Annotated in this window: 44 protein-coding genes, 3 tRNA genes and 1 other RNA gene; 37 read left to right on the top strand and 11 right to left on the bottom strand. The window is 54.5% G+C overall.

What is annotated here, in order from left to right; translation table 11 throughout:
* Positions 1 to 43: 43 nt before the first annotated feature.
* The 21 genes from E0486_RS14310 to E0486_RS14215 all read left to right on the top strand — a co-directional run bounded on the left by E0486_RS14310 (position 44) and on the right by E0486_RS14215 (position 18,296).
* A complete protein-coding gene (locus E0486_RS14310) occupies positions 44 to 1,039 on the top strand; it encodes an IS3 family transposase (RefSeq protein WP_243697446.1) in 996 nt (331 codons plus the stop codon).
* 44 nt (positions 1,040 to 1,083) lie between these two features.
* Complete coding sequence (locus E0486_RS14305) at positions 1,084 to 2,826, top strand: hypothetical protein (protein WP_131852964.1); 1,743 nt, start codon at positions 1,084 to 1,086, stop codon at positions 2,824 to 2,826.
* A 22-nt stretch (positions 2,827 to 2,848) separates the two neighbouring features.
* Complete coding sequence (locus E0486_RS14300) at positions 2,849 to 3,475, top strand: hypothetical protein (RefSeq protein ID WP_131852962.1); 627 nt, start codon at positions 2,849 to 2,851, stop codon at positions 3,473 to 3,475.
* A gap of 72 nt (positions 3,476 to 3,547) precedes the next feature.
* Complete coding sequence (locus tag E0486_RS14295) at positions 3,548 to 4,267, top strand: hypothetical protein (RefSeq protein WP_131852960.1); 720 nt, start codon at positions 3,548 to 3,550, stop codon at positions 4,265 to 4,267.
* A gap of 13 nt (positions 4,268 to 4,280) precedes the next feature.
* Positions 4,281 to 4,814 (top strand): glycoside hydrolase family 24 protein, encoded by a 534-nt coding sequence (locus tag E0486_RS14290; protein WP_207906263.1) that lies wholly within the window; start codon positions 4,281 to 4,283, stop codon positions 4,812 to 4,814.
* Positions 4,815 to 4,824: 10 nt separating this feature from the next.
* The gene (locus E0486_RS14285) at positions 4,825 to 5,202 is read left to right on the top strand and encodes a hypothetical protein (RefSeq protein ID WP_131852958.1); all 378 of its coding nucleotides are present in this window, start codon (positions 4,825 to 4,827) and stop codon (positions 5,200 to 5,202) included.
* Positions 5,202 to 5,702: a hypothetical protein gene (locus E0486_RS14280; RefSeq protein WP_131852956.1), complete on the top strand. Its 501-nt coding sequence runs from the start codon at positions 5,202 to 5,204 to the stop codon at positions 5,700 to 5,702. Before E0486_RS14285 ends, E0486_RS14280 begins: the two co-directional genes overlap by 1 nt.
* Positions 5,692 to 6,030, top strand: coding sequence for a hypothetical protein (locus E0486_RS14275; RefSeq protein WP_131852954.1), 339 nt, complete (start codon positions 5,692 to 5,694; stop codon positions 6,028 to 6,030). Before E0486_RS14280 ends, E0486_RS14275 begins: the two co-directional genes overlap by 11 nt.
* Positions 6,014 to 6,847, top strand: coding sequence for a hypothetical protein (locus E0486_RS14270; protein ID WP_131852952.1), 834 nt, complete (start codon positions 6,014 to 6,016; stop codon positions 6,845 to 6,847). Before E0486_RS14275 ends, E0486_RS14270 begins: the two co-directional genes overlap by 17 nt.
* Positions 6,848 to 6,850: 3 nt before the next feature.
* Positions 6,851 to 7,033, top strand: coding sequence for a hypothetical protein (locus E0486_RS14265; protein ID WP_131852950.1), 183 nt, complete (start codon positions 6,851 to 6,853; stop codon positions 7,031 to 7,033).
* A gap of 10 nt (positions 7,034 to 7,043) precedes the next feature.
* Positions 7,044 to 7,736: a hypothetical protein gene (locus E0486_RS14260; RefSeq protein ID WP_131852948.1), complete on the top strand. Its 693-nt coding sequence runs from the start codon at positions 7,044 to 7,046 to the stop codon at positions 7,734 to 7,736.
* A gap of 6 nt (positions 7,737 to 7,742) precedes the next feature.
* Positions 7,743 to 8,666 (top strand): peptidoglycan-binding domain-containing protein, encoded by a 924-nt coding sequence (locus E0486_RS14255; RefSeq protein WP_131852946.1) that lies wholly within the window; start codon positions 7,743 to 7,745, stop codon positions 8,664 to 8,666.
* A 9-nt stretch (positions 8,667 to 8,675) separates the two neighbouring features.
* Positions 8,676 to 9,071 carry an N-acetylmuramoyl-L-alanine amidase gene (locus E0486_RS14250; protein WP_131852944.1) on the top strand — a complete coding sequence of 132 codons (396 nt, stop codon included), beginning with the start codon at positions 8,676 to 8,678 and terminating at the stop codon, positions 9,069 to 9,071.
* A 12-nt stretch (positions 9,072 to 9,083) separates the two neighbouring features.
* Positions 9,084 to 9,686 carry a hypothetical protein gene (locus E0486_RS14245; RefSeq protein ID WP_131852942.1) on the top strand — a complete coding sequence of 201 codons (603 nt, stop codon included), beginning with the start codon at positions 9,084 to 9,086 and terminating at the stop codon, positions 9,684 to 9,686.
* Positions 9,687 to 9,758: 72 nt separating this feature from the next.
* Positions 9,759 to 9,995 (top strand): hypothetical protein, encoded by a 237-nt coding sequence (locus E0486_RS14240; RefSeq protein WP_131852940.1) that lies wholly within the window; start codon positions 9,759 to 9,761, stop codon positions 9,993 to 9,995.
* On the top strand, positions 9,992 to 10,657 hold the full coding sequence (locus E0486_RS14235; protein ID WP_131852938.1) for a hypothetical protein: 666 nt from the start codon (positions 9,992 to 9,994) through the stop codon (positions 10,655 to 10,657). Before E0486_RS14240 ends, E0486_RS14235 begins: the two co-directional genes overlap by 4 nt.
* 10 nt (positions 10,658 to 10,667) lie before the next feature.
* Positions 10,668 to 10,844, top strand: coding sequence for a hypothetical protein (locus E0486_RS18960; RefSeq protein ID WP_165917342.1), 177 nt, complete (start codon positions 10,668 to 10,670; stop codon positions 10,842 to 10,844).
* Positions 10,845 to 10,849: 5 nt separating this feature from the next.
* Positions 10,850 to 11,485, top strand: coding sequence for a hypothetical protein (locus E0486_RS14230; protein WP_131852936.1), 636 nt, complete (start codon positions 10,850 to 10,852; stop codon positions 11,483 to 11,485).
* The gene (locus E0486_RS14225; RefSeq protein ID WP_131852934.1) at positions 11,482 to 16,641 is read left to right on the top strand and encodes a JAB domain-containing protein; all 5,160 of its coding nucleotides are present in this window, start codon (positions 11,482 to 11,484) and stop codon (positions 16,639 to 16,641) included. The genes E0486_RS14230 and E0486_RS14225 overlap by 4 nt, the downstream gene beginning before the upstream one ends.
* Positions 16,642 to 16,651: 10 nt before the next feature.
* Positions 16,652 to 18,088, top strand: coding sequence for a P-loop NTPase family protein (locus E0486_RS14220; RefSeq protein WP_131852932.1), 1,437 nt, complete (start codon positions 16,652 to 16,654; stop codon positions 18,086 to 18,088).
* 10 nt (positions 18,089 to 18,098) lie between these two features.
* The gene (locus tag E0486_RS14215; protein WP_131852930.1) at positions 18,099 to 18,296 is read left to right on the top strand and encodes a hypothetical protein; all 198 of its coding nucleotides are present in this window, start codon (positions 18,099 to 18,101) and stop codon (positions 18,294 to 18,296) included.
* 45 nt (positions 18,297 to 18,341) lie between these two features.
* Here E0486_RS14215 and E0486_RS14210 read toward each other — a convergent pair whose 3' ends face one another.
* The 5 genes from E0486_RS14210 to E0486_RS14190 form a co-directional block, all read right to left on the bottom strand.
* Positions 18,342 to 20,186: a P-loop NTPase fold protein gene (locus E0486_RS14210; protein WP_131852928.1), complete on the bottom strand. Its 1,845-nt coding sequence runs from the start codon at positions 20,184 to 20,186 to the stop codon at positions 18,342 to 18,344.
* Positions 20,187 to 20,351: 165 nt separating this feature from the next.
* Entirely contained in the window at positions 20,352 to 21,347 is a 996-nt protein-coding gene (locus tag E0486_RS14205; RefSeq protein ID WP_131852926.1) for a DUF4365 domain-containing protein, read from the bottom strand.
* A gap of 146 nt (positions 21,348 to 21,493) precedes the next feature.
* Positions 21,494 to 22,588, bottom strand: coding sequence for a site-specific integrase (locus E0486_RS14200; protein WP_131852924.1), 1,095 nt, complete (start codon positions 22,586 to 22,588; stop codon positions 21,494 to 21,496).
* 492 nt (positions 22,589 to 23,080) lie between these two features.
* Positions 23,081 to 23,164 (bottom strand) — tRNA-Leu (locus E0486_RS14195).
* A 43-nt stretch (positions 23,165 to 23,207) separates the two neighbouring features.
* Positions 23,208 to 24,353: a sensor histidine kinase gene (locus E0486_RS14190; protein ID WP_131852922.1), complete on the bottom strand. Its 1,146-nt coding sequence runs from the start codon at positions 24,351 to 24,353 to the stop codon at positions 23,208 to 23,210.
* Between the two features lie 186 nt (positions 24,354 to 24,539).
* On the opposite strand from E0486_RS14190, the gene E0486_RS14185 reads away from it, so the two are divergent.
* From E0486_RS14185 to E0486_RS14170, 4 genes are all read left to right on the top strand, one after another.
* The gene (locus E0486_RS14185) at positions 24,540 to 25,562 is read left to right on the top strand and encodes a glycosyltransferase family 2 protein (RefSeq protein WP_131852920.1); all 1,023 of its coding nucleotides are present in this window, start codon (positions 24,540 to 24,542) and stop codon (positions 25,560 to 25,562) included.
* 84 nt (positions 25,563 to 25,646) lie between these two features.
* Positions 25,647 to 25,871 (top strand): hypothetical protein, encoded by a 225-nt coding sequence (locus E0486_RS14180; RefSeq protein ID WP_131852918.1) that lies wholly within the window; start codon positions 25,647 to 25,649, stop codon positions 25,869 to 25,871.
* A 95-nt stretch (positions 25,872 to 25,966) separates the two neighbouring features.
* Positions 25,967 to 26,039, top strand: a tRNA-Gly gene (locus E0486_RS14175).
* A gap of 53 nt (positions 26,040 to 26,092) precedes the next feature.
* Positions 26,093 to 26,178 (top strand) — tRNA-Leu (locus E0486_RS14170).
* Between the two features lie 280 nt (positions 26,179 to 26,458).
* Here the strand turns inward: E0486_RS14170 and E0486_RS14165 are convergent.
* A complete protein-coding gene (locus tag E0486_RS14165; protein ID WP_131852916.1) occupies positions 26,459 to 27,286 on the bottom strand; it encodes a hypothetical protein in 828 nt (275 codons plus the stop codon).
* A 100-nt stretch (positions 27,287 to 27,386) separates the two neighbouring features.
* Here E0486_RS14165 and E0486_RS14160 point away from each other — a divergent pair, with 100 nt between their 5' ends.
* From E0486_RS14160 to E0486_RS14150, 3 genes are read left to right on the top strand one after another with little or no spacing between them, the layout of a single operon-like run.
* Entirely contained in the window at positions 27,387 to 28,451 is a 1,065-nt protein-coding gene (locus tag E0486_RS14160) for a DUF3667 domain-containing protein (RefSeq protein WP_165917341.1), read from the top strand.
* Between the two features lie 3 nt (positions 28,452 to 28,454).
* A complete protein-coding gene (mazG, locus tag E0486_RS14155; protein WP_131852912.1) occupies positions 28,455 to 29,225 on the top strand; it encodes a nucleoside triphosphate pyrophosphohydrolase in 771 nt (256 codons plus the stop codon).
* Between the two features lie 5 nt (positions 29,226 to 29,230).
* Entirely contained in the window at positions 29,231 to 32,977 is a 3,747-nt protein-coding gene (locus E0486_RS14150; protein WP_131852910.1) for an ATP-binding protein, read from the top strand.
* 40 nt (positions 32,978 to 33,017) lie between these two features.
* Here the strand turns inward: E0486_RS14150 and E0486_RS14145 are convergent, their stop codons facing one another.
* The 4 genes from E0486_RS14145 to rplU all read right to left on the bottom strand — a co-directional run bounded on the left by E0486_RS14145 (position 33,018) and on the right by rplU (position 35,843).
* Positions 33,018 to 34,679, bottom strand: coding sequence for a helix-hairpin-helix domain-containing protein (locus E0486_RS14145; protein WP_131852908.1), 1,662 nt, complete (start codon positions 34,677 to 34,679; stop codon positions 33,018 to 33,020).
* Between the two features lie 205 nt (positions 34,680 to 34,884).
* Complete coding sequence (locus tag E0486_RS14140) at positions 34,885 to 35,130, bottom strand: hypothetical protein (RefSeq protein ID WP_131852906.1); 246 nt, start codon at positions 35,128 to 35,130, stop codon at positions 34,885 to 34,887.
* Positions 35,131 to 35,231: 101 nt separating this feature from the next.
* Positions 35,232 to 35,492, bottom strand: coding sequence for a 50S ribosomal protein L27 (gene rpmA, locus E0486_RS14135; RefSeq protein ID WP_131852904.1), 261 nt, complete (start codon positions 35,490 to 35,492; stop codon positions 35,232 to 35,234).
* Positions 35,493 to 35,540: 48 nt separating this feature from the next.
* Positions 35,541 to 35,843, bottom strand: a complete 303-nt coding sequence (gene rplU, locus E0486_RS14130; protein WP_131852902.1) for a 50S ribosomal protein L21 — start codon at positions 35,841 to 35,843, stop codon at positions 35,541 to 35,543.
* A 184-nt stretch (positions 35,844 to 36,027) separates the two neighbouring features.
* Between rplU and E0486_RS14125 the strand changes: the two genes are divergently transcribed.
* The 5 genes from E0486_RS14125 (at position 36,028) to E0486_RS14105 (ending at position 41,211) form a co-directional block, all read left to right on the top strand.
* The gene (locus E0486_RS14125; RefSeq protein WP_131852900.1) at positions 36,028 to 37,521 is read left to right on the top strand and encodes a GH3 auxin-responsive promoter family protein; all 1,494 of its coding nucleotides are present in this window, start codon (positions 36,028 to 36,030) and stop codon (positions 37,519 to 37,521) included.
* A 149-nt stretch (positions 37,522 to 37,670) separates the two neighbouring features.
* Entirely contained in the window at positions 37,671 to 38,834 is a 1,164-nt protein-coding gene (locus E0486_RS14120; RefSeq protein WP_131852898.1) for a 1-deoxy-D-xylulose-5-phosphate reductoisomerase, read from the top strand.
* A 229-nt stretch (positions 38,835 to 39,063) separates the two neighbouring features.
* Positions 39,064 to 40,422 carry an RIP metalloprotease RseP gene (gene rseP, locus E0486_RS14115; protein ID WP_131852896.1) on the top strand — a complete coding sequence of 453 codons (1,359 nt, stop codon included), beginning with the start codon at positions 39,064 to 39,066 and terminating at the stop codon, positions 40,420 to 40,422.
* Between the two features lie 165 nt (positions 40,423 to 40,587).
* Positions 40,588 to 40,961: a transfer-messenger RNA gene (gene ssrA, locus E0486_RS14110) on the top strand.
* A gap of 22 nt (positions 40,962 to 40,983) precedes the next feature.
* Complete coding sequence (locus E0486_RS14105) at positions 40,984 to 41,211, top strand: hypothetical protein (protein WP_131852894.1); 228 nt, start codon at positions 40,984 to 40,986, stop codon at positions 41,209 to 41,211.
* Here the strand turns inward: E0486_RS14105 and E0486_RS14100 are convergent.
* The gene (locus tag E0486_RS14100) at positions 41,208 to 42,038 is read right to left on the bottom strand and encodes a DUF1206 domain-containing protein (protein WP_131852892.1); all 831 of its coding nucleotides are present in this window, start codon (positions 42,036 to 42,038) and stop codon (positions 41,208 to 41,210) included. The two genes, E0486_RS14105 and E0486_RS14100, sit on opposite strands and share 4 nt — an antisense overlap.
* A 140-nt stretch (positions 42,039 to 42,178) precedes the next feature.
* Here E0486_RS14100 and pulA point away from each other — a divergent pair, with 140 nt between their 5' ends.
* The 4 genes from pulA (at position 42,179) to E0486_RS14080 (ending at position 49,237) form a co-directional block, all read left to right on the top strand.
* A complete protein-coding gene (pulA, locus tag E0486_RS14095) occupies positions 42,179 to 44,158 on the top strand; it encodes a type I pullulanase (protein WP_131852890.1) in 1,980 nt (659 codons plus the stop codon).
* 46 nt (positions 44,159 to 44,204) lie between these two features.
* A complete protein-coding gene (locus E0486_RS14090) occupies positions 44,205 to 45,416 on the top strand; it encodes a sterol desaturase family protein (protein WP_131852888.1) in 1,212 nt (403 codons plus the stop codon).
* Between the two features lie 465 nt (positions 45,417 to 45,881).
* On the top strand, positions 45,882 to 48,311 hold the full coding sequence (gene thrA / locus E0486_RS14085; RefSeq protein WP_131852886.1) for a bifunctional aspartate kinase/homoserine dehydrogenase I: 2,430 nt from the start codon (positions 45,882 to 45,884) through the stop codon (positions 48,309 to 48,311).
* A complete protein-coding gene (locus E0486_RS14080) occupies positions 48,311 to 49,237 on the top strand; it encodes a homoserine kinase (RefSeq protein ID WP_131852884.1) in 927 nt (308 codons plus the stop codon). Before thrA ends, E0486_RS14080 begins: the two co-directional genes overlap by 1 nt.
* Positions 49,238 to 49,376: the final 139 nt, after the last annotated feature.

Genomic DNA, 49,376 nt, shown 5'->3' with positions numbered 1-49,376 from the left:
AGACCCCGGAGCAGCGCATCAAAGAACTGGAAGCTGCACTTCAATGGGAGCGCGACAAGAACCTGCTGCTGGAAACCACCATCGAGGTAGCGGAAAAGCAGTTCGGAATCGTGTTGCCAAAAAAGTTGCGCGCCAAGCTGCCCAAACCCTCCAAACGCAAGGACGGCTGAGCCTGAGCCGCGCCTGCAGGCTGCTTGGCATCTCACGGCAAGCCTTTTACCAGCAGCGCAGCCGCAATGAAGTGCGCGCCCTTCGGCTGGCGCCTGTACGCCACCTGGTGCAGGAAAAGCGACAGCTCATGCCCCGTCTTGGTACCCGCAAGCTTCATTACCTGCTTGCCCCCGAACTAAAGACCCGGGGCTTGAAGCTGGGGCGCGACGCCCTGTTCGACTACCTGCGGGGCGAGCACCTGTTGGTGCAACCGCGTAAGTGCTATACGAAAACGACAAACTCCAAACACTGGTTGCGCAAGCATCCCAACCGCACCGAAGGCCTGGAGCTGACGCGTCCGGAACAACTCTGGGTGGCCGACATCACTTACGTCACAACCAAGGAAAATACCGCCTACCTGTCGCTGATCACCGACGCCTACTCGCGCAAGATTGTAGGGCACTTCGTATCCGATAGCCTGGCAACAGAAGGTGTTGCCTGTGCCCTGAAAACGGCCTTGAAACAGCGAAAAGCGAACCTTCCGCTAATCCACCACTCCGATCGCGGTATTCAATATTGCGCAGCACCATATCAGGAAGTATTACAGAGCGGCAACGTGCTCTGCTCGATGACGCAGGGAGGAGATTGCTATCAAAACGCGCTGGCGGAACGCATCAACGGGATCCTCAAAGACGAGTTCCTGCTCACACCTTGTCCCGATCTGCAAAGCCTGCGAACAGTAGTGGCCCAATCCATCCACATCTACAACACCCAGAGACCGCACCTCAGCCTACACTACAAAACCCCGAACTTTATCCATGAAAAATCCCTGGAAGCAATCAGCAACCAGGGATCTAAAAACAATCTAAAAACCGTCAACTTATTCTAGGACGGGTCAAACAAGAGATCATTATTACCAAGTAATTCCCTTTCATGGAAGCGGCAAGAAAACGTAACATCCAAAGCGGTGAAGGCTACACCCATCTCTTTCCCGCTGCAGAAGTGGGCACCCGGACAATCCGCAGAAATGCAGGGGTAACCGACACGGTGGCCTTTATCCCCAAAGTGGTGCACCAGACGCTGGACCATACAAAGCGCCTTGCGGCAATGCTTAAGGGAAAGGACACGTATGAAACCTGCTCGAAGATCTGGCACTTTGTGTACCGGCATATTGCTTACAAAAAGGACCAGGAAGGTTATGAGCAGATCCGTAGCCCCGCCCGGGCCTGGCATGACCGGAAAACAGGGGTGGACTGTGATTGCTACTCGGTATTCATCTCGTCGATCCTGACCAACCTGGGCATCCCGCACATCCTGCGCATCACGAAGTATCACCGCGACTACTTCCAGCACATTTACCCGGTGGTGCCGTACCAGGGCGGCACTATCACGATCGACTGCGTGACCGACCAATTTGATTACGAAGTACCCTATTCAGAAAAAAAAGACTACCCGATGGACCTACAGTATCTCAATGGTTTCGAAAGCGATGACATGGGCGAGCTGGGGAAACTTTTTGCCCGACGCATGGGCGCGGCAGCCAAAAACAAACGCGGCTCTTCGGGGCCTAAGCCCAAAAAGCCAAAGAAGAAGGGCTTTTTCAAAAAGCTTATTTCCAAAGTAAACAAGTTCAACCCGGCCACCATTCTTCTTCGAAACGGTGTGCTGGCATCCATGAAGTTGAACATAAAGAACGTCGCCAAGCGCCTGCGCTGGTCATACCTGACCCAGGAACAAGCCGTTGCCAAAGGAATTGACCCGGCTAAGTTCCAGCGGTTGGTGGCTACCCGTGAAAAGCTGGAGCGCATTTTCAGCGGTGCGGGTGGAAAGGTTGCCAACCTTAAGAAGGCAATCCTCCGCGGCAAGGGTAACCGGGACAAAGCAGTGGCCGGTCTGGGTGAGCTGCCGATCTATGGCATCGAGTACATGGACACCGCCACACCGCTTCCGCAGCTCCTGGGTCCGGAGATCTACCACTCTGAAAACGTGGAAGGCTTCGAAGGGCTTGGCGAACTGGGGGAACCCATCACGCTGGCTTCGGTCGCCGCTGCAGCCGGTGTGATTTCGGGTATCGTAGCGGCCCTGAAACAAATCGGCGATGTTTTCAAGAAGAAGTCCAAGGATTCCGAGGATTTTGATCCTGCCCGAAATGAAGCGGCGGAAAGCGGGGCACCTGTGCCTGACACTACTCCGGTGCCTCCGGTTGAAAGTACAGGTTTGCCGCCCGCTGGTAGTGCAGCCGCGGATGAAGGATTTGTAAAAGGGGGCGGTGGTGGCTCCTCTTATGCGATGACCCGGACAGGCGGCAGTGGCGACGACGGGGGCGGCAACTTCCCGGCACCGGTTGCGCCTGTAGAACCGCCTGCGCAAATCGATGATGCGTCACCGCCGGCGGCAGCTGTTGCCCCACCGACCGATCCGCCGCCTCCGCCACAAAAAGAAGGCTTTTGGGATAAAAACAAAAGTTGGCTGAAGCCGGTTGCCATCGGAGTGGGCGGGATTGGGCTAATAGCAATCGGTTATGCCGTGTTCAAGCCCAAGCATCCACCGACAGCTCCCGCCAGCAAACCAAAAACAGGCGGCGGTCTTTCCGGAATTCCGAAAAAGAAGCGGAAGAACCACCACCGCTCCAACAAACCTCATCAAAAAAAGAAGAAGGTCGTTGCCCTCATCTGATCAACACCAAAAAAAGATCCATATGCCTAAAAGGAAAACACGTAAAAAAACAAAGCAGGCCCAGCGCAAGCAATTTACGAGCGGCTTCGACTCCCTGGCCACCAAAGGAAACATGAAAAACACGGCCCTTGAGACCGGCAAGGATATCCTGGTCTGCGTGCTCGGTGGCGGCCTCATCGGTGCGGCCATCGGCAGGCCTTCCCTCGCCATCGGCGTGGTCACAACCGGCCTGGGCCACTACTCGGGTAATAAGTTAACCCAGCTACTCGGCCTGGGGATGATGGCTGCGAACGGATTCCAGAAAAGCAACTCGGTAAATGGCTTCGAGGGCTTTGACGGCGTGAAAGACCGCCTGCAGGCTTACAAGGAGAACTTCTCTGAGAAGCTTTATATCGATAAGCTGATGAAAAAGGCTTCGGCCGGAGCGGCTACCAGTGGCTTTGGCAACCTGCAGTACTTCTCGTATCCGAACAACGACCTCGCGGCACTCAATGCTATCGAGGAACAGGTAGCCAATAGTGCTTACCAGTTCCAGGGCGCGCTGCCAGACTCCGAATTCGGTGACGTAGACCGGGATTTTGGCGAAGTGAGCAACGAGTTCGGGGATGTGGGCAGCGAATTCGGTGACCTGGAAGAACGGATGTTCTAACGAATCCAATTAATCAACAATCAAAAATTAACCCTCTAGCCTGCCAATAGGCTGGAACAAACTCCTCATGTCATGTTAGGATTACTCGAAGGCGTAGAAGAATACAACAACCAGGGCGCACTCCTGGGCATCGAAGGCGTCGATGATAACGAGCTGCTGGGCGCACTCCGCCGCATGAACCCGCTGAAGCGGATGCGGGCCATCAATAAAATGTCGAACACCGGGGCCTCTTCCAAAGGCTCGCGTGCCGAAATGGAAAAGTTCTTCGGCGAGCTGCCGGCCCACATCAAGGAAGGCATGGTAAAAGGCGAGCTGCGCCTGGCCGACTCCACCATCTACTCCATCAAGCCGGTGACCTCCAAAACGATCAAAATGTTCGAGACGCAGGACGACAAGGAAATTGGCCTGCGCAACCTTTCGAACGCCAAGCTGCCCAAGAACCAGGCTTTCCTGGTAAGCGGGATCTTCATCCTGGCGGGCACCTCGGCCGACAACTCTAAGGACAAGATCATTGCCACGGAATTCAAGGGGTTGGAGAACTACAACGCTATTGCCAACGGCGAGTTCTCGCTCAAGAGTAACAAGAAGCAGATCGTGCCCGAGACGGCCAATATCGTCTTCAAGACCTCCGGCAACAAGAATGTGCCCATCGGCTACTACAAGCTCGCCAACCCGCGCCTCATCCACGATGACATCCTCATCGAGATGACCATTGAGCTGGGATCCATGGACGGCATTCCCGCAAATACCTACATCTACACCGGCCTGCACGGTACCATCACTACCCCGTAAGCAACAGGGACCTATGAAAGCCAACTGGAAGCTCATAGCGGCTGGCTCCGTGCCGGCCCTATGCTTCCTTCTTTACCGAAAGACAAAAGCAATGGGGCAATCATCTACAGAAGCAAAGAACCTAAGGGCCTTTCTCGTCATGATTCAGTACGCGGAGGGCACGTTTGGAAAGGACGCCTATCGCAAGGTATTCGGCGGGGGGACGGTTTCCAGTCTGAACTGGCATCCGAACATGCCGATTACAAAGGGAGGTATCACGTCCACCGCTGCCGGAGCCTATCAAATCCTCGGAAAGACCTGGGCGGAGATCTCCGGTAAACTCCGCCTAACCGACTTCGGACCTGAAAGCCAAGATAAAGCCGCCGTGGAGCTCATTCGCCGCCGTAAGGCACTGTCCGATGTATTGGCCGGTCGCTTCGGAGCGGCAATCACGAAATGCCGGAAGGAATGGGCCTCGCTGCCGGGTGCGGGCTATAACCAGAGGGAGCGGAGCAAACAAAGCCTGCTGGCCGTGTACAAAATCGCCGGAGGCATCACCACGGCCTAATACTGAACACATGGAAAAAAGAGTCAAGAAAAGATATGATATCGATGTGCCGGCGGCGGGAGGCACCTTCTCTAAAACTTTCGAGTTGGAGAAGACAGTGGTCAAGGTGCACGGCATCCTGTTTACTTCTGACCGCGATGACCTGATGTTCTATCGGGGTTCGGCAAAAGTAGAGCTCAACCGGGACGAGCTGTTTCCGGAGAACTACGAGACAAAGTTACTCATGAGCGGGCTAAATGTTTCTCCAAATGAACGGTACTTCAACCTTGGAGGTGTCCAACCTGGAAACTTCAAGCTGAAAGTGGACTACAAGGACACGCCCGACACCCGTTTGCAGTTTGTGCCCTATCGGATATCCATTTACCTGGACCTCGAAACGATTTCTTAATGAAGGAACAGGCAATCATCCACCAGGAAGTGGTTAACCGAAAAGGAATCCTGCGTTACCTGCAGGTGCCCTTGCCCGGCCTGGCAAAACGAATCATAGGTGTCGAAGCTTCAGTTATGCTGTTATCCGCACTTCCAGCGCTGCCTTTGGGAGGAAGTCCGCCTGCCTTCCCGGCCTATGATCCGCTGTTTGTGGTGGGAGTGAGTGATAAGGCAGGTTCGCTATCGCTGCAAAGTCCAGACACCTCTGACATCTTCCTGCAAATGGAAGTGTTCAGCACAGATGTCAATTCTGGTCTTGGCGACTTCTCCTTTGTAAGCGAGGGGCCGAAGGAATGGCTACGGGGGCGCAAACGGTACCCGGTTAATCTAAATGTGCCAACAAAGGCGCCCATTCTGGAGGGGTACTACCGCGATCAATGGATGCCCGAAGGTGGTCCGGACATAACCTATCAATTGAATCTGATTATCTGGTACGAAGCCACACCTTATGACAAGTGAAATCGCACTCGACTATATCCGGCGCCGGATGCAGGAAATGGGGCATCGTGAGCACTATTTGCTTCGCCTTCGCCACCTGCTGCTGCGTCCGGGCGAGGTGCGGGAGCTGATCGCCTATGGTCAACTTCTGGTGCTGATGGAAACGAGCGATTCCATACGTATTGAAAGTGATGTGGGCCTTTATGACCTGAGCGACGACCAGGCCCAGGAGATTCAGTACGAACACAGAGGCTACATCCGGGTGATCAACCTTTCTGTTTCGCCCACCAGTGTACGCCTTTTACAAGCCATTCCGCAAAATTCAACGAACGATGCCCGTAACGAATGATGTATACGACCAACTGAAAATTGACAAGCTGCGCCACTTTTTGGAAGCGCAGGCGGAGAAGGGCATGGCCAAACCCTTTGAGATTTTCGTCGACAACCTCAAGGTGGTTGCGAAAACTGAAGATCCTAAGGAGTTTGACACCTACGAGTTCTACATGAACGAGGACACGGAGAAGGTGCGGATCCTGATCTATAACTCCAACCTGTCGCCCCGAAATGACCAATACTGTTTTGCCGTACAGCGAAACAAAATCGACAAGGGAGGTACGCTTGGTGAGATCGACAATATCATCCAGGAAAAGCTGGCCGCCCGCGACCGCGAATATGAAATGACCCGCCTGCGCGAAGAGTTGCAGTCGGCAAAGGAGGAACTGGAGGAGTCGGAAGAATACGCGGAAAAGCTGGAAAAGGAAATCCAGCACCTCAAGGAGAACAAGTTCAAGCTCGGCAATGTCAACATTGCGGAACTGGCTTCCGTGGCTCTGGAAGGCATCGTCCGGCGCAATCCGCAAATGCTCACGAAGCTTCCGGGCGGCGAAGCACTTGCAGGTATGGTGATTCAGGACAATCAGGACCGCGAGCGCCAACTACAGCAACCGCAAGCCCCACAACCGGAGCCGGAAGTGAGCTTCCAGCGGAAGGAGCAGAGTGGGCCTGAGGTAAGCGAGGATGAACTGCGTCAGCTCGCTTTTCTCCGCCAGCTCACCGAGGGGTTCGATCCGCGCCAGTTCGAACTCTTCAACATTGTCCTGGGGCGCGTTGCGCAAGATCCGGCGCTGCTGGAACAAATCGCAAAAACCTTAAACATCAACTTCTAACGAATGAAAAAGTACCACTACGACATTTCCATTGATGCGGCTTCGCAAACCGAGGCCGATTCCAAGATGACTGCGCTGACGTCCCTCATGCGCAAGCTCTCGGCCACGGAGCTTTCCAAGCTGGCCCACATTGTCAACCACGACCCGGCAAAGACGGCACTTGCCAAGAAATACCTGGGCGTATAACCAATCATTCATGCCGCAGCACAAACAGCACGAAGAGGAAAGTTTCACCCTTAAGGAAAAGCTGGCCTATTCAATGGTTGGCCTTGTGGTCCTGAGTGGTAGCTTTTTCATCGGTCGCAGTATTGTGCGGCAGGCGCGGTCCACGTCAGAGGAAAAGAAAACCTATGACGATACCAATGCTGCCTACTATGCCCAGAAGCTAAAAATGGCATTTGAAAACGACAATGCTTTTGGGTGGGGGACCGACAAGGTGGCCGTCCGCGAGGTGCTTCGAATGATTCCGTCCAAAGAGGTGTTCAAACTGGTGATTAATTCCTACCAGAAGCTCTATGCCCGAAGCCTGATGGCAGATCTCAAAAGCGAGCTGACACTGAGCGAATACAGCGAGATGCTAGGCATTGTGGCAGGCAAGCCGGACCGAATATCGAAGGGGGGAGCACCCTTGGTTGGGCCGCAGCAATACCAGGCCTGGGCGCGGCGACTGAAAGCGGCCTTTGACATAACCTATTGGGGTGTTCCGGGGACGGATGAAGAAGCAGTTAGGGCGGTGTTCCTGGAAATTCCGACACAAACAGACTATCAACAGGTGACCAGGGCCTACCAGCGGGAATTCGGGCGTGAGTTGGGACGCGACCTGAAAAGCGAGCTGGAGTTCTGGGAGTACAGTCCGATGATGGACATCATTATGAAAAAACCCAAGTGATTACCGATGAAAGCAAAAACAAAGAAGAAAGCCCCGCCTAAAAAGCAGCAAAAGAAGACGCTGATCCTGACCGCCTTCGCGGTAGGGGCGAGCGGAATCCTGGGCTATTTCGGATGGCAATACTTCCGGAAAAAGCGGGAAGCGCGAAAGAACGCAGATCTCGATGCGCTAATCAAGGCGATGCCGCCTGCCCCAGTAACGCCCGATACGCCGGCACCAGCGCCCAGGCCGCGGTCAAGGGCAAACTCTGGAAATGGAGGATCGGATGACTTCCCGCTTAAAAAGGGGAGCAAGGGTGAGAACGTGCGTATGCTGCAGGAAGCGCTAATTAAAAAGTATGGTGCTAAAGTGCTTCCGCGCTTTGGTGCGGATGGTGACTTTGGAACGGAACTGGTGAGTGCCTTGCGCCGCCAGGGGCTCCCGACGGTGGTCACAGAAAGCACCTTCAACGTGCTGACGCAGGGAAGCCGGCCTTCAGACAATCTTCCTTCCGGAAAGGAGCTTTACGAGGCCGCTCTTTCTAAGGATTTTGCAAAAACCATCGGCCTGCTGAAACGGATTGGCAGTGTGGACCAGTATTCGACCGTAAACGACTCCTTCAAGCAATTCCGCCTCGCTGGCGTCCGGCAAACGCTCGTCACCGGCCTGCTCAACACCTTCACCCAAGAGACGCAAAAGCAGAAGATCAAATTCGAGTTCCTGCGCATGGGGTTACAGTTCGACGGCAGTAAATGGAGCCTTTCAGGTTTTGATGGACGTCCGATTGTGACCGTAGCAGCCACCAGCGTTTGGTTGAGCGGAACCGAGAAGGTGCGTGTTCCGGCCCGGATGGTCTTGGGAAACGAAGTCTCCCGCCGTCTCGATTACACCCTTTTTGAAAATGGAAGCAAATACTTCCTCGTGCCCACCAAAATGGTAACCTATCTCTAAAACAAGCTTATGAAACGACACATCAAATACATCATCGTACACAGCACGGCCACGTTCGATCCGAAGGTATCCCAGTTCTACGGCGACTTTCACTATGTGGTGGAGCGCTCCGGCGAGATCAAGCGCATTCATCCGGAAAGCTCCATCGTGAAGAACGTGCCGGAGGCCGATAACGAAGCCATCCACATCGCATACGCAGGTGGCCGCAATAAGTCGGGCAACCTGGGCGACACCCGGACGCCGGTGCAGGAAGAATCCCTTTTCAACAAGATCATCGCCCTATCGGTAAAGTACCCTAGCGCCCGGATCATGGGGCACGAAGAGTTCGACGCTGCCTCCGGCTGCCCGGGCTTTAGCGTCAAGGAGTGGCTCAAGGGATACGAGCCGGGAATCGCTGTTGCTTAAAAAACAATACCTATGGAAAATACCATTTTAGCAGCCCTTGCTACAAGGGGCTACCGGGCCTTTATTCGTCCTTTCGAGCTGAACATCGTGGGGGTGCGGGCTGACAGCACGAAGCCCAATGCGTTCGACGACAGCATCCATGTATTTTACCGTAACCGCGAGGGACAGCTGGTTCAGCACCAATTCTCCGCGACTACCGATCCGGGAACTTATTGGCTCCTGAACCCGTTGAATCCGCAGGGGACTGCCATTCTCAAGCAAGGCCAATACATCGCTACCTATATGATCGGGCTGCACCGAGGCAAGTACAAGGCGCTTGTGCAAAAGCGACCGGTAACCGTGCTGCGGGACTACGACCGAAAGGCCGTGCTTGACTTCCTGAACGGAAAGGAGGACACCGGCCTCTTCGGGATCAACATCCACCGGGCAGCGGAAACAGGCACGACGCAGGCCGTGGACAAGTATTCAGCCGGCTGCCAGGTCTTTCAGAAAGCATCGGACTTTGACCTGTTCATGCAGCTCTGCGAGCGCCACCGGCAGCTCTATGGCAATGAGTTTACCTATACGCTGATCGACGAGCGTGCACTTGCCCGCGAAGCTCGAAAAAATGGCTAATGGCCGCACTGGGTCTAAGTTTTAGCGTAGGGGTGGCCGCCCTCACTTATTCCATCATTCAATCAAAATCCTATGAAAGCCTTCCTCCACGAGATCCTGCGCGATAAAAACGGACAATTCTCCATTCGCGAGTGTCTCATTGCAGTGGTCATCCTAATGATCGTGGCGAGCTGGATAGCCCAGCAGTTTTTCGGTAAGCCGGTGCCGGAGTTCATGTTCTACTCCTTCACTAGCCTGGTGGCTGCCGGCTGCTTCGGTTATTCAATTGAACGAAAATCATCTCAAACTGAAAACAACAACAACCAATGAAAAACATCAAAAGCAAGTTTCTCTTTTTGTCCTTCGGTATCGTGCTCGGCATCGTCCTGGCCCTGACCTTCCAAAAGCAAGCTGACCGGCCTTTCGGAGAAGTACCTGATTCGGCTGCTGCCACCAGCATCGATTATGCCGAGCAGGTGCAGGCCATGGAAGTGAGTTTTGCCCAAAAGCAAGATTCGCTGCAAAACACCAGCGATAGCCTGGCCTCGGCACTGGGTGAATCGAAAAGCCAGTTGAAGTCAGTAAAGGCGCGGAGCCACCAACTGCAGGAACAGATCTATGAAATCCTGGACACTCGCTTTGAAAAGCAGTTGGCGGATTCCACCACGGCTCCCTCGCCCTGCGATTCGCTGATCGAATCCGTGTCCGCCTACCTGGACGAGACTCAACTCAAGGACAGCCTGCAATTGGAGGTGCAGAAAGGCTTGGAAGGCCAGTTGGCGGTTAAGGACAGCCAGCTTCTGCTCAAACGATCGGAATATGACCGGCTCCGCGACGCCTTCGATAGCACGCAATTGCAGGCAACTGCCTTGAAAGAGGCGAACGTGTCGCTCACCTGTCAATTCAAAAAGCAACGAACGAAAAGCCGGGTTCTCGGTGCCGTTCTGGTGTTTGTCACAGGCGCCGCCGCAACCTATCTATTGCATCATTAGAAAAAAGCCCATGAAAGAAAAGACCATCGTATCGACCGTTACACTGCTCACTTCCCTGCTGGCCTACTGGTATTCCAAAGAGGCAGAAAAGGACTCCGTGCCCTACGTGATGATGGGTGGCTTTTTAGGTTCAATCCTGGGTGAGACCATCGTTGAGCGTGTGCACAAGAGCAATAAAATCCAATAACGACAATGGGTATCAACATTTTCGACGGCGGCGCTTCCATCCGGATTGTGCGGGGCGACAAAACGCTGCTGATTACAAAGGAGCAGATCAAGGCCATCGACACCATCCACGATACAATCGTGCGCATCGATAATGGAGAAGGCCCTTTGCGCAACATCTTCCTGGACTACCGGGAGGTGAACCAACCTGAAGTAGGCAACGCCGAAGACCTGCGGGACATCATCAATCAAATGCTGGTGCGCCCGTCAGGGTCAGGCGGTGGTGGCTCCGGCGGCACCTGCGAATTGCCGCCGGAGTTTCTAAAACTAATCGAAAGCATAGTTGCTACGCTAGGCGCTATCCTTAATAAGCAGGACGAGCCTCCTATACCTGAGCCCACCCGCATAGATGAGGCTAACCCAAATATGATTTATAAAGGTTGGCATGGACAATCAGGGCAAGTCGGGGCGCTTGAATGGGCTATTGAACGCATTACCCGCGTAGGAGAAGAGGTGGTTCACGAGTGGGCTTACGGTTGCAAGCGCAAGATTTTTCGCTGGTCGCAGCGACAGGAGCTGGTTTACCGCCCCTTTGACTACACGAACCCTTATGGCCCGTCTGATGGAGATCTACCCCAACCAAGAGAATTACCAATCGCATGAAATACACATTGCGCCCCGAAGTTGTACTCGGTAATATACCCGAAGTCGATATTCCCGAAATGCAGGTCACCTACAATCGCAATTCAGGAAAATTCCTGTCCGGGGCCATTTCTTCTTCCGAGGACGTAGCCGCTTTTCTTCGAGGTTTATTCGGGGCTGGCGAGATTGAGCTTCAGGAACAATTCCTGGTGCTCTACCTAAATCAGGCAAATCGCGTGATAGGCTATTACAAGCATTCCAAGGGCTCGATTAATGCAACCGTAGCCGACACACGGATCATTTTAGGTACGGCGCTTAAATGTGCTTGTGTGTCGATGATCATATCTCATAATCACCCATCGGGCAATTTGCTGCCCAGTAGGGCTGACCAGGAGCTGACCCGCCGGCTCAAGGAAGGGGCTGCGTTAATGGATATCCGTTTACTGGATCACCTGATCGTAACCAAGGATGGTTATTTCTCGTTTGCTGATGATGGCTTGATCGGGCTGGAAGGCTTGCGCAAGCTGGCCGACCCGTCCGCTTCCTTCGTGGCGGCCGTCGTTCAGGATTTGGAGGCACGTAAAGAGCACAACAAAACTTCTATCGAAAAGTTGGCACATACGTTTGGAATTGAGGACAAGACCGAAGTGAAGGAACTGACGGAGCTGGCTATTGTAAACAGGGCGCGTGCAATCGCCGACAATCAATTTTCGGAAGACCGCTTTCATCAGATTATCTCACTCTATGAGTCGCAGGTGAACCTGTCGCATCGTACTTCTCAATCCATACTTCTTCAACAATATTCCACCCCGGCACCCATAGGCTACCTGGCTGGTGCCTTTTGTGGCCTGCAGAAAGGGGTAAACCTTTTTGAACCCTCAGCCGGCAACGGCCTGCTAACGATCTTGGCTCGGCCCGACCAATGCCACGTCAATGAAATCGACCCAATGCGTCGCCACAACCTCGAAACGCAGGGTTTCCTTAAGGTGACGGCTCAGGATGCTACCCAGCCCTTTCGCGGGCTGGAAAAGCAGTTTATGGCTGTTATTACGAATCCGCCTTTTGGGCAATCGGAAATAGAAGTCCTGTACGACACCTTCCCAATCAAGCCATTGGAGCATGTCATGGCGCTTCGTGCGCTGGACTGCATGCGGGACAATGGACGTGCGGCGATCATTATCGGCGGACGTACCCACTGGGACGAGAAGGGACGCATCCAAGCGGGTAAGAACCGCATCTTTTTCAACTTTCTCTACAGCCGGTACCATGTCGCCGATGTAATCAACATCAATGGGAAGAAGTTGTATTCGCGCCAGGGAACATCATTCGACACCCGCCTGATCCTGATTAAGGGCCGTAAGCTGTCGCCTGCCGGTGCCGCACCGGTCTACAACCCGGTTATGGATCAGGAGGTAATCACTTTCGATGACCTGTATGACCGCGTTGTGGCCGCGATGCAAGACCAACCTGCTATGAAAACACTGAACACAGACCATCTGGAACAGGAGGCGCTTGCGCTTCAGGACCTTTTTGACGTTAAGGGGCTTGGAGCACCTTATGAACCGGCCTCGCAATCTTGTGTTGTACTCAACACCCAGGTGCCGGATTCCATGGCCTCCGAAACGCGTAAGGCCATTTTGGACATCAAGTCGGAAGTGGGCGGGGATATCGACAATTTCGTCCGGCATCGCCTGAAATACACAACAAAAGCGGCCCTCTGTAAGGTTCTTTCGGCGGAACAGATTGATGCCGTGGCCATGGCAATCTACAATATTGAGGCACGGGGCCAGGGAATGATCATTGGCGACCAGACCGGAATCGGAAAGGGACGCGTCGCGGCTGCCATGATTCGCTACGCGGTGGTTCAGGGCTACAAGCCGGTTTTTCTAACGGAAAAAGCCAACCTCTTCTCCGATATCTACCGCGACCTGTCTGCAATCGGGTCAGCTCATCTGCGACCGTTCATTGTCAATACTCGGGAATCCAAAACGGACATCAAGGACGAAGACGGAAACGTGATCTACCAGGCACCAGCCATTACGGAGCAAAACCGAATCATGCAGGAACGTTTAGTTCCAGCGAACTATGATTTTGTAGTCGCCACCTATTCTCAATTCAACTCGCCAGAGAAGAAGCCGGAAAAGCCCGCCTTGCTGAGGGCCATCGCACCCGATAACATCTTTATCCTCGATGAGGCGCATAACTCCAGTGGCTCATCCAACACCGGCGAGTTTCTGCAGCATGTGGTTGCAGGTACAAAAGGCGTTGTATTCTTGTCGGCCACCTTTGCCAAGCGTCCAGACAATATGCCCATTTATGCCATGAAAACGTCCATCGCCGATTGTAACATGAGCAAGGACGATCTGGTGGAAGCAATTACACGTGGTGGTGTAGCCCTGCAGGAGGTGCTATCCTCGCAGCTGGTTGCTGAGGGCCAGATGTTACGCCGGGAGCGCAGCTTCGAAGGGGTAGAAGTGAACTATATCAGCCTGGACGAGAAAGCAGAAGAGCACAAGGCGATTGCAGACAATATCACCGATATCCTCCGCGATATTATTTCCTTTCAGGGTAAGCATATCAACAAGCAGGTAGAGGAACTGGATAAGATTGCTGTAGCGGAAGGAAAGGAGGTTGAAGTTCGCGAAGGCACATCGCAGGCGGGCGTGGACAATCAGCCCTATTTTTCTAAAGTCTTCCAAGTGATCAACCAGATGCTTTTCTCGCTTAAAGCGGAATCCGTAGCAGAGCGAACAATACAGCGGTTGCGCGAGGGGAAAAAGCCCGTGATTGCTTTCGCCTCGACCATGGGCTCGTTCATTGAAGGAATGGAGAACAATTTCGGAGCGCCGGTAGCAGATGGTGACACTATCAATGCAGACTTTTCAGAGATTTTGAAACGTGGCCTCGACGGTATTCTTCGGTACACCGAGAAGGATGTGGATGGAAATCCGGTGTTCAAACGTTTCGAGGTGCCTGACCTTCCGCCGGAGACCCAGGCAGAGTATTACCGCATTCTCGACCGGATCAAAGCCGCTGCTACGGGCATTACCATTTCTCCCATTGACGTAATCATAAAGCGCTTAAAGGATGCCGGCTATTCTGTAGCCGAAGTTACCGGCCGCAAATTCGAGTTGCAGATCAATCCTAAGACGGGCAAGGGATTGATGCTGAGCCGAAAGAAGGTCAACACCAACGACGCGTTCCGCCAATTCAATAATAACGAGGTGGATGTGCTAATGATCAACCAGTCGGGTTCCACCGGCGCGTCCGCCCATGCGATCCCGACCGCTAAGGTGCCCAAGGAGCAGGTGCGTCAACGCGTCATGATCGTGCTGCAGGCCGAACTGGATATCAATACCGAGGTGCAAAAACGGGGGCGGATCAACCGGACTGGCCAGGTGCTGAAGCCGATCTACGATTATGTGACTTCCGCAATCCCGGCAGAAAAGCGCCTGATGATGATGCTTCAAAAGAAGCTGAAGTCGCTGGACGCCAATACCGCCTCCAATCAGAAGCAATCGACCAAGATTCTTGACGTGCCCGACTTTCTGAACAAGTACGGAGATAAAATAGTCAAGGACTACCTGATGGAAAATCCGGAGGTCAATGAGTTATTAGATGATCCGCTCAAACTAAAAGACAGCAATGCCGACAGCGGATCGGAAGCGACGGTGACTGAAGATGCCGCCCATAAGGTCTCGGGCCGGGTGGCCGTTCTATCCACGAAGATGCAGCAGGACTTCTATAACGAGATCGCTGAGCGATATAGCGACTATGTGGACTACCTGCGTCAGGTTGGCGAGTATGATCTGGAAGTGGAGGCGATGAATCTGGAGGCGGAAATAGTAGCCTCGAAGGTCGTCAAGATGGGTAAAGGCTCCGATAGCGCTTTCGGGGATGATAGTTTGTTGGAGACGGTGCGGGCAAATGTCCTTAAGAAGCCGTTTTCACGGGTCGAACTGGAGAACCTGGTTCAGGAGTCGCTTAAGGGCAAGGAAGCGAAGGAACAGCAAAAGGAGCTAATTCAGGAATATTCCGATTTCGTGACCGGGGCGCTGGAAGCTGAACTTGCGAGTATTGATACCAAATATGAAGAACTAATTGACGGGATCGAGCAGGAGAAGGCCCTGATCAAGATCCGGGAGAAACAGGGCACGGAGGCTTTCCTTACAGCTTGTCAGGAACGTAAGCAGGAACTGGAGGAAGCCTGGCAGAGTAAGAAGGAACAGACCAAGGGTGTTTTCGAGAATCGTAAGGGCTACCTGATGCGTATGTTTCGTTTCTTTTACGTTGGGCGTGGCCTGAACTATCCCATTGAAACCTATACCGGAGGAAACGAGCTGGTGCCGGCCGTTTTTCTTGGCTTCACCGTCGATCCGAAGAAAAAGAATCCGTTTGCGCCTTCAGCCATCAAAGTACGTTTCGCCATTGCGAATAGCTCCAAGTATTTCGCCGTTCCGGCGTCCTACTCGGAGGATATTATGGCAATTATCGGTGCCAGCTCGGATGTTGCAGAGCACTCCCTTTCCGTTCATCTGAGTAGCTGGGAGGAATACACTGCCCAGAACAACGTCGATCGCCGGATCCGCCACATTATTACCGGGAACCTCCTCCAGGCATTTTCCGACTTTAAGGGCAAGTTGGTTGCCTACACCACTCTGGAAGGTGACACCCGCAAAGGCATTCTGATGCCGGAGAACTGGAACCCAACCGAGCAGGTGGCAGACAAAGTGGTCATTCCTATCATCAAGTCCTTGCCGCTGATTCGATCGCTAACTCATGGCGGGCAAATGGTCGCCAACAACGGACTCTCTTTCTTCCGCTATGGCAACTATTTCAAACTCATTATTTCCGCTTCCCGATCCCGTGGCGGCGATATCTACCTGGATCGGCAGTTGATGGAACTGGTTGACAAGGGCGTTTTCGAGAAAGTCTCAGACAAGATGGTAGCAATGCTACCGGTTGAGGCTCTGGATAAAGCAATTCAGGTACTTCAGGTGAATCACTCACTTTCGATGACCATCCATTCCTATCAACTCAGAGACCTGAAAACAGAAGGCCGATTAAGTACCCGAAAGAAAATCCAGCCGCCGGAACCTGAAGAAGCCACAGATGCCAGCCTCCTGGAATTGGAAGCCGAGGCACTCATATTGGAACTGCAACTGCTTGCTGCCTAAAATAATACCTATGATCACCACCGACAACTATTTTGACGAGATAGGCAAGATTAGTCTTGCCGAAATGCCCGAAGCCATTCGCAAGGGTTACGAGTTTGTATTAAAAGCCACAGCCAATGGATCATCCTGGAATGCTTACCACACCAGTGAGCCGATCAAAAAGACCATCGATCTATACTTGGTAAAGCTGAACGAACTGCGGGGCAAGGATGAAAAGGGTGGCCGCGCAGCCCTGTTCATTCAGAAAGGTGCTGATGAGAAACCCAACCCGCGACACAAAGCTATTCCGAAGATTCCTAAAAGCTCGAAGCCGCCGGCAGAAGAGCCGTTGTGGGTGGAACGGATGCCGGAGGAACTCCGTTTTATTCGCCGCTTTGCTAACCTAGACGGAAAAACAAAAGCTAAAGAGGATGTTCTGCGGTTCATCAACTCGCTTCAAAAGGCAATACTGGAGAAGCGCATCCGCCGGAGTTCGCCCTATGCCGAACAAATCAAATTCATCCAGACCCGGCTGATTGAGGTGTATAATTCCATGAAGGCGAAGATCAAGTTTGAGCTGAAGCCGGACACCCGTGAGGCGCTGATGAAGATAGCTGGAGGGGAGAAGGTTCTAGCTTCTGTCGGGTATATTAAGCGCTACATTGCCATGAATGAGAAGCCCGGGATGAAAGAAAAAGCACGCCAGCTTCTGGAGCAGATCAACAAGGCCATGCTCAAGGGCAAGATCACGGATTCAGACCCTTACATCGTCGAAATCCACGACCTGAAAAAGAACCTGAAAGCATTCAGCACAGACAAGTCAATCAAGACCCTTCAAATCGAGCCAGCTACCCTGAATGGCCTGGAAGGTATACTCGGTTGCGCCTGTCCAAACCTGAACGGGGTGCCGGGACGTCCGGCGATCATGAATAGTATGGACTTTGCTGACCTGGAGTTTCAGACCATCGGGCTAAAAGGTAAATGGTTTGACCTGATTGGCGACCCCTCGTCCAACTTCACCGCCATGGTATTCGGCAAGCCGAAAATGGGCAAGTCGTACCTGTGTATCGACTTTGCCGGCTACCTGGCTCGGAATCACGGTAAGGTACTCTATGTGGCCAAGGAAGAAGGGTTAGACCTGACCCTACAGAAAAAGCTAAATGACAAGGCGGTGGCCCACCCAAACTTGTTTGTTTCATCAGTGCTGCCGGCATTACTGGAAGGGTATGACTTCATATTCTTGGATAGCGTGACCAAGCTCGGTCTGCAGCCTGAGGATCTGACCCGCCTAAAGGGAAAAAATCCCTCAAAGTCATTCATTTTTATTTTCCAGACTACCAAGCAGGGCGCTTTCCGGGGTACTAACGCTTTCCAGCATGACGTTGACGTGGTTATTGAAGTGCCTCAACGTGGGAAAGCTGTCCAGTTCGGTCGATTCAACCAGGGAGGCGAAATCAGTATTTTCTAAAACAATACCTATGATAAAACGAGAAGAAATGATCGCTATGAAGGCGATTGCGATTTGTTTTAAGCCTTTTTTAAAGCCAGAGGAAGCGATGATATACTGCAATTTGGGACGGACCCAATTTGCGAAGAAGTGTGATGAAGCAAAAGTCTATAAAAGCAACTCAGGTTATTTCAAAAAGGAAGAGTTAGACAAAATGCTTGGAGGCTGACGAATCAAATAGGCGCTTTACAGCGCCTATTTGACTTGACAAACATTACTTCCTCGTCAGTACTAATTTGTCGCAAATCTCATTAATTATTTGAATAAGACTTTCAATCAAGAATTTGTGAGGCTGGTCTTCGCCAATGGATGATAAGTATGTTTCAAGTTTTTCTTTAAGCATCAACAAGGGGTCATGATCTTCAAATAGGAACTCGCCAATATTCACTGAACTATACCTATTATTCAATAACTCAGTAAAGTTGAATAACAGTTTATTGCTAGACTTGACAAGTGCTTGCACAAATGCTTCGTTATAAACATACTGAAGGAAGGTTTTTGAAAATTGATTGTCTTGGAAAGTTGCAGATAGAGCTATTTCATCGTCGCTTTTAATTGCATCTAATAGCTTATTGCTTTCGATTTTTAACTGATCGCTTTTTATGTGAAGGTGAATGTTCTTTATGGTTTCCTTTACTTTTTTTACTTCAATATTTTCACTTATAGAGTGTCTTAAGCTTTGGAACATTAATTCGCTTATTTCTTTTCTACGCTTAGCTATTTCTAGGCCTTCATTAATTACTTCGTGTATTTGTTTGTAATTTGCCGGTACGAGCTTGTTGTCAGAAAAGTAGAAGAAAAAATTTGCGATCTGTGCGTAGTCATAAATGCTGTATTTGCCTTCTTTTGCATATTCGAGTACTTTATTAAAACAGGATATGAAATCAGCATTCGATAGCTCTCTAAAAGTATAATTTAACAGTGTTCGAAACGCTATAATTTCATCCGATAGGCTAATAGGGTAGCGTTCTCTCAATTCATCTTGAAATTGTTGACTATTAAAATAACCAGTCAACACGAATGAATAGATGGAAGGGTAAAAGTAATACTGACTAATACGGTTAATTAAGTACCGATCATAGAAAAGTTCTGCATACAGCTTCTCTCTATTCTCTTTTTCTTCATTCGACAGATTCGTAGTCCTAGCAAGAAAAAGCCCGAAAAAATTCTCATCGATGTTTTGAATCCCTTTTGGATCAGAATAATCTGAAGTAGTAAGTCGCCCACGCTTTAATTCTATAACGATTGTTAAGGTGAAAAGAATAACTTCCTTAATATACTTCTCATCGATATCCTCAAGTAATGGTGATACTTTTTCTAGTATGGAAATATAAAAAGAAATTATTCGGAGATTGTTTTCACGATACTCTTGCAGAATTGATGTTATCTCATTTTCCCAGTGCTCGAAGAAGTTATAGACCTTAGGTTGAGATGTCTTGAATTTAGAAAAGAGGATGGGGACTATCTGATCAATATTAGGTTCGTAATTAAGAATCCGTCCGACAACTTTCTCTTTGATGTCATGATACTTTTTATTGTCTTTTTCTAAGTTAGCCTCAATGTTCTTCTCGTCTGCTAAGATGACGGCTTTTAAACTTTTATGTTCGACATAGTTATTAATAAAACCCAGCGTTTCCTTAATAGGAAGTTGGCAACGCTCAAGATCATCGAAGCATATTACATGATGTGATAGGTTGAGGCTATCGACTTTGACATCTTTGAAAGCTTCAGTAAGTCCTACGGACAAAAATTTTTTCGACGCTGCGTTAGCTGCGTTTGCAAAAAGTGCAACGATAGCTTTAGCTGTTTTATTTTCAGTGTTTCCCACAAAGGGCAGAAAACGTAAAAATAGCTGGTACTCGAGTGTCTCGATTTTACTTATTCCATTAAGTGAAAGGTATATTACCTCGAACTTATTTGCTTTAGCAATCTCCTGTAATTTGTATTTCCAAAAATAGGTTTTGCCGCTACCCCATGACCCGTTTATAAGAAGAGCGTATTGTGTGTCAGGCGATTTGATGTAGTCAAGAAATACTGCTTCAATATGTGTAGTGTTCAAAATAAATATGTTTTTAATGGAGTTGGTATTAGGGAATGCTTTGGGATTCTCGGCCAAAGTACTAGAAATAAATTATAACTAATAGTCCGAATGAATTATATCAAAATGATCTGATAAAAAATTGAGTCGTGCGCTAATATCGATACTCCTCGCGTGCAAGATCTTCTATCCAGCATTGATTATTTCAGGAGATGTCGGATAGGAAGTCATCAAGCTTATCAACTTAGGCAGGAACCATTCTCGGCATAAGTCTTCATACATCGTTCCTAGGTTTGTCAACTGGTGCCAAAGTATGAGTACTCGGTTTTTGACCTCGTTCCAATTGGACTTTTCATCGCTTAATAGAGCTTTTACAGTCTGTATTTCTTTTTTTGTTTCCGGCAAGACAGACCATTCCGCGTGCTCCCATATGTCCAAACCTTCTATCTGGCCAATGAAATAAAGTAGCATGGAAGCTGTGTCTTCCCTGGTCTGTTCCTTTCCCTTTTCAAGTTCATCGCGATACGTAATAACTGGATAATCTTTTTGCATAAAAGCATGAGCAATCTCGTTCTTCTGATAAGAAAATTTAGAAAATGCTGCAAGGAGCTTCGCTCGCTTGCCATAAAATTTCATTGCGTTGTTCGCCACAGGTTTGTTCTGTAAATTATTCCAAGCAGGGATAGTTAATGTTACTGTGCCCTGATTAGCATAGTCAGGTTGTTTGGGAAGAAGTATTTTATCGATATAATCATTCAGGCAGACAAAGTAAACATTTCCTGTGGCGAGGTCTGCTACGAACAAAAGAACGGAAACACTTGCGCCTAGAGACTGTATGGTGTACAACGAATTTGTGTCGAATACATATTTGATAACATCAATCTCTGCATATTTAGATCTATCCTCTTTCCATCCGCCTTTCGCAACATTTCCAACGTTATAGATTTTCTCTTTCGTAATTTCTATTGATTTAACAGATTTAACTTGTACATAAATGTATTCTCCGAGTGTCTCAGAATACTGTTCATCTATCTTATTAAAAAGTTCAATTACTAAATCAATTCCGTAGTCTGGTCTGTTGAACTCACGGATGACCCACTCCTTCGGGAGCAATTCTCTTATTAAGTGGTAAGAGCTATCTTCCATTATGTGCTGGAAAACTCTTCGCTTTATTTCTGCCATACGAGTGATTGTGCAATTAAGTGATTCCCTCTAATATACACAATCGCACAAGCCTTCCGACAATTCGTATAGTGCTTCGAGTGGTGGGGACCTGTGCTTTTAAGAATTTATCGCGAAACGTAAAAGGCCCCGTAAGGGGCCTTGCTTCAAGTGAGGGCTAGAAAAAATGGCATCTTGTCGGGCGCTGGTAGCCTTTTAATGGTCTCCATCTGATTCTTCGGCCTATGCCTCTTGTAAGTCTTTCGCACTTGATCTGTTGACGTATGTCCCATGAGGTAGGCAACTGTGGCGTCGTCGATATTTTGGTCTTGCAGAAGAATCGAGAAGCTCAATCGTGCACAAGACCAAGTAATATGTTTCTCGATTTTAGCATTCTTTACCCATCCTTCCAACACCTTGTTGGCCCCGTCTGCTGTCGGCAGCCGAAACACCTTATCACCCAGCTGCATTTTGGCCTTCTGGTTCTGCAGGATTGAGGCCGCGATAGGGTGGAGGGTCAACGTTACCGGCCGGCCGGTTTTGGCCTGAATGATCCGAGTGGTCAGGATGCCGTCCTTGATGTCATCCCATTTCAGGGCTTTTACGTCCACCCAGCGGAGGCCGGTGTAGCAGGAAAACAGGAAAGCAGACTTGACGTCCTCGTTGGTGCAAGGGGTATTGATTAGGGCCAGGTATTCCTCACTTTCCAGATTTTCCTTCATCCGCTTCGAGGGGTTCGTCTTGGCCGAGACCATTTCGGTCGGGTTCTTCTGGAAGTAGCCGTCGCTAGTGGCCGCCCGTACCACCCATTTGAACCGGGTGTAGTACCCGCTCGGGGTTTCGCCGGTGTATTTGTCGAGTAAGTATTGGCGGAAGCGCTTACAGAAGTTCTCGGTAATGTCCATCGGGGAGATGAAGTCTCGGCCAACGAACTCCTTGAATTGCTTAAAGCTGTTTCCAAGGTGCCGATTTGCCTTCCGCTTGTTCTGGTCCACGTACTCCTGGAAGTACTCAATGAAGTTCTGTTTGAATTTGTGGGATGGGATAAAGGCTGAGCCGATGGATTGGGACTCGATGACCAACTGGCTCCTTTTTACTTCTAGCAGGGCAAGGGCTTCTTTATTATGGTTCTTCTGGATTTGGTCTTTGGGGCTGGCGTAGATCCAGATGCCGGTGGAAGGGCGCTGGCCTTTGCCGCGGCCAAAGTCATAGTAAAAGGTGATCTTATCGCCGGTTGCGTTGGGTCGTTTGATGATGTTCATGGGAAGTCGGAGTTAGGCAGTGAAAAAGGTGGATTCGGTCGTCTGTGTCAAGCTGTGTGCCGGTACGAATCCGGATGACACAGCATTTCTCCAAAAAGTGTCATTTCGGGAAATCCCGGGAAGTCTTACTCCAAAAGAAGAAGACGAGTTTTCCACAGGGAAATTTGACACACGGCTTCGATGACACAGTGGCAAGCGCTGTGTCAAATCGGGTGTCAATTGAAAATTTTTGGAGATGACACACCAGCGACACTTTCGTATGTGCTGGTTCGGTGTCGGTTCGAATCCGAAGGGCATCTTCATTGCCGTTGCTCGGACGATAAAAGATCTGTTCGCGTGATTTTTGGGCCGCGAGCCTCCCATTTTTTCGTGTGTCATGACGTGTGTCAATTCTGTGTCAACAATAGTGGGAGAAAGCGAAAAAAAGCGCAAATTTTTGACACACGCCAAATAAAAAACCCCTGTAAATCAATGACTTACAGGGGTTTTAAGTGCCCAAGACTGGATTCGAACCAGCACGCCCTTGCGAGCGCTACCACCTCAAGGTAGTGCGTCTACCAATTTCGCCACCTGGGCCTCCTTTTGAAGAACTATCCCCGTTAGGGGAGTGCAAATGTAATTACTTTTTCAATACAATTCGAAAAGTTGTTCCTTTTCCCGGCTCAGAATTTTTTACCGTGAGGTGGCCACGGTGATATTGGTCCACAATACGCTTGGAAAGACTGAGCCCGAGCCCCCACCCACGCTTCTTCGTGGTGAACCCCGGCTTGAACACTTTCGAAAGGTGCGCCTTGCTGATGCCCTTGCCCGTATCGGCCACGTCGATCACCACGTTACCGCTGCCTTCCTGTATGCTCACCACGATGGCGCCCCTGCCTTCCATGGCGTCGAGCGCATTCTTCAGCAGGTTTTCGATCACCCAGTCAAACAGCGGTCCGGAGAGCGGCACCCGTACCGTTTCCGAGCCGTGCGTTTCGAGCGCGAAGCGCACCCGGCCCGGCGCCCGTTTTTTGACATATTCCATCACCTGGCGCACCTGGCCCACCACATCGAGCGGCTCGAGCTTCGGTGTCGAGCCGATCTTACCGAAGCGGTCGCTCACAAGGCGCAGGCGGCTGATATCTTTTTCCAGCTCCTGCACGAACTCCTCTTCGCCGTGCGTTTCCTTTAGCAGCTCGATCCAGCCTTCCAGCGACGAAACCGGCGTGCCCAGCTGGTGGGCCGTTTCTTTGGCCATGCCGGCCCATACCTGGTTTTGCGTGGACAGGTACGAGCTGCGCAGCGACAAGACCGTCAGCCCGATGAAGAATCCCACGATCACCAGTTGCACATAGGGATAATAGCGTACTTCCCCAAGGAGGCGGCTGTTGCCGTAGTAGTACTTATTGATGCGGCTCGGCTCCAGCGGGTCGGAGTAGGTGATGGGCGGGCGGGCGGAACGGAACTCGCGGAGCTTGGCCTGCAGGTAGTTACTGTCGTTGAGCCGCGTAGAATCCAGGTTTTTTACCTCGATGATGCTGTCGCGCTCGTTGGTCCAGATGATCGGGATGTCGTCGTTGTCCTGCTGGATCTTGAAGGCGAGTGTCGGGTCGGTGCTTGCCGGGTTGAGCAGCGATTTTCCGGCTTCCACCCATTCCTCCACCTTTTGCCGCTCTTCCCGTTCGATCTTGGCGGCCAGGTAAGACGAATACCAGATCGTGCCGCTCACGATCAGGATCGCGATAAGGGCCAGCAGGGCGCGCAGGTTCAGCAGGGAACGAAACATGTGCCGAAGTTATCGGGGAATGGTTTATCAGTTAATCGGTTTATTGGTACCTGGGTTCTGCCCACTCTAGAACAGCCCTGCCCGCTTAACTCTTCATACTCCTTACTGATTACTCATTACCCATTGCCCTTCACCCTTGACCTTTCGGCCCGCTTCCGTAAATTTGGCCCCTAACTTTTCTGCGCATTGACCCCTTTCCCTCATGTTGCTATTGTGATCCTGAACTGGAACGGCCGCCGCTACCTGGAGCAATTCCTGCCCTCGGTGCTGGCGACCGACTACGCCAACTTCAGCGTGGTACTGGCCGACAACGCCTCCACCGACGACTCGGTGGCTTTTGTGCGCGGGCAGTACCCGGCGGTAGAAATACGGGAGCTGCCGCAGAATTTCGGTTTTGCCCGCGGCTACAACGAAGCGCTGGCCACGGTCAGCGCCGATTATTTCGTGTTACTTAATTCCGATGTGGAAGTCACGCCCGGCTGGGTGTCGCCGATCGTCGGCCTGTTGGAAACAACCCCCCGCGCCGCGGCATGTATGCCCAAGCTCCTTGCCTGGCACCAGCGCGATCACTTCGAATACGCCGGCGGCGCCGGCGGCTGGCTCGACAGCCTCGGCTATCCCTTCTCACGGGGACGCATATTCGATGTAACCGAGCAGGACCAGGGTCAGTACGACACCGTGCAGCCCGTATTCTGGGCCAGTGGTGCGGCGCTGTTCATCCGGGCATCCGTGTGGCACGAGCTCGGCGGCCTCGATCCTTTTTTCTTCGCCCACCAGGAAGAGATCGATCTCTGCTGGCGTCTGCAGCGCGCGGGCTACGGCGTTTACTGCTGCCCGCACGCAGTGGTGTACCACGTGGGCGGGGGCACGCTGCCCAAGGGCAATTCGCGCAAGACCTTTCTCAACTTCCGCAACAACCACATCATGCTCGCCAAGAACCTGGCGCCGTCGGAGCGCTGGTGGAAAATTCCCTACCGCATCCTGCTCGACCAGGTGGCGGCGCTGAAGGGCTTGCTCGGTGGCGACAGCGGGTACTTCATCGCGATCAACCGGGCGCATTTCGCATTTTATAAATGGCTCTTGTCCGAAAGAGGGGAGGACCGCCTGCCCAAACCCCCGCTGCGCAAGCTTCGCGGTGTTTACGGAGGCAACCTGATCTGGCAGCATTTTGCGCGCGGGAAAAAGTTCTTCCGCGACATCGTGCGGTAGCCGGCGAAAAGTTTTTCCACAACTGCAATTTTCTTTTGGAGAAACGTTTTGGCTCCCCTTATTTTTGCACCACAAATTTCAGGTATGGATCACCAGCAAGAATACCAGGAAGAACTCCAAAAAGTGCAAGACCGCGACTTCACCCACAACTGGGTTTCCTCGTCGGCCTTCCTGTTCTACCTGTCCGTATTTTGCATGCTCGCTTTCTTTTTCGGTAGCTGCTTCAAACTGTACACGAAGCGCTATGAGAAAAACCGTGTTGAATACACGGTGCAACCCAGCACGCAGTACAACCCCGAGTACAAATAAATTTTTTTTAGAAAAATTTGTTTGGAACGAAAAAAGGCCTTTATATTTGCAACCCGAAGTTCTTACAAATACAGCGATAAAAAGCTGATAATCAAGCGGAAGTAGCTCATTTGGTAGAGCACGACCTTGCCAAGGTCGGGGTGGCCGGTTCGAGCCCGGTCTTCCGCTCCCTGAAGATCCCGACATTGTCGGGATTTTTCATTTACAGCATCTTTGCTGTGGCCCCGGTGGTGAAACTGGTAGACACGCCGGACTTAAAATCCTGTTCTCCGCAAGGGGAGTGCCGGTTCGATTCCGGCCCGGGGCACCGACACGCACAAAACTGGAAAAAGTCCTCCACGGAGGACTTTTCTTTTTACCGTAACCCCGGTCAGGAAATTTTGCGCAGAAGCCTACCGATCAGCACCATCCTCCGTCCGTCTTCCAGCCACACCAGCATAGAGCCATTCCGCCCGCGGATGCACTTGCCGTCGGCCCGCCGCACGGCCGCGCAGCAAACGCCCTTCAACGACGCATCGGTATTCCGGTCGCCGAGGTAAGAATATTCCGGGGTAAAAACCTGAAATCTGAGATCCGACATCAAGCAATCAGGAGCCTGTGGTGTATTGGTATTCCACTTTCCCCGAAAGCTGCTTGTAGCGGTCAAACAGGGCTTCGCGGATCTTGAGGCCCCGGTTGTCGTACTGGTAGCGCCAGATGATGTAATTGGAATTGTTGGCCGGTACCGTGATCCGCTGGATCACGCGGCCCGCTTCGTCGTACTCAAACATATACTCCGGCAGCAGTCGCTTTGCCTTTTCGTTGAAGCGTACGATGTCGGTGAGCCGGCCGGCATCATTATAATAATAATATACCACGTCCTCGGGCAGTCCCGGCCGGCGCGAGCGCTCTTCGGAAACATTTCCTTTTTCGTCGGGCACAAAGCGCACTTCGGAGGAGTCGCTGCCGTTTTTGATGCGGACCATACGGATCGGGCGCGTGCCGGCCCATTCCCAGCGGTGCACTTCAAGCTGCACAAATTTGCGCGTTGGGTCGGAGGTTTCGCTTTCGGTGCGCTCCAACTGCCCGGCGGCATTATAGGTATAGTTGGTTACTGCAAGGGCGGCCTCGCTGCTGTCGATGGTGCGGGCCACGCGGCCCTGCGCATCCAGGAACGTGCGGAGTAGGGTGCTGTTCGAATCAAGCACGGTGGTGGTGGTGAGCTCGCTGCCGGTAAACTGTTGCTGCACCGAAAGGGCGTCGCTCTTGCTGCCATCGGCGTCGAAGCTCGTTAGCAGCACGCTACGTACCGACGACTCGCGGTAGCGCTTCATCTGCTCATTGGTCTCGCGCGTGCCCACGATGTCTTTGAAATAATACTGCGCCGAGGCGGCCATCGAGCAGGGCAACAGCAGGAGCGAAAACAGGAATTTCATCCGGGTATTGTTTGTTCCCAAAAATACGCCTTGCTTTGCCACCGGGCTGACAACAAACTGTTGCATCCATTTATCCCTTTTATTTTTAACAAAAACTGACGTGTCGCACCAACCCGAACGTACCGAGAAGAATTGCCTCAACTGCGGAACCGAAGTCGCGGGGCGCTATTGCCAGCAATGCGGCCAGGAGAACATTGTTCCCCACCAGAACTTTCGCCACCTGGTACAGCATTTTATTTTCGACCTTTTTCATTTCGACGGAAAGTTCTTCGAGACCCTCAAGTACCTGCTCCTCCGGCCGGGCCGTGTGCCGCGGGAATACATTGCCGGCCGCCGGCAATCGTACCTCGACCCGATCCGGATGTACCTGTTCACGTCGGCGTTTTTCTTCCTTGTTTTCGCCGGCATGAACCGGATCAAGGTGGGCGAGGGTGCACTCACCGACACCTACCTGTCGCGGGCAGAGCGGTACGAAGTGGCGTCGGAGCTTTCGGTGCGCAAAGCCGACAGCAACGCCATCCGGGCACTGCCGGTGCTGTTGGATACTTCACTGGCCGTTTACCTCCGCATCGATTCGGCCGGCACGCGCGACTCGGCCTTCGAGTTGCGCGGCAAACGTTACTATTACAAAACCGAACCAAAAGATCACCTTCGTGCTTCCAATTTCGACGTCGATTTGGGCAACGGCTGGCTCGGGCGAGCCCTACGCAAGCGGGTGGCGCATTTCAACGAGCGCTTCGATGAAGACCGGCGCGAAGCGAAAGCAGCCTTTATCGAAGGCTTGTTTCACCGGCTGCCCTACATGCTGTTCGTGTCGCTGCCGTTCTTTGCGCTCCTGCTCAAGTTGCTGTATATGCGGCGCAAGCAGTTCTTTTATGCCGACCACCTCGTGTTCACGCTGTACCATTACATCTTCAACTTTATCCTGCTGCTGGCTGTTTTCCTGATCGCTCGCCTCAACACCGGCGGCTGGGCAATCGGCAGCTGGATCATCGTGGCGTTGCTGCTGTACAGCCTGTGGTCGCTCTACAAGGGCATGCGCAACTTTTACGGGCAAAGCCGCGGGCGCACGCTGGGCAAGTTTTTACTGCTGAACGTGATGGCCTTTTTCGTAGTATCGCTGTTGCTGCTGATTTTCGTATTGATCTCCGCCATTCAACTGTAAACCATGCAAGAAGCCCAAACCGCCTTTGCCCGACTCGTAACGATCATGGACGAACTGCGTGAGCAGTGCCCCTGGGACCGGAAGCAGACGATTCAGACCCTACGCCAGATGACGCTCGAGGAAACCTACGAGCTGGCCGACGCCATCACCGACGAAGACTGGAAAGGCATCCGCGAGGAGCTCGGCGACCTGCTGCTGCATATCGTATTCTATGCGAAGATCGGCACCGAGCAGGGCCGCTTTACGCTCGAAGAAGTGATCAACGGGATCTGCGAAAAGCTGATCGTGCGGCACCCGCATATCTACGGCGACGTAAAGGTGGAGAATGACGAAGACGTAAAGCGCAACTGGGAGCAGATCAAGCTGAAGGAAGGCAAAGCCTCGGTGCTCGCCGGTGTACCCAAAACGCTCCCGGCTTTGGTCAAGGCCATGCGCCTGCAGGAAAAAGCAAAGCAGGTGGGCTTTGAATGGGACAACAAAGAGCAGGTTTGGGAGAAAGTGGAAGAGGAGCTGGGTGAATTGCGCGAGGCGCAGGAGACCGGCGATCCGAAAAAGGTGGAAGAGGAGTTCGGTGACGTGCTCTTTTCGTTGGTGAACTTTGCACGGTTTTTGAATGTGGATGCCGAGAACGCACTTGCGGTCACCAATAACAAATTTACCGCTCGATTTACACAGATGGAAGAACGGGCGCGCCAGAAAGGCCGCTCGCTGAATGAAATGACCCTCGAAGAAATGGACGCCCTCTGGAACGAGATCAAACGCGAACGATCGTGAATGTCATGAACAGCTCCCACCGGTTGCCGAAACGGGCCCTCCTGTATACGGCGGCCGCCTTGCTGTTCCTTTCCCTGCTTACCGGTATCTATTTCCACGAGCAGCCTTCGCTCGAGCGCGAGCAGCACCGACTGGAGTCGTACCTGCACGGCGCCGAAAAAGACTTCAAGGAGCTGCTCGGCAGCAAAGCGCTGCTCCAGCAGCTCGCCCTGGGCCAGGAAAACGAAGACGCTTTCTCCGCGCTCCTCGATAAACCCTACGCACTTTTCCTGTACCGCGCCGATGGCACGCTGGTGTACTGGAACAGCCAGCGCATGCAGGCCCCGGTGATGACGACGCCCTTCCGCAGCGGCACCGTGTTTCAGTCGCTTTCCAACGGCTACTTCGTAACGCAGTACCGGCCGTTTCAGCTCCCGGTTGACGGCAGGCCGATGTGGGCGGTGGCGATGATACCGGTGCAATACCGCTATGGCTACCAGCACTCGAGCTACCTGAAATCTTACTTCGTGCACGACCCCGAGGCCGGTGCGCACATACAGGTATCTACGGAGAAAACACCCTACGTAATCCGCGACGGGAGCACGCAGACCTTGTTTTACCTGGCGCCGCGCACGGCTGCTGCCGGAAGCAGGGTAGACGCGGTGACGGCGCTGCTGCGCATCATGGCCTTTACGCTACTGCTGGCCTACATCCATTTCCTGGCACAGCGCGTTACCACCCATCGGGGCAAGCTGCGGGGCATTCTCTTCCTGGCCGTGGTGCTCGTAGCCATCCGTGCCCTGTTGCTGTTTTGGCCCGGGTTGCTTTCCTTCCGCCAGTTTGCGCTGTTCGATCCTACCGTGTACAGCAAAAACTTCCTCCTGCGCTCGCTTGGCGACCTGCTCATCACCACGCTTTTCTTTTGCTGGCTGACCGTATTTACCTGGTACCGCATGGGGCCCGAAGGACGCCTGCCCGGCTTCCTGCAGGGTAAGCGCCTGCTGCCGGGCGGTATCGCTGCGCTTTTCGTGCTGATGCTCGGCACCTTCCAGTTTGCCAACGTGGTGCGCTCGCTGGTGGCCGACTCGCGGATTTCATTCAACGTAATCGATTTCTTCAGTCTCGATACCTACACCGTCCTGGGCTTCCTCGTACTGGCACTGCTGACACTTTCGTTTTATTATTTTACGCGCGTCCTCTACCGCATCATTTTTCCTGCCTTCGCGGGCAAGACCGTGTTCCTTTATTTCGGTCTGGCCTTTATGGGACTGCTGTTTCTCACCTTCCGCAGCGGCAACAAGGTGGTGCTGTTTCACATGCCGGTGCTCATCTGGCTGATCTGCTATACGGCGTTGGTCAGCCGCGGCCACTTCTTTATCAACCGCTTCCGGATCAGCATCGCCGGCGTACTGTTCTGGATCTTCGTGTTTTCCATATCCCTGGCAATCGTCATTTTCGGGGAGAACCGCCAGAAGGAGTTTGAGTTCCGCAAAGCAATGGCTGTGAAATACGATGAGCTCACCGACCCCTCCGGCGAGCACACGCTGAGCACGGCGCTGGCTTACCTCGACAAGGATTTTCTCGCGGCCAACTTTCCGCGCTTCCAGGACCCGCAGCGCAACCGCGTGCTGCGCGACAGCATCATCAGCGAGAACATCATGGGGTACCTCAACCGCTATGAAACGCGGATCTTTGTTTTCGACGAACAGAACAACCCGGTCAATAACAGCGATAGTGTCACCTTCGCCGAGCTCAACAACCTGTTCTCCGTGCAGAGCCGTCCCACGCGCGTGCCGGATCTATCGTATTATGAAACGGCGTACAACCAGTTTACCTACATCACCAAGCGTCGTATCGGGGACAGCAGCGGCCAGCGCGGCACTTTCTTTATCGTAAGCACCCCGCGGAAATACAACTCCGAAGCCCTTTATCCCGAGCTGTTCCGCCGCACCGGCGAAACCGACGCCGAGAATTCGCAGGTGTACGCCTACGCTATTTACACCAATGGCCTGCTGGTGCTGTCGAGCAACAAGTATTCTTTCCGCATCAACCTGTCCTCGCGCGAAGTGCCGGTAGCTGAATACGAGCGCCGCCGAAACGGCGATTTCGACGAGCTCTGGTACCGCGCCAGCGGGAACAAGGTGGTCGTCATTGCCAAGCAGCGCGATACATTACTGGAAAGTATTACGCTTTTTTCTTACCTGTTCTGCGCCTTCCTGTTCCTCGTGGGCGTGTTGCGCCTGCTGCTCTTCCTGCTGCAGGCCGGCGACGGCTGGCGCACCCGGGCGTTCTACCAGCTCAACATCCGCTCGCAGGTACACGGCACCATCATCTTTATCAGCATCTTCTCGTTCCTCGTTATTGGCGTGGCTACGATCTCGTTCTTCGTGGCGCGCTACCAGCGCAACAACGTAGACAAGCTAAGCCGAACGGCGGGTATTGTAACAAAGGAGCTGCAGCAGCGCGTGCTGGCGGGAAAACCGATCGGGGCGAGCCTGCTCGAGAAAGATTCGGTGAGCGACCAGGGCTTGCAGACACTGATCAACGAGATCGCCGAGATACACAATGTCGATGTGAACCTGTACGACCCGCAGGGCGCCCTGCAGGTGTCTTCGGAGCCCGAAGTGTATAAGCGGGGCCTGCTCAGTACCCGGATGCACCCAATGGCCTGGCATCACCTGGCGCGGCTGCGTGAGATCCAGTTCGTGCAGGAAGAGCGCCTCAGCTCGCTGCGGTATATGAGTATTTACGCGGCGATCACCAACAAGAAAGGGGAGGTGTACGCGTATCTGAATATTCCTTACTTCCTGTCGCAGATCGACCTGAACCAGGAGATCTCCAACTTCCTCGTTACGATCATCAACCTCAACGCTTTCATTTTTCTCATCGCCGGCATCATCGCGCTGTTCATCACCAACCGCATCACGCAGTCCTTCTCGCTCATCGGCGACAAGATGCGCGCCATCAGCCTCGGGCACCGCAACGAGCCCATCGAGTGGCCGCGTAACGACGAGATCGGGGTGCTGGTGGAGCAATACAACCGGATGGTGCGACAGCTTGAGGAAAGCGCCGATGCGCTTGCCCGCAGCGAACGCGAGGGCGCCTGGCGCGAAATGGCCCGGCAGGTGGCCCACGAGATCAAGAACCCGCTCACGCCGATGAAGCTGAGCATACAGTACCTGCAGCGGGCGGTGAACGCCAACCAGCCCAACGTCCAGCAGCTGACCACCAGCGTGGCGCAAACGCTCATCGAACAGATCGATCACCTCGCCAAGATTTCTTCCGACTTCGCACGCTTCGCCAACATCGGCAACCGCAACCTCGAAACCTTCGACCTGCACGACGTACTGCGCAGCCTGGAAGCACTGTATGTGACCAACCCGAAAATCGAATGGTACTGGGAGCGGCTGCCCGCACCGGTACTCCTGTATGCCGACCGCACCCACATGGTGCGCCTGTTTACCAACCTGGTGACCAACGCGGTGGAAGCCTGCGCCGCGTTGCCGCATTGCCGCATCACGCTGCGGGAGCAACTGACCGGGCAATCCATCAAAGTGCTGGTGACCGACAACGGGGAAGGCATCCCCGATGATATGCGCGGCAAGATCTTTACCCCCAACTTCACCACGAAAACTTCGGGCACCGGGCTGGGCCTTGCGATGTGCAAGAGCATCGTGGAGCAGGCCGGCGGCCGCATCTGGTTCGAGACGGAAAAGGGCGTCGGTACTACTTTCTTCGTGGAGCTGCCGTTGGCGGAAGAGAAAGAGGGGTGAGGTAAGATTTCTGACCTCATGTACTCATGTATTCATGTACTCATTTGATCTTCCTTCTATTCAAAAACGCTTCAAACTCCTCCCTCGTAAAGGAGCTGATATTCCGCTCTTTCGTCAGCCCGCCTTTCTGCGCCACTTTGACGCCGTATTTGAGGTTGCCGATGTCTTCAAAGCTGTGCGCGTCCGGATTGACCGACAGCAGCAAACCCTTTTCCAGTGCATATTCCACGTAGCGCCAGTCCATGTCGAGCCGCACGGGGCTTGCGTTGATCTCGATGGCTACGCCGCGCTCGGCGCAGGCGTCGATGATCGCTACGTGGTCTACCGGGTAGCCCTTACGGCGGGCGAGTAGACGGCCCGTAAGGTGGCCCATGATGGTGACGTAGGGATTGTTGATGGCGCCCATCAGCCGCATCATGGCCTTTTCGGCCGGCATGTCGAGGTTGGAATGGATGGAGGCGATCACCAGGTCGAAAGTGGCGAGGACCGCGTTGGAATAGTCGAGCGATCCGTCGGCGAGGATGTCGCACTCGATGCTCTTGTAAATTTTGAAGGGGGCCAGCTTTTCGTTGAGGACGTCGATCTCGGCATGCTGCGCACGTATGCGGGCCTCGTCGAGACCATTGGCGTAATAGGCTGCTTTCGAGTGGTCGGAGATGACCAGGTATTCAAAGCCGCGGGCCTTCAGCTCAAGGGCCATTTCTTCGAGTGTGTGGGCGCCGTCGCTCCAGGTGCTGTGGGCGTGGATGATGCCGCGGATGTCTTCCACCTGCAGTGCCTCGGGCAGTGCACCGGCGCGGGCGCGTGCCAGCACCGTCTCGGTTTCGCGCAGGTAGGGAGGAATGAAGGGGAGGCCGGCGCTTTCGAACAGCGTTTCTTCTTCAGCTGCCTTGGAAGGAAGCCCCGCGCTTTGCCAGGTGAAGGTGAATACGTCGTTGCCTGTAGTCCGGAAGAGCGTGCCGCCGAAGTCATCGGTAGCGCAGAAATGCAGGCGCAACAGCAGGCCTTCACCCGATTGGAATTCGACCCATTCATTCGATTCGCTGACGAGGCTGAAGGCTTCGACTTCGAAGAAGCGTTTGGCGTCCTTCACGTCGATCGTGCTGACCCATTCCAGTTCGTTGATCACCTCGCATTGCCGGCGAAAGGCACCGGTGAGGGCATGCCGGTTGTCGGGAAAGCGCTGCGACAGGCGGGCCGTCAGGGCATGGGCGAAAGCTTCGACCTGGGCATAGAGAAACTTGCCGGCGTTTTGCTTATGAAAGTGGATCGCGTCGAGGATCTTCTCCTGCGTCTTGTCGCCGAAGCCTTTGGTAGCGGCGATGCGCCCGTTGCGGCAGGCGTCCTGGAGGGCGTTGAGGGTATCGATGTGGAGCTCCTTCCAGAGCGTATGGATCTTCTTCGGGCCGAGGCCTTTTATGTTGAGCATCTCCAGCACGCCGGGCGGTGTTTGCGCGATGAGTTTGTCGAGGGTGGAGAGCTTGCCGGTGGCAATGAGTTCCTGCACCTTGCCGGCTACGCTGCTGCCGATGCCCCGGAGGCCCGGTATCGCGGCCGGCTCCAGGGTGGCCACCTCCACGTCCAGCTTCTCCAGCGCGAAGGCGGCAGATGCGTAGCTTTTGCTTTTGAAGGGATTGTCGCCGTGGATATCCATCAGCCGGGCCAGCAAGGAAAACTGCTCCGCGATCGCGTAATTGTCCATGCCTGCAAAATAGCAAATCTGCTGATGTGCTAGTCTGCTAATGTGCTAACTGGACGTTACTGGCAGCGCGCGAATGGAAGCGGATTAATAAGCACTGCCGGAAGGAGAGTGGTCGGCAGGTACCGTGTACCAATGGAACAATACACGAGGAAGCAAAAAGAAACCCCGGCGGGAGGCCAGGGTTTCTATCAGTTGATCCAAAGAATTACTTCTTGGATGCAGCGGCTTTTTTAGGAGCAGCCTTCTTAGCAACGGCCTTTTTGGGGGCTGCGGCTTTTTTCGGAGCAGCTTTCTTAGCAGCAGCCTTCTTAGGGGCGGCGGCTTTCTTAGCAGCTGCCTTTTTCGGGGCTGCTTTTTTAGCGGCGGCAGCCTTCTTAGGGGCGGCGGCTTTTTTCGGTGCGGCTTTCTTAGCAGCTGCTTTTTTCGGAGCAGCTTTTTTTGCTGTTGCCATGTGTGTAGAATTTAGGGGTTAGTAATGAAATAACGGTAGTAAAATTAATGCCAAAATTTTAACTACCAAATTTCTTTACCCCCACGAAATCCACAACTGGCTTATGCCTGCACTTCGCTTACAGATACCTGTGTGCGGTCGTTCTTGCCCTTGCGGAATTCTACAACGCCATCGGTAAGTGCGAACAGCGTCCAGTCTTTGCCGACGCCGACGTTCTTGCCGGGATGGTATACGGTGCCGCGCTGACGAACGAGGATGTTACCCGCTACAGCAGGCTGACCGCCGAAGATCTTAACGCCCAGGCGCTTGCTCTGCGAGTCGCGGCCGTTCTTTACGCTACCTTCACCTTTCTTGTGTGCCATGATGAATAGATTTCAGATTTGAGATTTCAGTTTCTTGTTGACCGTTGCTTACGCAATTTCCGCGATGCGGATCTTGGTGTAATGGGTGCGGTGACCGTGCTTCTTACGGAAGCCCTTGCGGCGCTTCTGCTTGTAGGCAATGACCTTGTCGCCCTTCACGTGGTCGAGGATCTCGGCTTGCACTTTCACGGTTGCGGACTTGGCGAACGACAGGTTGCCGTTGTTGTCGGCCATGATCACATCGCCGAGCTCTACTTTATCGCCGGCGTTGCCACCCAGGTGGGGAACGTACAGAGTCTGGTCTTTCTCGACCTTAAATTGCTTTCCGGCTATTGATACAATTGCGAACATAACGGTTCTAAAATTAGGAGTGCAAAGGTAAGGAATAAAGTCAATAGTAAAAAGGCTAAATTCAAAATGATCGGCCCTGCGGGCTTATTCACTTGATTTTTGCGCATTTTTTGACTTTTGACTTTCGGATTTGCGTCCCCCCGGCCCTCCTTTGAATCTATATTTGTGCTTACAGAACCCCTACATGAAGCTCAAATCCCTGCTCGCCAAGCCCTTTGCTTCTTATATATACAACCGCACCCGCAAGTCGATGCAAACGGCACTGGCCGACCAGGACGCAGTGCTAAAAAGCCTCCTGAAGACCGGCCGCGGCACCGAATTCGGCGCCGGGCACGGGTTTGCCGGGGTGGCCGACTACGCCGCTTTCCGGCAGGCGGTGCCCGTACGCGACTACGAGGCCTTCCGCCCCTGGATCGACAAGATCAAGGCCGGCCGCCACAACGTGCTCTGGAAAGGGCAGCCCATCTACTTCGCCAAAACCTCCGGCACCACCTCCGGCGTCAAATACATCCCGATCACCCGCGAGTCGATCCCCAACCACATCAACTCGGCGCGCAACGCCCTGCTGCTCTATATGGCGGAAACCGGCAACACCGCCTTCGCCGACGGCAAGCTGATCTTCCTCTCGGGATCCCCGGAGCTCGAGCGGGTAGGAGGCATCCCTACCGGCCGCCTCTCCGGCATCGTCAACCACCACGTGCCGAAGTACCTGCGCACCAACCAGCTGCCCAGCTACGAAACGAACTGCATCGACGACTGGGAAACGAAGCTCGACGCCATCGTGCGCGAGACCATCAACCAGGATATGACGCTCATCTCGGGCATTCCGCCCTGGATGCAGATGTATTTCGACCGCCTGCAGGAAGTGAGCGGAAAGAAAATCAAGGACCTGTTTCCCAATTTCTCCGTGCTCGTACATGGCGGCGTCAACTTCGAACCCTACAAGGCTCGCCTTTTTGAAAGCATCGGCAGCCCGATACACAGCATCGAGACCTTCCCGGCCTCCGAGGGCTTTTTCGCCTTCCAGGACACGCAGACCGAAGAAGGGCTCCTGCTCAATACCGACAGCGGCATCTTTTTCGAATTCGTGCCGGCCGGCGAGATCTTTAACGAAAACCCAACACGCCTGTCGCTGCACGAGGTACAGGTGGGCGTCAACTACGCCCTGGTCATCAGCAACAACGCGGGTCTGTGGGGCTATAACATCGGCGACACGATCAAGTTCGTTTCCACCGATCCGTACCGCATCGTGGTCACCGGGCGCACGAAGCACTTCATCTCGGCGTTCGGCGAGCATGTTATTGGTGAAGAAGTGGAACAGTCTTTGCTAAAGGCCGCACAGGAAAGCGGGGCTCAGATCACCGAGTTCACCGTGGCGCCCATGATCCAGCAGGGAAAGGGACACAGCTACCACGAATGGTTCATTGAATTCGAGCAGCGCCCCGCCGACCTGGAACGATTTGCCGCCCAGGTGAACGAGAACCTGCGCCAGAAGAATATTTACTACGACGACCTGATGCGCGGCAACATCCTGCTGCCGCTGCGCATCACGCCCGTCCGCAAGAACGGCTTCATCGACTACATGAAATCCGTAGGCAAGCTCGGCGGGCAGAACAAAGTGCCCCGTCTGAGCAATGACCGGAGAATAGCAGAAGAGTTGGTGAAGTTCAAAGCCTGAGAAGCGATTTGTCTGTTGATCTATTCGTTCATTGATAAAGAGGTTCGCGGCAATGCTTCTGTCGCGAATTTTTTGCGAAGAACCAGTGAGTAATGACCAATGGACCAATAAACTAATAAACACCCTACTTTTGACCACTGTCCGCCATTATGAATAACCCTAAGCGCATCGCGATTTTTGGCTCCACGGGCTCGATCGGCACGCAGGCTCTCGAGGTCATTGCCGCCCACCCGGAGCTGCTGTCCGTAGAAGTACTGACGGCCAACGGCAACGACGATCTCCTTATCGAGCAAGCGCTCCGGCACAACCCCAACGTGGTGGTGATCGGTGGCGACAATGCCAAATACGCCAAGGTGCGGGCCGCCCTCGAGCATACCGATATCAAGGTGTTCTCCGGCGACGCGGCCCTGGTTGAAGTGGCGGCAATGGATATTTACGACCTGATGCTGGCGGCCATCGTGGGCTACGCCGGTCTTCGCCCCACGCTCGAAGCGATCCGAAACGGCAAGGCCGTAGCGCTGGCCAACAAGGAAACGCTCGTGGTGGCAGGCGATATCGTGATGCAGATGGCGATGGAAAAGCGTGTGCCCGTAATTCCTGTCGACTCCGAGCATTCCGCGATCTTCCAGTGCCTGGTGGGCGAGCACCGAAATCCCATCGAGAAGGTGATCCTCACCGCGTCGGGCGGGCCGTTCCTGGGTCGCAAGACCAACTACCTCGTCAACGTAAAGCGGGAGCACGCCCTGCAGCATCCCAACTGGAACATGGGCGCCAAGATCTCTGTGGATTCGGCGACGCTGATGAACAAAGGACTGGAGATGATCGAGGCCAAGTGGCTGTTCAACCTGAAGCCCGAGCAGATCCAGGTGCTGATTCACCCGCAAAGCATCGTGCACTCGATGGTGCAGTTCGAAGACGGCTCCATCAAGGCGCAGATGGGACTGCCCGATATGAAGCTGCCCATCCAGTATGCGCTGGCTTTTCCCAACCGCCTTGCCAATAGCTACCCCCGCTGCGACTTCCGCAAGTTCAATACGCTCAATTTCGACGAGCCCGATTACCGCACCTTCCGCAACCTGCCGCTGGCCATCGAAGCGCTGAAGAAAGGCGGCAACCTGCCCTGCGTGCTCAATGCCGCCAACGAGGTGGCCGTGTGGGCCTTCCTTCAGAATCGCATCGGGTTCCTCGATATGACCGACATCATCGAGCAAACGATGCAGAAAGTGTCCTGGATCGACAAGCCCAGCATCGACGACTATTACCACAGCGACGGCGAAGCCCGCCTCTACGCCGGCGAGCTGATGAAGCTTTGAGTCGGCATTCGCGGATCGGCAATGCTGACGCCTATCGGTAGTGGGCACTATTGGCGCTCCCAAATGAAGTATTTCCGGCGTTTTGTAGGCCCTTCAATGTTTCCGCGCATTGCGGATTGCCGGTTCCCGAATGCCGATCCCCGGTCCATGCAAATCCCTAAAATCGCCCGAAGCTGTTCATTCCTGCCCCGAATACCGGATATTTGTCCCTATCGCTTAATTACCACGAATGCATTTATTGGCTATTAACTGGGCGGAAATCGGTGTCAAGGCCGCCCAACTGATCTTGTCTTTTTCCATTCTCGTTGTGCTCCACGAACTCGGGCATTTCCTGCCGGCCCGCTGGTTTGGCTGCCGCGTGGAGAAGTTCTACCTCTTTTTCAATCCCTGGTTTTCGCTTTATAAAAAGAAGATCGGCGAGACCGAATACGGCCTCGGCTGGATCCCCTTCGGCGGCTATGTGAAGATTTCCGGCATGATCGACGAGAGCATGGATACCGAGCAGATGAAGCAGCCCGCCCAGCCCTGGGAGTTTCGCAGCAAGCCGGCCTGGCAGCGCCTCATCATCATGCTCGGTGGCGTCACCGTCAACGTGCTGCTGGCGCTCGTGATCTTTACCGGCATTGCCTACAAATGGGGCGACACCTACCTGCCGCCGCAAAACCTGCACTACGGCATCGCAGCCGACAGCCTGGCGCAAAGCATGGGCCTCCGCGACGGCGACATCATTACCCACGTGGGCGGCAAGCCCGTGGAGGACGAGCTGCAGGTTCCGGGTCTCATCGTTACCAAAGAAGCCACGCAGGTAACGGTGCTCCGCGACGGTCAACCGGTGGTGCTGCCGGTTCCGGAAGGAATGATCAGCAGCCTGAATTCTGCTAAGAGAGCGTCCTTCATTGGTATCAGGCATCTCGCCATCGTAGACACCTTTACAGAAAACTCGAACGCGTACAAAGCAGGCATCCGGGAGCACGATACCGTTACCAGTGTGGATGGAAAACCGATCACCTACTTTCATGAGTTCCGGCGCATCGTAAGTGAGCGGGCAGGAAAGACCGTACAGGTAGGCGTAAAACGCGCCGGGCAGAACCTGGTGATCCCGGTTCCCGTAGCCGCGATCGATGGCCGCGGTGCTATCGGCGTATTCCCACCGCCGCTCGACTCGATGGGCTTTGAGATCAAGACCCGCCACTATACGTTTGCGCAGTCGGTGCCCGCCGGCCTCCACCGTGCGAAGAACACGCTCAGTATGTACACCACCGGCATCAAGCAACTCTTTACGGGCAAGGCCAACCCCAACGACTCGCTGGGCTCGATCTTCAGCTTCGGCAAGATCTTTCCGGGCCAGTGGGACTGGAAAAGCTTCTGGAGCCTGACGGCCCTCTTCTCGATCATTCTCGCGTTTATGAACGTGCTGCCCATCCCGGGCCTCGATGGAGGTCACGCACTCTTCACGCTCTACGAGATGATCACCGGCCGCAAGCCCGGCGATAAGTTTATGGAATACGCCCAGATCGTGGGCTTCGTGCTGCTCATCAGCCTGATGATCTACGCGCTCGGCCTCGATGTTTGGCGGATGTTCAAATAGTCCCGGTTTCCGGTTGCGCAAGCGCAGCTATTTATAAAACGGCATCGCGAAGCGATGCCGTTTTGCATTGAGCAGCAAACCCGAAACTGGAAACGAGCAACCGGAAACTTTGCATACCCTTAAGTCTCAAATCCGTAACTTTGCTACGTTGTTAAACAACTCCCTGGGGGTGTATTGGTTTTGACAGCAGAGGTCTTTGAAGGTGCAAGCATGCCGGGCGTTGGGTAATTAGCCCGCTAATCTGAATACTCAAAATTCAAATGGCAATACTTCGTATGCCATGGCTGCCTAATCAGTGATTAGTTAGTCATTTGGGCCGTCGCACGGGTTCGTCCCTTACCAAGTGCCACCGCCGACTTAAAAAGAAAAGGGATCGCTGCTACCACAGGCTGTGCCGGTAGCCTAAGATTATCCAGCTAAGGAACGTGTTGGTTTGTCCTGGTCCTGCGCGTTTCCGACAATTAATCCGAGGAATAAGCATGTAGAAAGCTTTTGGAAATCCTGTTTGCACACCGGTTCGATCCCGGTCACCTCCACCCCAAAGCGCCGAAACTTCCACAGTTGAAACGCCGCGAAAGAGCCGCCCCGAAAGGGCGGCTTTTTTTGTTCGCGCCCATCAAAAAAGACTATCCGTGTCGCAGGGCCGCACCCGGTTCCCTTTCGGATAAACGGGAGCCGGACCGTTTCAGGCCGGGACAAAAGGCCACCGTACACGTGCTGCGCAACGGCAAGGCGATCGACGTTCCCCTGCAGCTGCGCCGCATCAGCGTGTTTGGAAAAGTGGACTAACGCGTTTTTCCCTGCAGGCGGTCATAGCGGGCCCGGATGAAGTTGAAGAGTCCGTAGCAAACGAGCCCGAGCCCCACGGCTGCGAGCAGCCAGGAACCATAGTCGCCCTGCTGCAGCAGGTTGAAGGCGCGCGACGTATCGCCCGCCTCCGCGGCGCGTGTGTGCAACGCGGCGCGCCCAAAAAGAAAGCCGATCAGCAGCCACACGGCGCCGCGGGCGCAGTAGCCGATCATGCCCGCCAGGAGCAACACGCGCCCGCCGGGCTTGAAGCTACCGGCGCCGGCATGCTTGCGGTATTTGCCGCGGAATGCATAATAAAACTGGTAAATGCCGGTAACGAAAAAGATCGCCGCCGCCGCATACGCGAGTGCCTGGCCCATCGGTTTGTCGAGCAGGTTTTGCGCCAGCGCCTGCTGGCTGTCTTTCTTCCCCGAATCGCTGAACAGCAGACGGATCGCGAGAACCGCCACCGCCGCATACGTGAGGCCGCTGAAAAAATAACGCAGGCGCGCGGCCCAGCCTTTCGCGTCTTTCTCTTTTCCTTCAGTGTTGCCGAAGGCCTGGAAGCCGCGCCAGGCGCAGTAGCAAAGCAAGCCCAAAGCAATGGCCGCCAGCAGCAGGTTGCCCGCCGGCAAGTCGCGCACGGCGCGCAATACGCCACCCCGGTCCGTTTCTTCGGTTGAATGCCCGTCGAAGTGAAAAGCGGCCAGGAAGGCCAGCGTGCCCAGCAGGCAGTATAAAACGCCCTTGGTAATAAGGCCCATGCGGCCGAGGCGGCGGATCCAATCGGAAGTTTCGGGAGCGGAGTGTTGAACCGGGAGTTCCATGCCGCTGCTGATGCAAAAAGATGACCAACCAAATTGCCAAAGGCGCGGCTGTTTGATAAAGGCGATGAAGGAGGCTTCGACGGAAAATAAAATACCGGTCAAAACGGGCGCCGCTCGCCGATCCCGCGTTATTTTGTTTTATGAGAAAGCTGCTACTGCCCGTTTGCCTTTGCTGCCTGCTCCTGTCGCTTTGCCCGGTCCGCGCCGGGGCGCAGGAACCGGTTTATCAGGGGAAGGACCTCGGCGTACACTACCGCCCAAAGCAAACCCGCTTCAAAGTATGGGCACCCACTGCTGACACGGTTGTGCTGCGCATCTATGGGAGCGGCACCGGGGGCGATGCTCTGCAAACGGTGCACCTCGCAAAAGGAGAGGAGGGCAGCTGGTACGCGCTTGTGGATGGCGACCTGAAAGCGCGTTATTATACATTTCAAACGATCCAGGGCGGCAATGCGTCACTCGAAGTACCCGATCCCTATGCCATTGCGGTGGGCGTCAACGGGAAGCGCGGGATGATCGTCGACCTGGAGGAACTGGCGCCCGCGGGCTGGCTGAAGGACAAACGACCGGCGTTGAAGCGGCCCACCGACATCGTGCTCTACGAGCTGCACGTGCGCGATCTTTCGATGAACGCCAACAGCGGCATCCGGCTTAAAGGGAAATACGGCGGCCTTGCCGAGCGCGGCACGAAAGGCCCTGCGGGCCTGGCCACCGGGCTCGATCACATCCGTGAGCTGGGCATCACCCATGTGCACCTGCTCCCCGCCTTCGATCATAATTCCATCGACGAAAGCAAAACCCTGGCGCCCTTTAACTGGGGCTACGACCCGCTCAACTACAATGTGCCGGAGGGGAGCTATTCGACCAATGCAAGCGACGGACGCGTGCGGATCCGCGAGTTTCGCCAGATGGTGCAGACCCTGCACCGCGCGGGTCTTCGCGTGGTGATGGACGTGGTATACAACCATACGTCCGACATCCGCCACTCCGTGTTCGAGCAGATGGCGCCCGGGTATTTTCACCGCAAGACCACCGACGGCGGCTGGGCCAACGGCAGCGGCTGTGGCAACGAGACCGCTTCGGAAAAAGCGATGATGCGCAAATACATGGTCGAGTCGGTGTTGCACTGGGCGCGCGAATACCACATAGACGGGTTTCGCTTCGACCTGATGGGACTGCACGACATTGGGACCATGAACGCGATCAGCGACAGCTTGCACCGGATCGATCCAACCATTTTTATTTACGGGGAAGGTTGGACCGCAGGCGATACACCGCTTCCGGAAGCGCAGCGCGCCGTAAAGAAGAACGTGCCGCAACTGCGGGGCGTTGCTGCCTTCAGCGACGACATCCGCGATGCCCTGCGCGGTCCCTTCAGCGACGATAAGGTGAGCGGGTTCATCAGCGGCCAGGCGGGCACCAGGGAAAGTCTTAAGTTCGGTATTGCCGGCTCCGTACGGCACCCGCAGGTGGATTATTCTAAAGTGGCGTATTCGAAAGCGCCCTGGGCCAACGAGCCATCGCAGACAATTTCCTATGTGTCCTGTCACGACGATCCCACACTCTTCGATCGCATCCGCCTTTCCAATCCATCGGCCACGGAGAAGCAAGTGATTGCGATGGACAAGCTCGCGCAGACGGCCGTGCTCACCGCGCAGGGCGTTGCCTTCATACATGCGGGTGAGGAGTTCCTGCGCACCAAGGGGCTGATGCATAATTCGTACAATGCCCCCGATTCGGTCAATGCGCTCGACTGGGCCCAAAAAGCCCGCTACCAGAGCGTATTCCGCTACTACCAGGGATTGATCGCGCTGCGTCGGAACCATGCCGCTTTCCGGATGCCCAGCGCCGCGCTGATCCGGAAGCACCTGGCCTTCGGACCCGAAACCGACCCGTTGCTGCTCACTTACCGCATCAGCGGCGCCCCCGGCGACTCCTGGAAGGACGTGCTGGTGCTGCTCAACGGCGCACTGGAAAGTAAGGAAGTGCAGTTGCCTGCCGGCAAATGGACGCTGGCCGCCGACGGGCAGCAGGTAAATGAGCGCGGTATCCGCACCGTGTCTGGTGGGAAGGTTCAATTGCCCGCTTCCACCGGGTGGGTGTTGTTCCGGAAGCAATAAAGTCTACAAATTTGGTAGGGTAATGTGTGCGGCCTATTTTTAGCGCATGAACGTTAGCTGGATCGCGCTGGCCGTACCCCTTTTCGTGGGCCTGATGTATGTTGAGTACCGTGTTTCGCTTCGGAGGCGTCTGCCGGTGCACCGGTTTCACGAGGCTGTTGCCAATCTGAATGTGGGCATGGCCGAGCGGCTCACCGACTTGTTCACCAGCGGTCTTTTTTTCTTCGTTTTTGAATGGCTGTACCACCACTTTGCGTGGTTCTCCATTTCGGCACACTGGTATACCTGGCTTTTCCTGTTCCTGCTGACCGATTTCGTGTGGTATTGGTATCACCGCGCCGGGCACCGGGTCAATCTTTTTTGGGGCGTGCACGTGGTGCATCACCAGAGCGAGGATTTCAACTACACCACATCGGCGCGGATCACAGTGTTCCAGGCGTTGGCCCGTGGTCTTTTCTGGTCCGTGCTTCCCATCGTCGGTTTTCCGCCCCATATGATCGCAACGCTGCTGCTGGTGCACGGAGCCTACCCGTTTTTCACCCATACCCAACTCGTGGGCAAATTGGGTATCCTGGAATATTTCCTCGTTACGCCATCGCACCACCGCGTGCACCACGCCAGCAACCCGGAGTATCTCGACAAGAATTACGGCGATGTGCTGATCGTCTGGGACAAACTTTTCGGCACTTTTGCCGAAGAGCGTGCCGAACCTTCCTACGGACTCACGACCCCGCTCAACAGCCATAGCTTCCTGTGGCAGCACTTTCACTTCCTGCTCGAAATCGGTGTTGCTTTCAGCCGTGCCCGTGGCTTCCGCGCGCGCTTCCGGACACTGTTCGGCAAGCCAGACGACATCGACCCGCGGATCCGTGCCTGGCTCGAAAAGAAGTTCTCCAACCGAAATGAATTCCGTCCCGTCAATGCGCAAGTGCGGCAACTGGTCCGGATGCAGACGGGCACCAGCCTGGTGCTGCTGTTCCTGCTCCTTTTTTTTGCGGCGGGTCTCACCGGGGCGCAGGTGTTCTCCTTGTCCGTATTTATACTGTTAAGCCTGATCAACTCCGGCGCCATACTGGAGCAGCGCCGCTGGGTTTTTTACCTCGATTTCCTCCGGCTGGTCGTGGCCGGATGCGCCGTGTACACCTTTTGCCCGCACAGTGCGGTGCTTTCCTTTACGCTGGGCGGGGCTACGATCGTGCTGCTGTTTTACAAAACCCTGCAGCGCGCCTATTGCCGCTGGCTTTTCGGCGTCGCCTGACCCAAGCCCCGGGGTTTTCTCCAAAAAAGAATCCCGCTAAGACTAGCGGGACGTAACGATTGCTTGCTATATGAAATTCTTGAATGTTCGGCTACAAAAATACAATGTGTAGCTAGTACACACTAAACCTTTTCCAGGGTGGTTTACGCTCGCTAACAACCCGATGCTATTCCCGAGCCCGCCACCAGAAAGCATTTGACGGTTCATGTGCTCCGGTGGCCAACTGCTTGCGTGTCCGTGTCTAGGCGTAAAATTCCTTGGCGGACTGCGCTTTTCCGGCTACCTTGTCAGGAATGACCCGCGCCGCACATAGCCCCGTTTGTCTCCCCGGCCGCCCGGCCCGGCCAGGGGTGCGCACGCGTACAACCGCTACAACAACCCGCAAGGGTTGCGCCTGAACATACCAACCCGCTGCCCTTCCGGCCTACCTTGCCAGGATTTTTTTGACCTAAACGATCGGATCATATGTATGTATTGAAATTCGGCGGCACCTCTATGGGGTCCGTAAGCGCCATCCGCCGCGTGGCCGCCCTCGTGCAGGAATACAGCCTCCGCCGCCGGGTAGTGGTGGTGCTGTCGGCCATGAGCGGCGTAACCGACGACTTGCTCCGCCTTGCCCGCCAGGCGACCGCGCAGGACGCAGCCTGGGACGCTACCCTCCGTGCCCTCGAAGAGCGACACCGGGAGGCCTGGGCCGAGCTGGTGGACGATCCTGCCGCTTTGCCGCTCGACGCCGAATTCAGCGCCCTGCGCACCCTTTGCCAGGGCATCAGCCTCCTCGGCGAATGCTCGCCCCGTACCACCGACCGCGTGGCCGCATTCGGTGAGCTGCTTTCCTCCCGACTGTTTGCCGCCCACCTTTCTTCCCGTATTGCCACGGAGTGGGCCGACAGCCGCAGGCTGATACGAACCGACAGTCAATTCGGACAGGCGCATGTAAATTTCGCCGTCACCGATGCGCTGCTGCAGAGTTATTTTGAAAAGAGTTCCATGCAGGTTTACGTGCTTCCTGGCTTTATCGGCGCCAACGAAGCCGGCGAGACCACCACGCTCGGCCGCGGCGGCTCCGACTATACCGCGGCCATCATCGGTGCCGCATTGCCCGGGGCGGAAGTGGAGATCTGGACCGATGTACCCGGCATGATGACCGCCGACCCCCGGCTCGTGCCCGGTGCAAGAACCATCGCAGCGCTTTCCTTCCAGGAAGCGATGGAGCTCTCGCACTTCGGCGCCAAGGTGCTTTATCCGCCCGCCGTACAGCCGCTGATGAAAAAGCAGCGCGCCGTCCGGATCCGCAACACGTTTGCCCCCGAAGCCGAAGGAACGCTGATCCACGCACAGGCGCTGGCCGACAAAACCATTATCCGCGGTATCTCCAGCATAACCGGGATCGCGCTCATCAGCCTCGAGGGCAGCGGTATGGTGGGTATCCCGGGCTTCAGCCACCGCCTGTTCGGCGCCCTCGCACGCCGCCTCATCAACGTGATCCTCATCACCCAGGCTTCGTCCGAGCACACGATTTGTGTTGCCATCGACGGCTCCGCCGCCGATGCAGCCGTACGGGCGGTGGAGGAGGAGTTTCGGGTCGAAATCCGGGAAGGCAGCATCGAACCGCTGCAGTGCGAAACGGGGCTGGCCATTGTGGCCCTGGTGGGCGACCATATGAAGAACCATACCGGCATCAGCGGCCGGAAGTTCGGCGCGCTGGGCCGCAACGGCATCAACATCCGCGGTATCGCGCAGGGTTCTTCGGAACGCAATATCTCTACGGTCATTGGCGGGGCCGACGTGCGCAAGGCCATCAACGTACTCCACGAGGCGTTCTTTGAAACGGAATACAAGCAGGTGAACTTATTCATTGCCGGCACCGGCAATGTGGGCAAACGGCTACTGGCCCAGCTTGCGCAGCAGCAACAGTGGCTGCAACAGCGCCTGCGCCTCCAGCTTCGCGTGGTAGGGCTCGCCAACAGCCGCCGCATGGCCTTCGCCGAAGGCGGGCTCGACCTCGCGCGCTGGGAAGAATCCCTGGCCGAAGGCGAGCTGATGGATGTGCGCGCCTACCGGGAAAAAGCGATCGCCCTCAACCTGCGCAACGCCGTATTCGTAGACGTTACCGCGCAGGAAGCCGTGGCCGGCCTTTACGAGGGCTTTCTCGAGCGCAGCATCCCTGTGGTCGCCTGCAACAAGATCGCGGCGTCGGCCTCCTTCAGCCGCTATGAAACGTTGAAAAACCTGTCGCGCGAATATGGGGCGCCGTTCTTTTTCGAGACCAACGTGGGCGCCGGCCTTCCTGTTATCGGGACGCTCGGCGACCTTATGAGCAGTGGCGACCAGGTTCATCGTATCGAAGCCGTATTGAGCGGCACGCTGAACTACGTATTCAACCACTATGATGGCAGCCGCCCCTTTGCCGCCGTAGTGCGCGAAGCGCAGGAGCAGGGCTACACCGAGCCCGACCCGCGCCTTGACCTCGGGGGTACTGACGTGGCCCGCAAGATCCTCATCCTCGCCCGCGAATCGGGGGCGACGCTCGAGTTTGACGCCATCCGGAACACGCCCTTTTTGCCGGCTTCGTGCATGCAAGGCAGCATCGACGATTTCTACCGTGAGCTGGAAAAGCAGGAAGCGCATTTCCGCTCGCTGCTTGAAGAGGCACGCACCGCGGGCAAGCGTCTCAAGTATGTCGCAACGTTCGAAGATGGGAAGGCTGCCGTGGGCCTGCAGGCCATCGATCCGCAACACGATTTTTATCACCTGTATGGAAAGGACAACGTCGTGCGCTTTTTCACCAACCGCTACAACGGGCAGCCGCTGGTAGTAAAAGGGGCGGGCGCCGGCGCCGAGGTGACCGCATCCGGTATTTTTGCCGACATTATTAAAACTGCGCGTACCTGATGGAACAAGTAACTGTGTCTGCACCCGGCTCCGTATCGAACCTGGGCAGCGGCTTCGATGTACTGGGCTTTGCCCTCGAGGAACCCTGCGACGCGCTCACGCTGCGGTTTACCGACACGCCCGGCGTACGCCTGGTCAACGAATCGCCGTACCCCTTGCCCGATAATCCGGAGCAGAACGTGTCGGGCGTGGTGCTGCTTGCCGTGCTGCAAAAGACCGGCGCCGGCCGCGGCTTCGAGCTGACGGTGCGCAAACGCATCAAGCCCGGGAGTGGCATCGGCTCCAGCGCCGCGTCCGCTGCCGGCGCGGCCGTGGCCGCCGCCACGCTGCTGGGATCGCCATTTTCGAAACTGGAATTACTTGACCTCGCGATGGAAGGTGAAGTGATCGCTTCGGGCGCCCGTCATGCCGACAATGTGGCGCCCTGCATCTATGGAGGTGTTACGCTAATCCGCTCGCTCAACCCGGTGGACATCATTGCCCTTCCGTCCGCCGACCTGCACGTAACGATTGTACACCCGCAGATAGAGATCAAGACCTCCGATGCGCGTGCCGTATTGCGACCCGATGTGCCGCTCAAGGAAGCCATCCGGCAGTGGGGCAATCTCGGGGCGCTGGTGGCCGGCTTTTACCGCAATGATCCCGAGCTCATTGGCCGTTCGATGGAGGATGTGGTGGCGGAGCCCTACCGAAAGGCGCTCATTCCCGGCTTCGACGCCGTGCGCGCTGCCTGCGTCAAGGCCGGTGCGCTGGGCGGCGGCATTTCAGGCTCCGGACCTTCGCTGTTCCAATTCAGCAGAACAAAAGAAACGGCGCAACAGGTAGCCGACGCAATGAGCCACGTGTACCAGGACCTGGGTATCGCGCACTACACCTACGTCACGCGCATCAACCCCGACGGCGTCCGGGTGCTGGAAACGAGTTGAATGCGTAATGCGTAATGCGTAATGAGTAATGAGTAATGAGTAATGAGTAATGAGTAATGAGTAATGAGTAATGAGTAATGAGTAATGAGTAATGAGTAATGAGTAATGAGTAAAAAATTGCGACGAACAAGTTACCAAT

The sequence above is a fragment of the Flaviaesturariibacter aridisoli genome (assembly GCF_004343705.1).
Classification (GTDB): Bacteria; Bacteroidota; Bacteroidia; order Chitinophagales; family Chitinophagaceae; genus Flavisolibacter; species Flavisolibacter aridisoli.
The sequence above is the reverse complement of the archived record's forward strand: the minus strand, read 5'-3'. Positions and strand labels throughout refer to the sequence as shown.

Bases quoted from the DNA above. Each gene is read 5' to 3' on its own strand.
- E0486_RS14310 (WP_243697446.1), top strand. From the start codon at position 44: ATGGGAGCGCGACAAGAACCTGCTGCTGGAAACCACCATCGAGGTAGC.
- E0486_RS14305 (WP_131852964.1), top strand. From the start codon at position 1,084: ATGGAAGCGGCAAGAAAACGTAACATCCAAAGCGGTGAAGGCTACACC.
- E0486_RS14300 (WP_131852962.1), top strand. From the start codon at position 2,849: ATGCCTAAAAGGAAAACACGTAAAAAAACAAAGCAGGCCCAGCGCAAG.
- E0486_RS14295 (WP_131852960.1), top strand. From the start codon at position 3,548: ATGTTAGGATTACTCGAAGGCGTAGAAGAATACAACAACCAGGGCGCA.
- E0486_RS14290 (WP_207906263.1), top strand. From the start codon at position 4,281: ATGAAAGCCAACTGGAAGCTCATAGCGGCTGGCTCCGTGCCGGCCCTA.
- E0486_RS14285 (WP_131852958.1), top strand. From the start codon at position 4,825: ATGGAAAAAAGAGTCAAGAAAAGATATGATATCGATGTGCCGGCGGCG.
- E0486_RS14280 (WP_131852956.1), top strand. From the start codon at position 5,202: ATGAAGGAACAGGCAATCATCCACCAGGAAGTGGTTAACCGAAAAGGA.
- E0486_RS14275 (WP_131852954.1), top strand. From the start codon at position 5,692: ATGACAAGTGAAATCGCACTCGACTATATCCGGCGCCGGATGCAGGAA.
- E0486_RS14270 (WP_131852952.1), top strand. From the start codon at position 6,014: ATGCCCGTAACGAATGATGTATACGACCAACTGAAAATTGACAAGCTG.
- E0486_RS14265 (WP_131852950.1), top strand. From the start codon at position 6,851: ATGAAAAAGTACCACTACGACATTTCCATTGATGCGGCTTCGCAAACC.
- E0486_RS14260 (WP_131852948.1), top strand. From the start codon at position 7,044: ATGCCGCAGCACAAACAGCACGAAGAGGAAAGTTTCACCCTTAAGGAA.
- E0486_RS14255 (WP_131852946.1), top strand. From the start codon at position 7,743: ATGAAAGCAAAAACAAAGAAGAAAGCCCCGCCTAAAAAGCAGCAAAAG.
- E0486_RS14250 (WP_131852944.1), top strand. From the start codon at position 8,676: ATGAAACGACACATCAAATACATCATCGTACACAGCACGGCCACGTTC.
- E0486_RS14245 (WP_131852942.1), top strand. From the start codon at position 9,084: ATGGAAAATACCATTTTAGCAGCCCTTGCTACAAGGGGCTACCGGGCC.
- E0486_RS14240 (WP_131852940.1), top strand. From the start codon at position 9,759: ATGAAAGCCTTCCTCCACGAGATCCTGCGCGATAAAAACGGACAATTC.
- E0486_RS14235 (WP_131852938.1), top strand. From the start codon at position 9,992: ATGAAAAACATCAAAAGCAAGTTTCTCTTTTTGTCCTTCGGTATCGTG.
- E0486_RS18960 (WP_165917342.1), top strand. From the start codon at position 10,668: ATGAAAGAAAAGACCATCGTATCGACCGTTACACTGCTCACTTCCCTG.
- E0486_RS14230 (WP_131852936.1), top strand. From the start codon at position 10,850: ATGGGTATCAACATTTTCGACGGCGGCGCTTCCATCCGGATTGTGCGG.
- E0486_RS14225 (WP_131852934.1), top strand. From the start codon at position 11,482: ATGAAATACACATTGCGCCCCGAAGTTGTACTCGGTAATATACCCGAA.
- E0486_RS14220 (WP_131852932.1), top strand. From the start codon at position 16,652: ATGATCACCACCGACAACTATTTTGACGAGATAGGCAAGATTAGTCTT.
- E0486_RS14215 (WP_131852930.1), top strand. From the start codon at position 18,099: ATGATAAAACGAGAAGAAATGATCGCTATGAAGGCGATTGCGATTTGT.
- E0486_RS14205 (WP_131852926.1), bottom strand. From the start codon at position 21,347: ATGGCAGAAATAAAGCGAAGAGTTTTCCAGCACATAATGGAAGATAGC.
- E0486_RS14200 (WP_131852924.1), bottom strand. From the start codon at position 22,588: ATGAACATCATCAAACGACCCAACGCAACCGGCGATAAGATCACCTTT.
- E0486_RS14190 (WP_131852922.1), bottom strand. From the start codon at position 24,353: ATGTTTCGTTCCCTGCTGAACCTGCGCGCCCTGCTGGCCCTTATCGCG.
- E0486_RS14180 (WP_131852918.1), top strand. From the start codon at position 25,647: ATGGATCACCAGCAAGAATACCAGGAAGAACTCCAAAAAGTGCAAGAC.
- E0486_RS14165 (WP_131852916.1), bottom strand. From the start codon at position 27,286: ATGAAATTCCTGTTTTCGCTCCTGCTGTTGCCCTGCTCGATGGCCGCC.
- mazG (WP_131852912.1), top strand. From the start codon at position 28,455: ATGCAAGAAGCCCAAACCGCCTTTGCCCGACTCGTAACGATCATGGAC.
- E0486_RS14150 (WP_131852910.1), top strand. From the start codon at position 29,231: ATGAACAGCTCCCACCGGTTGCCGAAACGGGCCCTCCTGTATACGGCG.
- E0486_RS14145 (WP_131852908.1), bottom strand. From the start codon at position 34,679: ATGGACAATTACGCGATCGCGGAGCAGTTTTCCTTGCTGGCCCGGCTG.
- E0486_RS14140 (WP_131852906.1), bottom strand. From the start codon at position 35,130: ATGGCAACAGCAAAAAAAGCTGCTCCGAAAAAAGCAGCTGCTAAGAAA.
- rpmA (WP_131852904.1), bottom strand. From the start codon at position 35,492: ATGGCACACAAGAAAGGTGAAGGTAGCGTAAAGAACGGCCGCGACTCG.
- rplU (WP_131852902.1), bottom strand. From the start codon at position 35,843: ATGTTCGCAATTGTATCAATAGCCGGAAAGCAATTTAAGGTCGAGAAA.
- E0486_RS14125 (WP_131852900.1), top strand. From the start codon at position 36,028: ATGAAGCTCAAATCCCTGCTCGCCAAGCCCTTTGCTTCTTATATATAC.
- E0486_RS14120 (WP_131852898.1), top strand. From the start codon at position 37,671: ATGAATAACCCTAAGCGCATCGCGATTTTTGGCTCCACGGGCTCGATC.
- rseP (WP_131852896.1), top strand. From the start codon at position 39,064: ATGCATTTATTGGCTATTAACTGGGCGGAAATCGGTGTCAAGGCCGCC.
- E0486_RS14100 (WP_131852892.1), bottom strand. From the start codon at position 42,038: ATGGAACTCCCGGTTCAACACTCCGCTCCCGAAACTTCCGATTGGATC.
- pulA (WP_131852890.1), top strand. From the start codon at position 42,179: ATGAGAAAGCTGCTACTGCCCGTTTGCCTTTGCTGCCTGCTCCTGTCG.
- E0486_RS14090 (WP_131852888.1), top strand. From the start codon at position 44,205: ATGAACGTTAGCTGGATCGCGCTGGCCGTACCCCTTTTCGTGGGCCTG.
- thrA (WP_131852886.1), top strand. From the start codon at position 45,882: ATGTATGTATTGAAATTCGGCGGCACCTCTATGGGGTCCGTAAGCGCC.
- E0486_RS14080 (WP_131852884.1), top strand. From the start codon at position 48,311: ATGGAACAAGTAACTGTGTCTGCACCCGGCTCCGTATCGAACCTGGGC.